The sequence below is a fragment of the Ruminococcus sp. Marseille-P328 genome (assembly GCF_964249465.1).
GTDB lineage: Bacteria > Bacillota > Clostridia > Lachnospirales > Lachnospiraceae > Blautia_A > Blautia_A faecis.
Map to the genome: position 1 here is coordinate 1 of NZ_CAXUBQ010000016.1, position 57671 is coordinate 57671.

Consider the following 57671-nt stretch of genomic DNA (forward strand, 5'->3'; position numbering starts at 1 on the left):
CTGTTGATGGAAGCATTATACTACATTGGGACATTTTCCTTTATGGTATATTAGGACATTATCATAAATGGTTCATATTTTTTGTTGCACAATTTTAATTATCCTTGACTTTTTTTAGTTCAGGTTATATAATCAATCCATGTCGAAGATTATTTAATGTAAAATCACTAGTTTTTAGAGATTATATATTTACATGATATAGTCTGTAAAATCTGGTGATTTTTTTCGCCAGAACATCTTTTTAATTTTTTATTTTTTATGGAGGTAACTCAAAATGAACAAGGGCACTGTAAAATGGTTCAACGCTGAAAAAGGTTATGGTTTCATCACAGGAGAAGACGGAGCTGATGTATTCGTACATTTTTCTGCAATCAATGGTGAAGGCTTCAAATCTCTTGAAGAAGGCCAGGCTGTAACATATGACTTAACAGAAGGCGCTCGCGGAATGCAGGCTGCTAACGTTACTAAGTTATAATTGAAGCAACTGAAGCAGAAATTTCCCCTCGGAATCATATCCGAGGGGAATTTTTTATGTAATAAGAAATCTCCTCAGAATTTCCTATTATAAAAAAATCCCTATCTGGCAGGATTACACTGCAGCGGAAGGGTAAATATCGCCCAAGACGCCCCACCGTAGGCGGAGAGTCCTGTAGACAGGATTCTTTTTATTGTTATTATATAAACAAAATGGAGACAGATTCGAAATCCATCCCCATCGTTTTAAGCTACCTCAGGCAGTTTTTTCTTATATTTTCTTATATTTCATACTTATTCCGCCTCTGAATCTGCACTAAGTCCATTCAGATAAGAATCCAGTGCAGAAGTATCCATAACAGTCTCTGTCGTCACAGTCTCCTGACCTTCTGTAACCTTTCCGTAAACAGAATAACCAATCCAGCATACAGCAACCATACACGCAACAAGCGCTGCCAGCTTCTCAATAGTAAGGATCAACTTCTCCTTTTTCATAATTTTCTCACGGTTTGCTTTTTCTGCTTTATAGGCATCTACTTTCTTCTGACTCATAGCCGCACGTCTCCTTTGGGATAAAATATCAACTTAGATGAGTATATCATATTTCCCAACAAAATGGAAGTATGTTCACTTACAGTTCACAAAAACGCCTCGCGCGGACAAAATATACCGCAAAGTGGGGCGTGCAGATTGCGGGAATGATTTTTCAAACAGACTCTAACATCAGACAGCTACAATAATTCCTCCATCATTTGCATACATACTGCTGACACCGGCTGTGTCAAGAACCACAATATCAGCCAGCTTCATCTTCTCCTGGATGGCTTCTTTAAGCATATTTGCTTTCTTCGGGCTGTTGCAGTGGGAAATGGCAAGAATTTTGTTCTCACTGTTTTCTGTCACTTCCACAATTTTATCCACCATTTTCACAAGCGCCTTATTCATGCCTCGTGCCTGATCCAGCTGGCAGATCGTCCCCTCCGGAGTAGATCCCATGATCGGTTTGATCTTAAGGGCTGTTGCCACAAGCGCTTTCACACGGCTGAGGCGGCCATTTTTACGTAAGGTTTCCAGATTCTCCAGCACAAAAAAAGTGTGCTGTTCTTCAATATATTTATTCACAACGCTGACAACATCCTCAAACGGAAGGCCGGCATCTTCGCACTGTGCAATTTTCATTGCAATCAAAGTCTGCCCGATAGAAGCAGAACAGGAATTGAAAACATGAATCTGAACGCCTTTTTTCTCCTCATGAAGAAGACTTGCTCCAAGCACTGCACTGTTATAGGAACCACTGAGTTCAGAGGAAAGAGTAACGCAATATATATGTTCAGCTTCGCAGTCAAATGCCTTTCTGTAGCTCTCAGGCGACGGGCAGGCTGATTTCGGACATTCCGGGCAGGCGGCAACTTTCTGTAAAAAATCTGCCTGGTTAAATGTCTCATCATCTATTATATTCTCACTTCCAACAGTCAGTGTAAGCGGTACGGAAGCAAATCTTTCATCCTGTTTCCACTGCTCCAGAAGTTCTCCACAGCTATCTATCACAATTTTATAACTCAATTATATCGTCCTCTTTTCCGTAATATGTAGTTTTAAATACCACATCTATATTAACACATTACTATGTGTTTGAAAAGAGTTTTTTCTTCCATTTTCCCCCAAATTGCTTTATAATGGTTATTGTTCATCAGCAACTGATTTTCATATATTGATGTCGTCGACAGGCGACATGCCCTTTAGAAAGGAGGTCCCTATGCTCGCTTTAAAAATCACTGACCAGAAGAATTTTACCAATAAGCTTTTTCTTGGAGATACCTTCGATCTCTTCTGGCTAAACCAGGCAGAGATCATTACCAGCAATGTTTTTTCCATTGACGGCAAACTCCAAACTGATTTTTTCGATAATGATGAGCAGGAATTTTTAGCTTCCAGCCACCGTACATTCTCTCTCTGGAAAGAAGTAAAACCATTTTGTTATTCTGTTATCCGCGGAAAAAAAGCGCCTCTTTCTTTCAAAATCGTGCTTCAGTTTTCTCCGAACAAGACCGCTGCATTATTGCAGAGTTCTGCATTTTCAATTTCTCCCGAACTGATAACAGGCCTGTATTTGAATCTCCAATATAAAAATAAGACCTTGTTTTGTATTACCGGAACATCTATGAAAACCTTTCTTCCCGGTAAAGAACTGGACCACCTTTGGGAGCAATATGTGATGGATTTTTTTCATCGCAGCGGATTATCTGTAGAAGAAGTTTAATCCTGTCAGAATAGGTTCTCCATTAATTTTCCAATAGAGTTATTCTGGCATTCCACGTCTGGAACCTTGCTTTCTTTTTCATCTCCCAGATAAAAGGCGATCATATCTATAAATTCACTGTTGGTAGGTCTGTATTCCAGAGGATATCCGGCAATCTCTTCCAGTCTTTCCCGATGATTTTCCCAACATACATTTACAATTGTACGAATATCATGCTCAATATTAGATGGCTTGGATTTAAATTTCTTTGCAAGCCTTGGATAAATATCTTTTGTAATCTTCATTGGTCTTTCCTGAAATTCCATTGTCATGCGTATGGCTTCCGCCACAAAATAATATCCTTTATATTTCGATGTCGCACCAAGTTTGCGTATCGTGCCGTATACCTCTCTCATTTTTGTCCCTCCCACAATAAGTTATACTTCTGATTCTGCATCTGCAGTCAGCCCTTGATTTGCCTCTACATATAATACGAGTTAAATTTGCCTTTTTTAGCATTTTGAGACAAAAATTAAGAAAATTGTAATATTTTTTAGAGATTTCGAGATAAAATTCTATAGAAAAACAGAATAACAGGATAAACTTTTCCAATTTTTCATATAAAAAGGACAGGCGTCCTAAATGCAATACTCATTTAAGCGTCTGTCCCTTTTTGTCATAACTTATTTTGTCAGCATAAGCAGAATTTCATTGCTTCTCTGAACAAATCTGGTCATCTCTTCCGGTGAAAGCTGTTTATGGCTCAGCATGGCAAGATCATACAGTTCCTCGCAAATAACCGGGGTCTTATCAGAATCCTTGTTGTCTGCTACAAACTGAACCAACGGATGTTTCGCATTCAGAACCAGAGTTTCCTGACCACCAAACATAGATGGATCCATGCCGTACATATTATACATCTTCATCATATCCTGCATACGACGGCTCTCTTCAGAAAGGGTCATCATAGCAGCAACTTTTTCATTTTTCAGATTCTCAACCTTCACTTCCAGTTTGTCATTCTTCAATGCATCTCTGAATACTTCTGTAAGAGTCTTGGAAGTCTCCTCGTCAGCAGCTTCCGCTCCACGCAGTTCTTCTGTAAGATCTGCATCAATTCTCTTAAACTGGATAGTCTGATCCTTCTGCTCCAGATGGGAAATAAAAGCGCTGTCAATATTGTGTTTCAGAATAACAGCATCCTTCTTTGCCTCACGGAACATGTTAATATACTGACTCTGCTGAACCTCATCTGTTACATAGAAGATAGTAGTCTTCTCAGGCTCTTTCTCGTCTTTCGCGCCGTCCTCTTTCTTCTCTTCTGTGGATTCAACAGTCTCTTCTGTCTTAGTCTCATCTTCTGGTTTCCTGTTCTCTTCGATGCAATCTTTCAGAGTCAGATATTTGCCATCAATGTTCTTGAAGAGGATATAATCATTCATCTTATCTGAGAACTTGCTGTCCTTAATGCAGCCATATTTGATAAATGGACTGATATCATCCCAGTATTTCTCGTAGGACTCACGGTCTGTTTTACACATTCCGGTAAGCTTGTCCGCTACTTTCTTTGTAATATACTCGGAAATCTTCTTCACGAAGCCATCGTTCTGCAGTGCGGATCTGGATACATTCAGTGGAAGATCCGGACAATCAATTACACCTTTCAGAAGAAGCAGAAATTCTGGAATTACTTCCTTGATGTTATCTGCGATAAATACCTGGTTATTGTACAGTTTGATCGTACCTTCAATGGAATCATATTCTGTATTGATCTTCGGGAAGTACAGAATACCTTTCAGGTTAAACGGATAGTCCATGTTCAAATGAATCCAGAACAAAGGCTCCTTATAATCCATAAAGACTTTACGGTAAAACTCTTTATATTCCTCATCTGTACAACTGTTTGGATGTTTCATCCACAATGGCTCCGGATCACTTAAAGATACCGGACGTTTATTGATTTTTACTTTATCTTTTGCAGGAGATACTTCTACGACTTCTTTCTCACCTTTGTCATTCTCTTTCTCCTCAGTCTTAGCATCCTCGTGGATACGCTCTACAATTACATCATCATCACGAAGCTCAGCCTCATCAATGGTCTCATACTCCTGCGGTGCATTTTCCTTAGACAGATAGATATTTACCGGCATGAAAGAACAATATTTCTCAATAATCTCTCTCATACGATATTCGTTGGAAAACTCTGTACTCTCATCATTTAAAAACAGAGTAATTTCAGTACCAACTGTAGTCTTATTGCCTTCCTGCATATCATACTCTGTACCACCATCACAGGTCCAATGTACTGGAGCAGCGCCCTCTTTATAAGAAAGAGTATCAATATGAACTTCATCTGCTACCATAAATGCTGAATAAAAGCCAAGTCCAAAATGACCGATGATCTGATCATCCGTGGTCTTATCTTTATATTTGGAAAGAAACTCAGTAGCTCCTGAAAAAGCAATCTGTGTAATATACTCTTCCACTTCATCGGCCGTCATACCAAGACCTGTATCAATAAACTTCAAAGTCTTCTCTTCCGGATTCACAATAACTTGTACTTCAGCTTTGTAATCATCCGGAAGTGTGTATTCACCCATAACATCAAGTTTCTTAAGCTTCGTAATTGCATCACAACCATTGGAGATTAACTCTCTTGCAAAAATGTCGTGATCAGAATATAACCATTTCTTTATAATTGGAAAAATATTTTCACTGTTAATTGATAAACTACCATGCTTCTCAGCCATGCAGCTCACTCTCCTTTGTCTTCTTAATTATACAAACTATAGTAATACCAAACTGACTAAAAGTCAAGGAAAATTTAGCACTCATTTTAATTGAGTGCTAGTAATATTACTGTTCACTGGTAACATTCCGCGAGGTGTTTTTTGTGAACAAAGTTCACAGAAAACCCGAGAATCTCAGCGCGAAATCATGCGAATGCATGATTTCTGTGCATCGCGAAGCGTGTTACTGGTCACGGAGTGAACAGTAACCTAGTAATTATTATTAAAAGAAGGGAGACCATTTCTGGTCTCCCTCATTCGTTCTGCTCTCATTCACAATTACTGTTTATTTGAGAATCCACTATTATTTTTTCTTATTGCGGTAAACAAGAATTCCTGCAATTAAGACAATCGCAACAATCAGAATAATTACAAATGGGAGGATTGGAGTATTATCCCCGGTCTTTACTGCATTCTTCTGATTTGCATCTGTTTTGTCTGCAGCCGGTGTCAGAGTCTGATTCGGTGCAGCATTTACAGTGAAATTAACCTGCTTGGTATCCTGTGTTCCAGTGTTTACCCAGTTGCTTCCATCAAACTGCTGCTGATTATATGTGACAGTCAAAGTATAATTTCCATTCTTGCCCATGCGGAAAGTTGCAGAATATGGTGCGCCGTCCCAGCTTCTTGCCTCAAGAACCTCCCAGTTCAGCGGCTGATATCTTACATCTCCCTTAATCGGATTTTCAATATCCATACCTGCGCCAACTGCAGTGAAAGTAATCTTGGTCTCTGTAGTATAGTTTCCATCGGAGCTGATTCCTGTGATACTGTTATTCCCTGCATCAGATACAATCGGTCCACGGCTTACAGTGACATTAACAGATACTACAAGGCTCAGGTTATCCGGATTTGTAACACCGTCTGGAAGAGCAGCAGTACCTTTCACAGAGAACTTCTGTGCTTCTGTACTGTTCTGATTATATGCACTGCCCTTTACATCCCATTTTACAGAGGCATTCATATCGCCCTTGTTTGTAGTAATCTTAACAGTAGATGGAAGCTGCAGTCCAGCTGCTGACTTCTCAACCCCGTTTGCCAGACTGATATCAGATACTTTGCCTACAGCTGTAAGCTTGGCAGCAGCTTCTGTTACTGTAAAGCTTACTGGAATATTCAGGTAATCTGTCTGATCTGTCTTAATGGAAACAGTCTGTGTATAGGTTCCTGCTGCCAATCCAACTGCCGGTGCAACAGTAAAGGATACAGACTGGTTTGCATTTGCCTCTAATTCTGAAGCAGACGGAGCACTTACTGTAAATTCGTTTCCGCTTACACTTACAGCAATACCGGTTAATTTCACATTTCCAGTATTGGATACATTGATTGTAACTGCAGCCGGTGCTTCTTTGTAACCAGCTTCTTTACTGTCGAATTTCACTTCGGAAATGTCGGTAGTAAATGAAGGAGCTGGAGTAATCTCCGGAGTCACTTCCGGGGTGACTTCTGGTGTTACTTCCGGAGTTACCTCTGGGGTGACTTCTGGTGTCACTTCTGGAGTTACCTCTGGGGTGACTTCTGGAGTTACCTCTGGGGTGACTTCTGGTGTCACTTCTGGAGTTACCTCTGGGGTGACTTCTGGTGTCACTTCTGGAGTTACCTCTGGTGTCACTTCCGGGGTGGTTTCCGGTGTAGCTGGTTTCTCTGCTGGCTGCTGATCTGTATTCGTATCATCCTGCTTCTGCTCAGCTACTGTAAGCTTTGCAATAAAGGAAACCTTTACACCTTCCTCTGTTTCATAAGTGATCGTATCACTGTATTCTCCAACAGCTGTACCTTCTCTTGGCATAACCCATGCATCAACTGATTCTCCAGCCTCAAGAGAACCCAGATCCTTCACCATAAAATGTTCCGGACTGATTTCTTTGAAATTAAGAGTGCTGTTGCCAGTATTCTTAACAGTTACATTCTTAGTCATGGAAGAGTTTGCATTTTCCTGTGTGAAGCCTGCATTTACGGTTCCAAAATCAAGTACTGCAGTACCATCTTCTGCAGTATTTTCTGTAACAATTTCTGCTGTATACACAGGTTCCTGCTTGGCAGGGGATTCAGCTGATGCTCCCTGATTTGCAGCCTCAGCCTGTCCATTCTCAGGAACTTCCAGATAGCCTTCTGTTCCAATGTTAATCACACTGTCATCTGTAGTGATCTCAGACTGGGAATTGTCAGCAGAATTCTCTGTGTCCTGTCCATCTGCCGGCTGCATAACATCAGCGGAAGAATCAGTTGGTTCATCAGCACCAATGTCAATTACTTCCTCGGTTTGTGTATCTTCTGCTACATCCTGAGCCGGCTGTGTGTTCTCATCTGTCTGGGAACCTTCCGCAGGTGTATCCTCTGCTGCAATTTCCTGAACAGGGGCTTCCTCTGCCGGTGCAGCCTCCTGCCCTTCCTCTGGAAGCTCGGTTGCCTCTTCCGGAGCCTCTTCCGGTGTAGCCACAATTTCAACTGTATTTACTTTCAGTTCTCCGGTTATGCCCATTTCGGTCTTTCCGGTAATTTTCAGCTCGATCTTATTTCCAAGATCTTCATCAACAAGCTTATAGGTCTTCTCAGTGCCTACTTCAGTGAGCTGATCTCCAACTTTTCTTGACCAGCTGAACGTTACATAATCGTCTGTAAGTCCTTCCGGTGTAACCTTTTCATAATCGGCGCTAAGCTCAGAGCCTACAGCTGCAGTTCCCTTAATCTTAAGCTGACCTCCAAGTTCTCCCTCTGGTGCTGCTGCCGCAAATACCAGAGACGGAAGCAATGAAAGCATCATAAGAAAAGTCATGACCATTGCTATAATTTTCCTAGGTCTCATATGCCATCCTCCTTTACATTCCCCTTTTAGGCTGACCTGTAACATTATTGTAACATATTTTAAACATTTTCACAAGCACTTTTATTTTATTGTAATTCTTACAGTGCATGTGACAGTGCTACTGTTCGCTCCGCGCACCGCAACCACTTCGCGCTGCACAGGAATCATGCATCCGCATGATTCCGCGCCCAGATTCTCGGGTTTTCTGTGAAATTTGTTTACAAAAAACACCTCGCGGAACATTGCCAGTGAACCATAACGCGATAGTTGCTGGTCACTTCTTTCTCCGGAAAACATCTTATGGGATGTATCTTCTCTTCTGAACAGTAACACATTATGTTCTCTTGTTTAGTGTCATTATAGCAACCTGATTTTATACTTATGTAATATGAATTTATCCGATAACTGTTCGGAATTCCAACCGGACATACTGCCTTTTCGCCAGTTTCATCACCTTATGTGAAAGTCAGTTACTCTGCAGCTGCAAACCTCTGCTTCAAAAGATCATCCCTCCACAATCAGATATTTTCCATCTGGAAGGGCAAATACTTCACTTGCTTCTTCTAATTCTTCATTACTCATGCCATCCACATCTGCACCCATTCCAGACAGATATTTTCGCACTTCGTCAATAGAATCTGCAACTACAGCCATGCAATCCTCCAGGAATTCCTCTGCTTCTTCGTAAGTTTCTGCAACCGGTTCATCAAAAAGCTGCTCCTGTTTTTCCAAAAATGTCTGAATACACTCCTCTGTATACATTTTTCCGACCTCCTGTTTTATAATAAAAGTTATAACTGTTTAGAGCATGCTGAATAATTATCAAAATTTTACTCTTCGCATTTTTCCTCATATAAATCAAGAATATCCTCTGGAGAATCCACAAGATAGTCCGCTCCATTTTTCAGCAGTTCTTCTTTTTCCCTGTATCCCCACAGAACACCTACCGTGTACATCCCGGCTGCTTTTCCAGTTTGCATGTCTGTTCCGGAGTCTCCCAGATACATACACTCTTCTGGCTTAATTCCAAACTGCTCCGCGATTTTAAGCGGACCATCCGGTGCTGGTTTCTTTCTTACAGAATCACTCTGTCCCATAACTGCATCAAAAATCTGAGACCCAAACATTCTTTCTACCACTTTCACGGCTGCTTCATGTGGTTTATTTGAGCACACCCCCAGCTTCACGCCTCTTTTTTTCAACTCTTTTAAGGTTTCCGGCATTCCCGGATAATGCTGTATTTTGTAAAATGGGTCTTTATCAAATTCTTTTCTATATAACGCTCTTGCTTCCTCATAGTGCAGCAATTCCGGATCTCCTGCATCGACCAGAAGTCTTTTCACCAGCATGTCAGCACCGTTTCCGCAATAATATCTGTAATTTTCTATAGGCATTGGTTTCAAACCGTATTTTCTTACAACTTCATTTCCTACAACAGCCATGGAATCCAATGTGTAGGCTAAAGTTCCGTCCAGATCAAAAATACATGCTTTTATCATTTTCTCATTCCCCTTATATTGATTTTCATTTTCTTAAGTTCATAAACCAGTCTTCCTACAGGAAGCCCAACCACATTATTGTAGTCTCCGCAGATTCCTTTTACGTAAATTCCAAATTTCCCCTGGATTCCATAGCTTCCTGCTTTATCCATAGGCTCCCCTGTTTTTATATATTCCAGAAGCTCTTCTCTTGAAACAGGATAAAATTCAACATCGGTCCTTTCACTGAAAGTATAAGGCTTCCAGATACCCTGTTCTTTTACAAGAAGGGTTACACCGGTATAGACCTGATGGGATTTCCCCTGAAGTTTTAACAATGTATCTAATGCATCTTCTTCATCTGACGGCTTTCCAAGAATCTTTCCTTCAAATGCAACTACGGTATCCGCACCAATGATCAGACAAGGTTCACTTTCATTTTCAAGTCTGTCTGCAACCGATATTGCTTTATCCTGCGAAAGCTTTTCCACCGTTTCCGCTGGATCTGTCAGGTTGGTTTTCTCTTCCCCATTGCTTACAACCACAGAAAAATCCACACCGGTTCTTGCAAGCAGTTCCTTTCTTCGTGGGGACCCCGAAGCCAAAACAATTTTCTCCATAATCTCTCCTTTTCTGTCTTAACAGTATAACCCTCCATTTATATGGGTGCAACGATTTTTTTCTTTTCTTTTTGCGTAAAAAGTATTACAATATAGACAACTCCATTAAGCTTTGTTTAGACAGATGGAAAATACCGAAAGGAGCAGACAATATGGCTAAGATTAACAAATATTGGGGAATGGTTGCACTCGGAGCAGCAACAGCAGCAGTAGCCGGTGCCGTAGCAGCAGCTTTTGCCAAAAGACATGCTTTGGAAGAGGCAGCTGACCTTGAAGATGATTTTGAAGATGAGCAGGAAGATGACGAGCAGCCTGAAGCAAAGGATGTCCACGAAGATTTCGTAACCTGGGAAGCTACTTCCGAAGATGAAAAAGATGATGAAACCGAAGGCTCTGAGGAGCCTGATTCACAAGAAAGTTCAGAGGATACAGAAGAGGATTCTGCTGAAAATGCAGAAGAGCAGGATAATACTATAGCCGATGCTCTTGAAAAAGCAGCGAAAGATGAAGATAAATTCGAGGAAGAACTTGCTGAAGCTGAGAAAGAGCAGGACGAAGAAGAAGCTTCTATCCACATTGATTAATTGCAGGTAAATTCATAATTATTCCACATTTTACAAATAGTGACAATCAGGCTTGCCACTTTCGTTGACAGTATTTAGATTTCACTTTGCAAGAAGAAGTTCCAACAGAATTTTCTATTGCAAAAACCCCCACGGCAATTTGAATATAATTTTCCGTGGGGGTTTCTTTTACGCTTTTGGAAGTTTAAATGAACTCTTAAGAGAAACAATACGGTTAAATACCGGTGCCCCTTCTTTGGAATCATGAATGTCTGCACAATAAAAGCCATTTCTTACAAACTGGTAACTATCCAGTCCTTTGGCTTTCAGAAGCTCTGGTTCAACATAAGCAGACATCTCTATAAGAGAATTCGGGTTCAGATTCAGTTCTCCTGTCTCTTTATCATAAACACCCTTTTCCTCATCTACGATATTCTCATAAAGACGTACCGGAACCTTACCTGCATTTGACGCTTCAACCCAGTGAATGGTTCCTTTTACTTTACGTCCGTCAGGTGCATTTCCGCCCTTTGTTTCTGGATCATAAGTACAATGTACAGCAGTAACTGTTCCATCATCCAATGCCTCGAAACCTGTGCATGTAACAAAATATGCATTCATAAGACGAACTTCCGTACCAAGGAAGAGTCGTTTGTATTTCTTTGGAGGATCGATCATAAAGTCTTCTCTTTCAATATAAAGTTCCTTTCCAAATGGAACCTTTCTGCTACCAAGGGCTTCATTTTCCATATTGTTCGGAGCATCCAGATATTCCACCTGTCCTTCCGGATAATTATCAATGATCAGTTTGATCGGATCAAGGACTGCCATATAGCGAGGAGCCTTTAATTTCAGATCCTCACGGATACAGTACTCGAGCATTGCATAGTCTACTGAACTGTCAGCTTTGGATACACCACAAAGTTCCACAAACTTCTGAATAGATTCAGGTGTGTAACCACGGCGACGTAAACCGGAAATAGATACCAGTCTGGGATCATCCCATCCGTCAACAATTCCATTCTCTACCAGCTTCTTAATATAACGCTTACCTGTTACTACATTCGTCAGATACAGCTTTGCAAACTCAATCTGCTTCGGAGGATGTGGATATTCCAGTTCTCTTACAACCCAGTCATATAATGGTCTGTGATCTTCGAATTCCAGAGTACAAATGGAATGTGTAATTCCCTCAATTGCATCCTCAATAGGATGAGCAAAATCATACATCGGGTAAATACACCAGGTATCTCCTGTTCTATGATGGCTTACATGAGCTACACGATAGATAACTGGATCTCGCATGTTCATGTTTGGAGAAGCCATGTCAATCTTTGCTCTCAGAACTTTCTCACCATCAGCATATTTGCCTTCTTTCATCTCTTCAAAAAGCTGAAGATTCTCTTCTACAGTTCTGTTGCGATACGGACTCTCTTTGCCAGGCTCCTTTAAAGTTCCACGATATTCTCTGATCTGATCCGCAGTTAAATCACAGACATATGCCTTACCTTTTTTAATCAGTTTTACTGCGGCTTCATACATCTGTCCGAAATAATCGGAAGCAAAGAACAGTCTGTCCTCCCAGTCAGCTCCCAGCCATTTTATATCGGCTTTAATGGACTCAACAAACTCAGATTTCTCCTTAGTCGGATTGGTATCATCAAAACGCATGTTGAATTTACCATTGTACTCTTTCGCCAGTCCGGCATTTAAAAGAATGGATTTGGCATGTCCTATATGAAGATAACCGTTTGGCTCTGGCGGAAAACGTGTATGAACGGTGTCATAAACTCCTTCTGCCAAGTCTTTATCAATGATATTCTCAATAAAATTTTTGGAAACCTTTTCGTTCTCCATGGTTCTTCCTCCTGATATCAACTCTTTTATAGCATAAATTCCAATATCTGTCAGAGCATGTAAAAAAATTTTCTTCAATATGTGTATCGGGAATAATTTCTCAAACATGTTCTGTTCTTTGATGATTTATCTTATCATAAATAGGTGCATTTTAAAAGTTTTTCTTAAAAAATTGTTGATTTTTATCCCTATCTATGAGAGTATATTAATTTATGCTACAAAAAAATCCCTGATATATAATCAGGGATTAAAAAGAGCTGATGACGGGAATCGAACCCGTGACCTCCGCCTTACCAAGGCGACGCTCTACCGACTGAGCCACATCAGCACTCTCATGTTCGGCATTTCTGCCGCTCACAGTTGATTATATTACCAGAAGGTTATCTTGTTGTCAACACTTATTTTCAAATTTTTTCAAAAAATATAAAATAATTAAAATTTTTTGCTGCAGCACCTGCCGCTGCAACCTGGCAGGTACTGCTATACTGCATTTTTCATTTTTCAGGAATAACAATATTCCGCACATAATCTGTATCTGTCAGTAAGCCATCTCCGCTTTTCTTGTTTGTAAAGGAAGCGGTCCCATTCTGATTTCCGGACAGATCAAACTGAACAGTATTTCCCTGTACAGTTCCATTTACTACCTGGTCAATTTTCTCCAGTTTATACCGCATAACTTTACTCTCCTGAACCTGGTATTTCCCTGCCGGAAGTGCGAATACAGCCCTTTTGCTTACATCTGCCCGGGTGTCTGTGTTTTCTTTTGTAAATTCCACAGTTTTAGAGTAAATACGTTCTTCTCCATCCAGATCTGTTCCTTTCACCGTGAATGTAAAGGCCGGATTTCCCTGTCCCCAGACAATTTCATCTCCATGAAGAATTTTGTTTATTGTAAGAGTCACCATCTTCACATCTGTCATCTGGAACTTCTGAACTCCAGATGTACTTTTTACCGTACAAATCACCGGTTTTCCTTTTTTGTAACCGGAAGGAGCTGTTATTTCTGTAAGTACATATTCTCCGGCTGGCAGTTTATTAATCCTATGAGCAGTTTTCCCGGACGTCCAGGTGTCGATCACTTTTCCGCTTTTATCCGTCAACTGCATAACAGCTCCTGCAACAGCTTCACCTGTCACCTTATCCGTCTTTAAAAATTCCGCTTTTATATAACGGTTTTCAATTACCATTGTATAACCTTGCTCATTCTTTACCAATCCATTTGCATCCACAGTAAATTTATAAACTGTGTTATCTAAAACATATCCGGCAGGTACTGCTGTCTCCTGTATACAATATGTTGCAGGTGACAGCCCTTCCAATTTTATTAATCCGTTTTTGTTTGTTGTGTATGTTGTTCCCGCCGAATCTGCATTTGCACTGCTTTCCCATAAACGGAATTTTACGCCTTCAATAGGAGGACGATTTCCTCCTGTTTCTTCCGTTTCTGTTACTTTTTTGATGTACAGATGCATTTTCTGATTTCTGACAAGGATCGCTTTTTCAGGCTCTGTTTTGCTTAAATTCGCCTCAAATACCTGCCGGCTGATTGCATATCCCTCCGGTGGTCTTACCTCACTTACCTTATATTTTCCAAGATAAATATCTTTTGAAATGGCTGTTCCATTTCTATCCGTTACTATAGTATCTGCTACAGTCCCAGCTCTCAGCAAAATATTTCCAGAAGCAGAACGGATGTCCTCCAAAGCTGTGATCTGAAATTTTCCATTCTGCAGTGCCTTTCCTGTCTCATCCACTTTTCTTATAGTAATATGACCTTTTGGAACTTTTTCCTTTACAATCACCCTGGTCTTTTCTGTATTTTTTGATGTGGAAGAAGGTTCTCCTCCGATCCAGTTAAAAGTACTTGTAGCAATATTGTATATATGGGCTTCCAGTACATCCGGATTTTGATTTGCTACATAGTACTGCTGTAAGTTACTGTTACTCTTCAATCCAACAGTAAGTAAAAGACGCACGGATTTTCCATAACAGCGCTCTGGCAATTCTGCCACAGAAGACAAGGTAATCGAATTTCCAGCAACATTCAGACTCCAATCTCCGCGTACACTGTCAGAAGCGCCAAATGAAGCTTCTACTGTCTGATCAAGATATATCTGAACCCCTTTCAGTTCAAAACAGTCTGCCAAAGTATCCTGGATTTTAAATTTGGAAATTTTCCATTCTCTTTTATTGGAAGGAATTTCCTGAACAATTTCAAACACACTTTCAAAATCTCTGCCAGTATACTCTGCAGTAACTATTCTCTGATTTTCCCTTAGAATCCATTTTTGAGGATTCTTTGGTTCGGTTCTGTTTACGCTTGCCCTATCTGCAACATTGTTCGAGGTAATTGTTACAGCCTGCGAGTCTCCTTTATGCTGTGTCGTAACAGTAAAATGATTGCTGGTCACATAAGAAGCTACAGTTCCGTTATAAGTACAGGAAATCTCTCCTGGTACCATTCTGGCGTTAAAAATCACATCATAGGATTTCCCATAAAATCCTCTGTCACCAAGAGCAGCTTCTGTTGCCTTTAAGGTAATGTTCTTTCCATTTACAGATATCTGGAACCGTCCATCCACTCTGTTCTGCCCGTTTTCATAAACCTCCGCTGTTGCAGCTGTCAATTCTGCTCCCGCAGGCAATGTATCTGCAATTTCCATTCTGGTCATATACCCGCCAAATTCATTATCCGGCACATTTATATTCAGTTTATATTTATACTCACTGTCCGGACCTGGAAGAAGAAGGTCTTCTCTCCATACCCCATCCTGCAAATTGGCAGTATACTTCTTTACAGAGGCATTCACTACTTTGTTTTTATATCTTGTACAATCTGTAGTCACTTCATCTGACCAGGAAGTTCCTGCGAGCCCATTTATATGCTGACAGGTAATCGAAGCCTTATTTTTTACCTCATAACGGTAACTGTCACCACTGTAAACCGGTGTTATTTCAGTAGGATCCATTCTCACTTTTATCTGAAACTCATATGTTTTTCCATAAAAGTCCGCCTGTGACAATGCTGCCTGTGTAGCCTGAAAATTTATCACATCCCCATCTGTAGAAATACTAAACCATGAGGTTACATCATTCTCTGAAGGCAGCATCTTTACAGCTGCGTAACCAGCGAAATCGACTCCTGCCGGCAGGGTATCACTGACTTCGCAAGAGCTGTAATAATACGCTGAATGCTCTTCCGGGATATCTGTCTGCAAGGTATAATAAAATTCCGAGGTACTGTCAGACAAGGTGTTTGACGTTCCCTGGGAAGCCAGTGTATTTCCAGTCTTTTTTACAAGGCCAGGATACTCTACCGGACCATAGCCTTTCGCATCCCAGTTAAGTCCGGCAGACGTTTTACAGGTTCCAGTCTGTACATCAGCAAATACACTTTTGATCCTGCTTGCTGTTTCAATAGAATAAGCTCCGCAACCAGGCCGCAAAATTGCCAGATAGAAGCCGGATGAATTGTCCAGCTCATAAACAACTGTATTTTGCGGAATCTCTCCGTCAACGGCAGGTGCCGGTGCGGTAAGAACTTCAAAGTTTTTGGAAAATAAAGTTTTCTTCACTACATTTACTACAGAATCAGTTGTCGCATACCGGTGTCCTATAGAACCATTCTGAAGATTGATTCCAAATCTCTGGTACAAATCAATATCCAGCCATCGAAAACGATAGTTGCCTGCAACCGGAATATCTGTACCGCTTTTTACAATATCAATTTTGATTTCCTGTGCAGAGAGCTCATCCTTAAAGCTGATCCACAATTCATTTGAATTGCTGACACCAAACATAGGATAAATTCCCGTTATTTTATTTCCCTTGTAATCGTAGGTATAATCCTGATAATTATTACAGGTAAGAAGAAGGTCTACCTTCGTATTTGCTTCTTTATTGTATCCTACATGTGTAACACGAAAACCAAATTTTCCTTTTGCATTGTTATTAAGTGGAACAAAATACGGTCCCTCTACCATTGCTCCCTGCTTCATTCCTGAAATAACGTCATTTCCTGCATTGTTCCATGAATAAACCTGGGTATCCGCATTCCAGCCAAGTCTTGTATATTTGCTGCTGAAAAGCGTACTTCCATTTGCAACAGCGGTAAAACCGCCCTTTCCTTCTCTTACAGGAGTTCCTTCCTGTGCATAATTTTCCGGAGCAACATATGCATCAATCAAGTCATCTGTGCTGCCATCTTCAAGCACTTCCAGACCATCTTGAAAAAACATGGAATCCTCTCCTGAAGTTTCCATTTCCTCCAAAGAAGACAAAAATTCTCCATCCTCATTTGCAATCAGTCCACTCTGAAAAAATTTCTCCTCTTCTGAAACATTCCTGTCAGCTTCTGTACTGTCTGTTTCTGTACTATCTGTTTCTGCCCCATCCATTTCATCATGAGCAGGATTTTCTTCACATTCAGCTTCTTCAGGCGCTGTATTGTCTTGCATTACTTCCTGCGCTTCCGTTTCAGTTGACACCTTCTCATCTTCCTGTGCCCTTACTGCCCAGCCAGGATAGGAGAACGCTACAGGCACAGCCAGAGCCGCGGCCAATATAGTTTTTTTCAGATTTCTTTTTCTCATCCCCTCGCCTCCTTCTGGTCAATATCAGCCTGTTTCAAATATTCCTGATAGATTTCTTTCATGGTTTTGCTTCCATCCTGTTCCTGAATAACGCTGGCAATCACAGGTACATCATAGCTTACACTTGCATCCAATTCCCCCTCTAAATAGGAAACAGCAGCAAGTTTTCGAAATAGCGGTGTAGTGGATTCTCCTGGGTTCAAAACACTTTTATAGCCGTAAATATATTTTTTGTTTCCTGAGGTTTTCTCCTGATAAAGAAGAATCCACTTCGTCTCGTCTGCCTGAAATGTAAACAATTCTCTGTTTTCTCTTATTGTTTTTCTGCCTGTACTGCCATCCAGAACAGCTATACTTCTCATAGGAACATTTACCTCCAGAAAAACATTTGCACTGTTTTCCCCTATATTTTTTACAACCGGATCTTTTTCCAGGATCTGACCGGGATAAACCTTTGACGCTTTTTGCGTATCCCAGTGGGCTTCTGTAAGCTGCGCCTTTACAGATCCTGCCGTAAAAACATTCTTTACTTCGCCGGCGGATTTGCTTAAATACGCAGCTGTTCCCCCGGCAAAAGACATAGTTCCGACAAGCAGCCCCATAACTGCCAAAAAGCTTCTTTTTTTCCTCAACTTATTTCACTCTCCTTTTTGTCTGCCCTTCAAAAATTTCTGTTGCCAGATAAATTACAAACAGGAAAAAGACTGCCGCAATTTTACCCGTTCTGCTTCCTGTAAAGTTCAGCACATATCCGGCAAAAGGGATGCAAAATACAACCGTGCCCTGCAGATTTTCCCACTTTACCGGTTTTGTATCCTGATATTGATTGGAATCCCCTTTTGTTACAAAAAAATGCTTTTCCTTATTGTTTTCAGCTACCCGGTGTGTAATCATTGTTCTCCCTTGTTCTGTGGTAAATGTAATGATCTCCCCTTTTTCTACTTTTTCCGGCTCCTTTTCCTTCACATATATGGCACTTCCAACTGGCAAATCAGGGCTCATGCTTCCAGACATTACGCTGTAACATTTCATGCCATATATCTGGGGAAACGAAAGTCCGACTAACAAAATGACAAAAATCACCCATATGATTTTCAACAGACCTTTTCCCCAGATTTTTAATCTCATCTGTCTTTTTCCTTTCTGTACAGTTTTCTTGCAGTTACTGCAAGAACCACCGCAGCTGCAAATAGCGCAAACCATCTTGCCAGCAGATTTGTGTTATCTCCGGTTTTAGGACTTGCAGACGCAGTTGCATACACTTTTTCTCCTGCTGCTCCATTTAAGCTTTCCCCTCCACCGTTGTATCCACTTCCACCACTGTTTCCGTTTTCGCCATACTTTCCATTTCCGCTTTTATTTCCACTTCCGCCGTTATTTCCGTTATTTCCGTCATCTCCATTGTTCTCATCGTCATTGTGCCCCCGGTCACCATTTCCATTTTGACCGGAAGATGAATCCGAAGAGGCCTGACTCGCAGAAAATACCCATTTCACTTTTCCCAACAGTTCCTGATATTCATTATCCATCTCTTCACTTAAAGACAATTTTACAATCAGATTTTTTCCTGCTCCTGGTTTAAACTCACCAAGGGAAATGTCTTTTTTCATGCTCCAGCCTTTTTTCGTCAGATTTCCATCTACAGTTCCATGATAAAGAACTTTATTGTTCTCCAGAATTTCAATCTTTGCATAACTGGTAAGAAGCTTCCGTATCAGCTCCAGATTCTTTTTGCTGTACTTGTTCTGTTTGGCAGCTTCCGCCCGAAGGCTCATCTTAATGTTTAAATCCGAGTTATTAGCAAGCCTTATTGTCTGGCTTCTTGTACATCCAGGCTGCAGGTTCTTAAAATTTGCAAACAGATCTGTTTTCTCGCCGCCAATGATCAGCTTATGATTTTTGTCAAAAATCACACTGGTAACAACTTCGCAAGTACATGGCTGATAGGTAATTCCAAGATCCTTCTCATTTTTTCCCCATATTGCTTTCATTTCGCCGCTCTCTGCCTGTATACTCTCCAGATTTACAATAATTCTTGCCTCTTTGTTCTTATAACGGTTGTCTGCTTTTTCAGAGAGATAGTAGCTGTCCATCAGAGGCTTTTTCGTGGTTTTTCCTGCCGGCAATACATCCTTATAGTACCAGTAGCCGTCCTCACACAGCTTCCAGAGATCGGTGTTGTAATGAATTTCGATCATCTCAGGATCCAGTTCCCGATTTTCCAGAAACTGACCGGTTTCACTGATACTCCCAAACACTCTTCCAATTTTTATCCGGACAAAGGAATCCACAGTTCCTTCATTTTTTATATTTACCTCTTTCACCACTTTCTGTCCCGGATCTACATGATCTGGCCTTACATAATTTTCCTGTATGGAATTTTTGTAAGAGGACATGGACAGCAGATTTACTGCATATTCAGATACATTCCAGGCAGCCAGCGCAGTACCGCATGCAAGCAGCAGTACTGCCACCACAGTTATGCAGATACTTGTGCACTTATGCTTCTTCATGGTATCTCTTCCTTTCTGATCAGTTCTCACTGCCGCGGTTTATTTCCTGCAAGGTTCCTCCTTTAATTTCTTCATCCAACATGCGGTAAGCTTCTGACTGGGTAGCAAATCCTTTGCTCTGAATTGCCTGTGCTGTTACTTTCAGCTGATAATTTCCAACTTTCTGCATCTGTGTCTGGTTCCAGTCTGTAGGAATCGCAATATTGGTAAACAGGGTAGACTCCTCTCCAATATTTAAAATTCCATCCCCTTTTGCTCCCATATAATTGAAAACAAGTTTTGAAGCAGTGGAGCGTGCCGTGTCCTTTGTCCACAATGGATTTACCATTGGATAGGCTGCCAGCTGTGCAAGGTTGTAGCCAGGAATCCTATCCTGAATCAGTCCGGTAGCCTTACCTTCTTTTTTGTCATATCCACCGGTAAAAGTCTTATCAAAATAAATGGTTTTATAAATCAGATTCAACGCCTGATCGTCTGTGATCGGTGTCCCCTGACTATTCAGAATGTCCACACTCATTCTCACATAACAGGGCTCGTCCCCGTTTTTGTCGGAGGTGATGTTCTTTACAGTTGGATTTTTGTATACCGTGTATCCCGGATACATATTCTTTCCATCGTTTTCATTTGGATCCCAGTCCGGTTCTTTCAGACCAATATCAAGGTCCCCTGTGGTAAAAACATTGGTCTGCACAGAATTTTCCGTGAAATAAGCCATTGTGTTTCCAATTCCAAATAACATGGCACATGAAAGTACTCCCGCAAATAATACATTTCTTTTTCCTCTGCTCATTTTCATATTTTCTCTTCCTTTCTCTCATTAAAAATGAAACAATCCTGCTTCATACGCACTTTTTGGATTGTTAAGACCAAAATATTCTTCTCCTGTCATCTGCTGAAGAATCTGTCCGGAAATCTTAATTTCCACCCCGCCCATTTCCTGAATCCAGGTCTGCCTGCGGTTATTTACCTTTTTATCCACCCAGACCTTTGTAAATAGAGGAACAGTTGTTTCTCCTGTACCATTCAGGTTCCTTTTCAAAACTTTCGAGTAGTAAAAATACTGTACAGGGTCTGTCTTTTTCTGCTCAGCAAATCGCACCCATTCTCCTTTAGCGGCATCATCACTGTTATAATCAATGGTATAAACCTGGACTACTTTTTCCATATCCTGAGCGCTTAAGACTTTTCCTCTTTTGCTCTTATCCGGGCAATTCTGACTGTAAACGAACTCACATTTCAATGCTGCAAGCTCATTCATATTCAGTTCTGATGTATTGGTTATCTGAGGATCTTTTGCAACAGAAGAACCTGGAACAGTAAGTAATCCTTTCTGTGGATTCCATGACGGCTCTGTAAGAACTGCATCCAGGCCTTTTTCCCCGGCAAATGTCAGCCTGTTTGCAACTTGTCCTGTGTCACCAAGATAAGCAAGTGTGCCGCCAGTTCCCACAGCCAGACATAACCCGGTTCCAAAGATCAGTGCTGCCTTTTTCATTTTTTTCATGTGCACCTCCTTACAGTCTTGCAAAGGCTTCTTCCGGAGAAGAAAATCCTTCGCTCTGAACCGACTCTTCATACACAAGAATATCAAATGGAACTAAATCTTCTTTTTTTACTATGTTTTTTATAACAATATTATCAAAAACCGTATCTGTTCGCTGTCCTGGCTGAAGCTGTTTCTGATAATAATAGTATCCGTCTTCTCCTGTTTTCCAACTGTCTTTTATCTTAAGAGGCTCACACTGCGCCTGTGCATCCAGATTGCTGAATACTACCCTGACCCGGACATATACCGGAATCACAGAATCATTTACAATACATGGCTTTTTCTTTATGACCGATCCTGGTCCAGGATCGGCCGGAGGATCAAACTCTTCTTCAATGTGTGTCTTATTCTCCACTATCTTTATCCTGTTAACAGTTTCCTGGCGGTCAATTAAATAGGCATACACCATAGAACCTGCTGCTCCCGCCAAAAGGCAGAACGCTAGTACAAACAGCATCCATTTCTTTCTCATGGATCAATCACGGCAGGAACCGTTCCTGCTTACTCCTTTCCTCCTGGAATTTCTGTTATTTTGCAGACCTGCTGCAAAACAGCTACTGCTCAAAAAGACCAGTAACCATAAAATCAGCACATGGGTACCACCTCCTTTACAAAGAACCAGAACGGTCATATCTGTCATTAGGGATTTTTTCGAAAATTAAATAGTAAAAAGAATAAAAGATTTGATTTATAAATACATCTGAGATCAGTGAAATAAATAGAAACTATAATTATTAATATTTTAACAATTTCTAAGATACAATAATTAATTAAATGGATTTTAATAACTGAATTAACAAATTTGAATTAAAGATTAAATTGACGCGTCTTCTGTGACGCATTGATTAATTGATATGATAACATGTTTTTTGAAAAAGTCAATACAGGAAATAGAATTTTTCTATTTCCTGTACCAGCTCCTGGACTAGAAAAGGCTCTAGCTTATTACCTCGCGGATTTTGGAGCGAATTCTCTGCAGAGCATTATCAACAGATTTTGGAGATTTATTCAGGATTCCTCCAATTTCCACATATCCTTTTCCCTTCAGATACAAATCCAGCACTTTATTTTCCATAGGACTTAAATAATCTGAAATTCTTTTCCGAAGATCCTCTGTAGTCTCCTGATCAATAATGATAGATTCCGGATTCTCCACGCTCAGTTCCCAGATTGGACTGCTTTCATCCTCCTGATTCAACGATACATAGGAATTCAGAGGCTGGTGCTTCTGGCGGTTAGAATTCTGAATGGCACTGTATATCTGCCTGTCAATACACACTCTGGCAAAAGTTGCAAAAGATGCCTCCTTATCTGTCTGAAAATCCCGGACTGCTTTAAACAAACCGATCATTCCTTCCTGAATCAGGTCATCTGTATCTCCTCCGATGAGGAACATGGCCCGGGCTTTCTGACGCACCAGCCCCTTATATTTCTCCATCAGATAATCTTCTATGGCTGTCTCTCCAGCCCGCAGACGGGCAATCAGTTCTTCATCACTTACACCATCGAACTTTCCCATATTTCCTCCGGATTTTATTTCATTCTCTGGCGAACCACCTCATAGGCAAGGATTCCTGCTGCAACAGACGCATTCAGAGAATCAATATCTCCCTTCATAGGAATAGCTGCCACAAAGTCACATTTTTCCTTTACAAGACGGCTCACGCCCTCTCCCTCATTTCCGATTACCACACCCATAGGACCGGTAAGATTCAGATTGTACATCAGATCTCCGCCCATATCTGCGCATACGAACCACATACCCTCTTTTTTCAGCTCTTCGATGGTCTGTCCAAGATTAGATACCTTGGCAACTGGTGTGTAGTTCAAAGCCCCTGCAGAAGTTTTTGCAACTGTTGATGTAAGCCCTGCCGCATGTCTTTTCGGAATGATAACACCATGTGCGCCTGCAAGGTTGGCAGTACGGATAATAGCTCCCAGATTATGGGGATCTTCGATATCATCAAGAAGAAAAATGAAAGGTGCTTCTCCTTTTTCCTTTGCTTTATTTAAAATATCCTCAACTGTGGAATATTCATATGCAGCCACCTGCGCGATCACGCCCTGATGGGCGCCTGTCTCGCTTAACTGATCCAGACGCTCTTTCTGTACAAAATTAATGATCGTATCTTTTTTTCTTGCCTCACGGATAATGGTGCGTACTGGTCCATCCTGGCATCTGTCCAGAACAAAAAGCTTGTCCACGCATTTTCCTGAGCGAAATGCCTCTAATACCGCATTTCTTCCTTCAATCTGCTCGCTCATTTGCAGCCTCCTGTCTCTTATTGCCTTTGTAAAATCATTGCTGTTGTTCTTTATAAATTCTCTTCCGGAATTCCTTTTCTCACCAGTTCCACAATTCTGGAATAATCTTCTTTCAGGTACAAATATCCCATCAGTGCCTCAAAGCCTGTAGCCCTGCGGTAATCTGCCATTGTAGCATGCTTGGCCATTGTAGGGGAATGTGCATTTCTGCCTCTTTTATAGACAGCCAGTTCTTCTTCTGTAAGATCAGGTTCCAGAAGCTCCATCATCTTTGACTGCGCTCCTGCCTTTACCAGGCTGCTGGCCTTTTTATGAAGCTGATTCACCGGACAGTTGCCTTTTTTAACAAGGATTGTCCGGATCACCAGTTCATAAACACCATCTCCAATATAAGCCAGTGTCAGCGGGGAATAGGTTCGCAGATCCCTGTCTTTCAGTTCAAACAGTTCTTTTAATTCACTTAAGCCCGTTTCCATTTTACTCCTTCACGTGTATCTTTAAGAATGATTCCCTTTGCAAGGAGTTCATCACGAATCTCATCTGCTCTTGCAAAATTCTTTGCCTTTCTTGCCTCCTGGCGCTCTGCAATCAGATCTTCGATTTCTTTATCCAGAATTTCTTCTTTCTTCACAGCAGCAAGTCCAAGCACATCACAAAGCTTCACAAGAATTTCAAGAATTCCTTCTGCAAAAGCGGCGCTGCTTTCTTCTGTTACATTTGTATTGGCAAATTTGACCAGTTCAAATACAGCTGCAAGCGCATCAGCTGTGTTGAAATCGTCTTCCATTGCTTCTTCAAATTTCTTTACATATCCTTCTGCCTCTGCAAGAAGTTTCTTCTCAGCCTCAGTAAGTTCAACAGCAGATGCCTTCTCCTTACGGTCTTTCAGGCGTCCTGCTGCCTCTGTAATTCTCTCAAGGGCATTCTTGGAAGACTCCATAAGATCAGCACTAAAGTTCAGCGGACTTCTGTAGTGTGCATTCAGCATGAAGAAACGAAGCACCTGCAGGTCATACTGCTCGCTGATCTCACGCACAGTACGGAAGTTTCCAAGGGACTTGGACATTTTACGGTTATCAATATTCAAGAATGCATTGTGCATCCAGTATCTTGCAAAAATTTTGTCATTGCAGCATTCGCTCTGTGCGATTTCATTCTCGTGATGCGGGAAAATAAGATCCTCACCACCGGCATGGATATCAATCTCGTCTCCAAGATATTTCTTAGACATAACAGAGCACTCAATGTGCCAGCCCGGACGGCCATCGCACCACGGAGAAGTCCAGTATGGTTCCCCTTCTTTCTTCGGTTTCCAGAGTACGAAATCCAGCGGATCTTCTTTCTGGTCCTCTCCTGATACCTGAAGTGCACGGAATCCAGACTGCAGGTCATCCAGGTTTTTGTGGGAAAGCTTTCCATATTCTTTAAATTTCTTTACACGGAAATATACAGTTCCGTCTGCCACTGCATAAGCATATCCTTTATCCATAAGAGTCTGGATCATGCTGATCATGCCGTCAATTTCCTGAGTTGCCTGAGGATGTGTAGTAGCAGGCTTCACGTTCATTCCTGCCATATCCTTTTTGCACTCTTCAATATATCTCTGGGAAATTTCTTCTGCGGAAACTCCCTCTTCGATTGCTTTCTTGATAATTTTGTCATCTACATCTGTAAAGTTGGATACATAGTTTACTTCGTATCCTTTATATTCCAGATAACGGCGGACTGTATCAAAAATGATCATTGGACGTGCATTACCAATATGGATCAGGTTGTATACAGTAGGTCCGCAGACATACATTTTTACCTTTCCCTCTTCAAGGGGTACAAATTCCTCTTTCTGACGGGTCAGTGTATTAAAAATCTTCATTTTATTTCTCCCTCCGGTCAATTTCTCTAAATGTTATTTCGCAGCTACCAATTCCAGACTTCTGCAGCATTTTGTACTTGTGCGCACAACAACATTATTTCTTGTATAAAAGGCAGACTGCCTGGGAAGCAATTCCCTCTTCTCTTCCGGTAAAACCCAGCTTCTCCTCTGTGGTAGCCTTGATATTCAGACAGTCAGGCTCCATATGCAGCGCTTTCGCAATGTTTTCCTTCATCTGTGGAATATGAGGTGCCATCTTCGGCTTCTGGGCAATGACCACAGCGTCAATATTTCCTACACCATATCCTTTTTTTTCCAGAAGAGAGGCTACATGTTCCAACAGCTTTACGCTGGAAATCCCCTCGTATGCCGGATCTGTATCTGGAAAATGCTGTCCAATATCTCCAAGAGCTGCAGCTCCCAAAAGAGCATCCATAATCGCATGAATCAGTACATCTGCATCTGAATGTCCCAGCAGGCCTTTCTCCCACGGTATCTTCACACCGCCAAGGATCAGATTCCGGTTCTCTGTCAGTCTGTGTACATCATATCCCATTCCCACTTTCATAAGATTATCCACATTTCGTCCCTGCCTTTCTTCTTGAAAGGGATTTTCCTGCATAGCAAAAAATCCCCATGCTATCGTTCGCTATTATACATGATTTCCAACTAAAAAGCAATCCGTCAACAGTTTAATATGCCAGGGATTTCTGTCTGACATTCCAGACTGCGTTGCAACAGAATTCTGCACAATTTTTATTTATGACAAAGGCCTCCCGGGTGAACCCCAGAAGGCCTGACAATATATATTCTAAATATTTGCATATCTTTAAATACAAAAACATTTGACACATTTTCCTGTGGACAGTACTATTAAACTTCTGCGATTACCTCAACTTCGCAAAGAACATTCTTCGGAAGAGTTTTCACAGCGACACAGGAACGTGCTGGTTTGTTTACAAAGTATTTCGCATATACTTCATTAAACTTGGCAAAATCTCCCATATCAGCAAGGAAGCATGTTGTCTTAACTGCCTTCTCAAAGCTACTTCCTGCTTCTTTCAGTACTTCGCCAAGATTCTTCATAACCTGCTCTGCCTGAGTCTCAATGGTATTTCCGTTGATCTCGCCTGTTGCAGGATTTACCGGAATCTGTCCAGATGTGAATAATACTCCATTTAAGATCATTGCCTGGGAGTATGGTCCGATTGCTGCTGGTGCCTTCTCTGTATAAACTACTTTCATGGTGTAAATCTCCTTTCAATTTTTCTTTTATTGTCTTCATGCTATCGCAAAATTTTATTAGTGTCAAGCAATTTTTTTGTACGAATCTGGAAAGTAATTTTTTTGTACAAGTCTGGAACGGATTCTGCCTTGCAGGATTTTCCTATTACATAAATAATGTTTGCTGCACAGTCTTAGGGCGTGTTTAAAAAATCATTCCCGCAATCTGCACGCCCCACTTTGTGGGAGATTTCACCCGAATTCGGTTGCAGTAGCCCGCTACGGCACCCTCATCCGGGCGAAATCTCCCACAAATTGTGACGCACATCTTGCAGAAAGCCTTTTTCAAACATGCTCTAATTCAAATAATAATAAACCATCGCAGAAATCCTTTGAATATTGGAAACAGCATCTGCTTCCTTTCCTGCATTCTCAGACATTACGCATAGAATATAATCCGTTCTGGCTCCATAGACAATTCCAATATCGTGCTGGCTTTTATCATTTTCACCAGTTTTATTCGCTACCTGAACAGATTCCTTGAGCCCGCCAGGAATCTTTGTTCTGGTATCCTGATTCAGAAGCAAAGACAGCATCTGGTCAGAATCCTCCGGACTTACACATTCTCTTCGGTAAATCTTCTCTAGCAAAGTGCCACAATCCTCCACAGAGGTCATATTACTGCTGCCAAGCCCTTCCGGATCTGTATTCGAAGGCGCAAGCGTATGAAGCACAGCTGTCTCTTTATAACCCTGTTCCCTAAGATACCTGTTAATTACACGTGCACCTGCATTGAATTGATTGGAAGCAGTCTGAAGCCTTACCATTTCATTAAAAGACTCATTGTCACTGTAGGTTACCATATTCTCCATAAGCCGAAACAGCTTGTCTGTCACAGTCTGACTAGCTGAATCTGCTTTCAGAAGTATCCCCTCAGCTATCCTGATTTTTTCCATATTTTCATAACTTGCAGCCATTGTAAATGCTTTTATCAGACTTGCAGAAGATATGGCTTTATCATTGATGGAGAACTTCTCTCCGCTCTTCAGATCTTTCACATAGACGCTCCAGTCCCCTTCCAAATTTTCCGTAAATTCCTTCACAGCTTTCTTCAGATTTTTGATCCCCGGATCCGTCAATTCCTTGATACTGCCATCTTTTTGGATTGTCAAGCCCTCTGGTGTAGTACCAGCTTCTTCCACTAATACGCCGCTTGATTCATCAAAATAATAATACCCGGAAAATCTCTTTTCTCCCACATTCATTTCCTGGATATAATAAATGCCACCTTCCTGACACACTCTTCCATTTCTGTCAACGTAATACCCGCCATCTAGTTTTATCTGTCCAATCTCTTCTTTTAGAATACAAACTCTTCCGGTACCGGAAAGCCTTCCAAGGTTATTTACCACATAAATCCCCGAAGTCCATCCTGCTTCCACAGTTCCATCTTCTGCTTTCGGGAGTGCTTCCTGTGAAATGGCTGTAAGATGTGCTTCAGAAGCTTTAAATTTTCCTGTCTCGTCGTGATAATAATATCCATTAAACACTGTTCCATCTACAACAAAATGGTCGAAATAATGTATAGCCTGAACGCAGTCTCCTGAACCATCTTCATTCAGACAGTAAAAGCCGTCACTTTTCAACATATATTTGCCATCACTGTTGGGAATAGGAAGTATCTTAGCTTCCTCTGTAACAGATGACAGGCTGCCGCCACTTTCTGATTCCGCCAATACAGTCAGAACTTCAGGCTTCCATAACAGGAGCCCGCTGTTGCTGCACCAAAATGCTGCCCCCAAAAGGACTGCCATTCCAGCTGCTTTATACAGCCATCTGGTTTTTTTGCCTTTTTTCATGTTATTCTCCTTTTAATAAGGGCAGTATAACCTGTTTCTGCTTTGTATGCAACCTCTTTGTTTTCCATAACATTTTTACAGGCTCTGGAATGTGTTTGAAAAGACTTTCTGCAGGATGTACGTCACAATTTGTGAGAGATTTTGTCCGGAATACTCTCCCAAAATTTTTGCAGCTGTGCTTCCACATTTGACAATGTACACGTTTTCCTGTCATTCCACTCCACCGGAAAAAGATTGCTGTATTCTCTCTGCCGGAACCGTTCATCCAAAAGGAGAATAACACCATGATCCTCCCTTGTGCGGATTACTCTTCCAGCAGCCTGCAGAACCTTATTCATGCCAGGATACCTATAGGCGTAATCAAATCCATTTTCCCCATTTTCTGTGTAAAAAGAACGAAGAATTTCCCTCTCATTTCCCAACTGGGGCAATCCGGTTCCCACTAAAATGGCTCCAATCAGTTTTTCTCCCAGCAGATCAATTCCCTCTGAAAAAATACCGCCCATAATGCAAAAAGCTACCAGTGATTCCTGATTCTGTTCAAATTCCTGAAGAAACTCTTCTCTTTCCTGTTCCTTCATAGAGCTGTTCTGACAGATACACTTCACCCAGTTTACAGAAAATTCTTCTTCGTAGACTGCATAAACCTCTTCCAACATTTTGTAAGAAGGAAAAAATACCATATAATTTCCCTTGCGCTGCCATACAGTCTTTGCTATATATTCCGCAATTTTATGATATTCCTCATATCCCCTGCGACTATATAAGGAACTTACATCGCCGGCATTTAAAATACAGCGGTTCTTCTGTGAAAACGGTGATTCCACGTAGATTCCATAATCGTCCTGCCTGTTGCTGAGCAATTTCCTGTAGTAGTTCATGGGCAGCAATGTGGCAGAAAAGAATACGGCACTGCGGCCTTTCTTCAGATATTCCCCCAGGTTCACTGCCGGATTTACACAGAACAGTTTTAGGCGAAACAGACCATCTTCTCCATTCTCAGCATAAACTACATAGTTCTCATCTATCAGTTCTGCAATATTCAGAAAATTGCGAATATCAAAATAAAACTTTATTGCTTCATCTTCCAGTTCCACATCCTTATGTGCTTCCAGAAAAGCATCAAATTCTCCCTGAACCTTTAAAATCGTCATAATTATGGAACCCGTGCCTGGGAGAACGAGGTAATTTCCACAGTCCACCTGTAGTTCTTTCAGCTGTTTATCCAGCTTTCCAAGGGAGCGGTAAAGCCGGGGTGCTCTTTCTTTCATAACTTTTCGAACCCGAACAGCATCTTCCCTGCAAATAGAAGCGCTGTACATCTCTCTTCCCCGTTCTGCCAGATTATGAGCTTCATCAATGAGAAAGATATAATCTCCACCTGCACCTTCCCCGAAAAAACGTTTCAAATGAACCGTAGGGTCAAACACATAATTATAATCACAAATTACAGCATCCACCCACACAGACAGATCCAGACACATTTCAAAAGGACATACCTGCCATTTCTCTGCCTGCTCCCGGATAGTCTCCCTGTCATATCTGCTCTTCGTCGTCCACAGCTCATAGACAGCGTCATTGACCCTGTCGAAATGTCCCCTGGCGTAAGGACAATGTACCGGATCACATTTGGTTTCGTCCATAAAACACAGCTTCTCCTTGGCTGTAATGGTCACCACTTTGTATTTCATTCCCTTTTCCCGCAGCACCTCAAAAGCTTCCTGAGCCACTGTTCTTGTAATAGTCTTGGCTGTAAGATAAAAGATCGTCTCCCCTTTCCCTTCGCCAACAGCACGAACTGCTGGAAATATGGTAGACATAGTTTTTCCTACACCGGTAGGTGCCTGAATAAAAATCTGACGACTGGCTCCAATTGCATGGTAAACACTGCTCACCATCTTTCTCTGACCTTCTCTGTAGGAAAATGGAAATTCCAGGCTCTGAAGAGAATGATTTCTCTCTTCCTTCCATTTTTTCTGATAACTGAGCCATTTATGATATTCATCCAGAAGTTTCTGGTACCATTCTTTCAGTTCCTCTATGGAGATCACCTCCCGGAACCTTTTCACCACTTCTGTCTCCAGATTGGCATATGTCATCTGGATTCCAATCTTCGACAAGCCTTCCTGAACACCGTAAATATAGCTATAACACATAGCCTGAGCCTTATGAACCTTCACAGGCTCTTCCATCTGTTCCACATTTCCATATATTCCTTTAATCTCATCGATCCAGACAACTTCATCTTCTGTAAAAATTCCATCTGCACGACCTTCTAACCGAATGTCCAGATCCTCATAGCTGCAATTCATCCGCAAAGCAACCTCTGCTCTGTAGTCTCCGCCCATTTGTTTCTGAAGCTTCCGATGCAGTCTGCTGCCCTTTAACATAGCATCTTTGTCTATAGTACCTCTTCGGTTATCAAGATCACCGCTTTGCAATATAAACTCCACAAGATTTCTTACTGATATTCGTGTTACCGGATTGTCCATTTCCAATTTACCGCCTTTTACTGGTCTGCTGCCTTCCAAACAAAGATACCTTATCTGTAAGCATTATAACACGAATTTTACTTATCGGCCTATCCTTTCACAGAAAACTCCGGCATATTACTCCGAAAATGCAAAGCAAGCATCTGCTTCTGAAGTTTCTCATTCCTCCTTGCTTCAATGGATATGCTATCACAAAATGTCTGCCACAGTTCCTCGTACTCTCCCATATCCCCTACGGCGCTCCCTGGCACCTGTATACGCACTTCTTTTCTCATGACGCACTCCTTCCCTTTCTCATGGCACAACGCCTTCTGCCTCTTCTCATCATAGATTACCCAGTTCTCATTGGGAAAGCGATTGGAAAAATGAAGAGCCATAAGAGACAGGATATCATTCCCCGGCTGGATCTTTGCCAACAGAAACCTTCCGCCAATCTCCCTGAAACGGACAAACCCAAAATAATGGTGATGTTCCCGCTTCACACAGAGTGCCAGTTTCGCAACCCTGGATACATATGGATCTGCCAGTGCCTCCATTACACGTTTTTCGCATCTGCCTCCCCCAAAAGCCCGGTGCAGCACATAATAAATGGCAGTTCCCCTGTCTTCATCTGCTGAAGCTGCCGCCAGACAAATCTGTTCGTAAACCTCGCTTCCCAGTCTCATAAGAATCGTCCTCATAACCTTACCAGCCTTACTCTGATCTGTAGCAATCTCCCGATAAGAAGTGAACAATTCCATGCTTACAGGAAAACTGGTCTGAATGCTCACTTTACAGCCGCCTGCACACTCTTTCCATCCATCATAGACAGCAGAAAAAATTCCCTCCATAGAGTCCTCACATACCAGGATTCTTTTCTCTTGATTCATATAGCTCCCACCTTTCTGTCCACATGATTCTTTGTATTTTCTGTATACAGTCTTCTGCTCCCCATCTCATCTCCAAAGAGGGATAATTGCTGAAATGCAGCTTCATTCCCATGCTTCCGGCAGTTCTCTTCATCCAGAAGATTACGGGTAATATAAGATTCCTCCAACCTGGTATTGTACATCATGCGGCCATTACAGGTGATAAAATATAAGGCACGCTTCAGAACCACACCAATCCTCTTCAAATCTGCAAATTCCAGGGAATGGGTTCTCCTGGCCCCAATGATTCTTCTGGCAGAGGTATAACCGATTCCCGGTACACGAAGAAGTTCATAATAATCTGCCTGGTTGATCTCTACCGGAAAAAACTCCAGATGTGACACTGCCCAGTCTGCCTTGGGATCCAGAAGAAGGTTAAAATCCGGATGCTTCTCTGAAAGCAGTTCTGAAGCCCGAAAACCATAAAACCGCATAAGCCAGTCTGCCTGATAAAGCCGGTGTTCCCGCAAAAGAGGCGGACCTGATAAGGACATGGGCAGATCCTTATCTTCATTTACGGCGACAAAAGCCGAATAAAAAACTCTTTTTAATGCAAAGTTCTTATACAAAGATTCTGCTACTGACACGATCTGATAATCGCTCTCCCCCATAGCTCCAATAATCATCTGGGTACTTTGACCGGCTGGTACAAACTTAGGGGCATGACGGTACAGAACCAATTCCTCCTTATTCTGATCTCGCTGCTGCTGAATCTGCTTCATAGGGCGCAGAATAGTTTGCCTGCTCTTATGCGGTGCCAGTTTCCTAAGCCCGTCTGCAGTAGGAAGTTCCAGGTTCACGCTCATGCGATCTGCCAGATACCCCGCCCTGGCGATCAGTTCAGGAGCAGCACCTGGAATGGCTTTCAAATGAATATATCCCTGAAAATGATATTTATTACGAAGAAGATTTACTGTACAAAGCAGTTCTTCCATAGTCCTGTCTGGACTTTCCTTTACTCCGGAACTTAAAAACAGTCCTTCAATATAGTTCCTCCTGTAAAATTCCATAGTCAGACGACACACTTCTTCTGGGGTAAAACTGGTACGCACCACATCATTGGAGGCTCTGTTTATACAGTATTTACAGTCAAATACACATTCATTTGTATAAAGGATCTTCAAAAGACTGATACATCTGCCATCCTGAGCAAAACTATGACAGATTCCGGCAGCAATGCTGTTTCCCATGCCCTTTCCATCTCCCTTTCGATCCACACCACTGGATGTGCAAGCCACATCATATTTCGCGGCATCCGATAAAATCTCCAGCTTCCGCTTCAATGTCATTGATTCCTGAATAATCATCCCGTAACAAAACTCCTTTTATGTAATCTGTTTTTCGCGTTCTTTATTATTCTCAATTTCAGAACGTTTGTTCTTGTTTTATTTTAGAACGTATGTTCTGTTTTGTCAATATCATAAAACGGCACGAAATTTTTTCTATACAAAAAGAGCCATAAATCAAAGATTAATTCTAACACTACCTTTGATTTACGGCTCTTATCTCATTCTTTTACTATTAAAGCTCCCGGACGACAGCCAGAAATGGTACATGCTTACATCAGCGAATTCATGAATACCAGACGTTCTGAACGTATGAGCAGATTTTCATATATGTGAATGCTGCCGACAGGTGACCTATCCACTCAATTTCAAATCTGTGTCAGCACAAAAATATCATAAATTGCTTTCACTGCATTTTCAAAATCACGGTTTTCCACACCGATAATAATATTTAGCTCACTGGAACCCTGGTCAATCATCTTGACGTTTACATTTGCATGTGCGAGGGCAGAGAAAATTCTTCCGGCTGTACCGCGGGTGGATTTCATTCCACGTCCTACAACTGCGATCAGGGCAAGGTCAGATTCCATTTCCACAAAATCCGGCTGAACCAGGCGATGGATTCCCGCAATTACCTGCTGCTCCTTTTCTTCAAACTCATCCTGGTGAACATATACTGTCATGGTATCAATACCGGATGGAACATGCTCAAAACTGATTCCCTGGTCTTCAAATACCTGAAGCACTCTTCTGCCAAATCCGATTTCACTGTTCATCATGGACTTCTCAATGTTGATAGAACAGAATCCTTTCTTTCCTGCAATACCGGTTATGGTATATTTCGGCTTGCGGCAGGTACTCTCCACAATAAAAGTTCCCTTATCCTCCGGACGGTTGGTGTTGCGGATATTAATCGGAATTCCCTCTTTTCTTACAGGGAAAATAGCATCTTCATGAAGAACAGTAGCTCCCATGTAGGAAAGCTCACGAAGTTCACGGTATGTAATGGTCTCAATCACAGCCGGATTCTTTACAATTCTCGGGTCTGTTACAAGGAAACCGGATACATCAGTCCAGTTTTCATACATATCAGCCTTAATTGCCTTGGCAACCAGAGAACCTGTCACATCAGAACCACCTCTGGAAAAAGTGGTCACAGTTCCATCGTCCTTTGCACCATAGAAGCCCGGCACAACTGCATTCTCACATTTGGAAAGACGCTTGTTCAGAAGTTTGTCTGTCTTCTCTGAATCCAGATTTCCGTTTTTATCAAAACGGATTACTTCTGCTGCATCCACAAATTCATAACCAAGATAAGCAGCCATCACTTTGCCGTTCAGATATTCTCCACGGGAAGCGGCGTAATCCCTGCCAATCTGTGTTTTAAAATTCTCTTTGATCAACTGGAAATCCTCTTCCATGGAAAGAGCAAGGCCAAGCCCTTTAATAATCTCATAATAACGAGATTTGATTTCTTCTAAAACCTTTTCAAAATCACCGCCATTTGCAGCTGCGTCATAACAGCTGTAAAGAAGATCTGTTACCTTCGTGTCCCCGTCAAATCTCTTACCTGGTGCAGAAGGAACAACAAAACGTCTGCTCTCTTCACTTCTGATAATATCTCCGACTTTTTCAAACTGCTCCGCATTTGCAAGGGAGCTTCCGCCAAACTTTACAACTTTTCTCATAATCTTTATGCTCCTCAAAAACTTTTTCTCCATTTTATGAAAAAATTCGACTTTTTGCAAGGGTTTTTTCGATTTAATTCGTGAAAGTGTTAAATACCTCCAATACCTGCAGCTGTTCTCCATCTACTTTAAAATGAATATCCCAGGATCCAAAAGACATTCCGTATTTTCTTTCAGGGTCTTTCTGATACCCAGGTCTTGGATCGTTTGCAAGGACAGCCAGAAGTGCTTCTCTTTTTTCCTCTGGAATCTTCTTCAAAAGCTTTTCCGGAAACTCTACTTTCAGCTTATGATCCTGAATCTGGTCGGTAAATCCGCCCGCTGCTTCCGGATGGCTGTCCACGTAAGCCAGATAGGGCTTTATATCATAAATAGGTGTTCCGTCCATAAGATCCGCTCCTGATACATGAAGCACCGGTCCATACTTTTCAGAAAACTCTACGCTCTCCAGCCTTACACTGGAAAGTCCTATGGGATTTGGACGAAAAGGAGACCTTGTAGCAAAAACGCCCATTCTGACGTTTCCCCCAAGTCTTGGAGGACGCACTGTAGGAGACCACTCCTTGCGGACAGCCTGTGAAAATTCCCAGATCAGCCAGATATGGGTATACTCTTCCAGCCCTCGAAATGCCTCATGGTTCCGATATTCCGGTTCAAAAATAATATCCGCCTTTAGTTCCTGTATTCTGCCGCTCTGATGGGGAATTCCAAATTTCGTTGGAAAATCACTTCTGATATGAGCAATTACTTTCATTTCCATTGTTTATTATACCTTTATCAATCTTTATGTGTGCTCCTATAAACCCGCAGATATCATCTATAAACAGCGAACCTCTATTCCTCATGTCCGCCGCTTTTTTCTTCCTCCTTGATTTCCCAGTGAAGCAGGAACGTAAGAGCTGCACGAAGAGCAATAATTCCGGCTACAATTCCGATTTCCTTCCACTCACGTACCACTACAGTACGTAGAATCTCACTTCCCATTTTAAATTCCAGTCCCATGGCAAGTCCCCTCGCCAGATAGACACCAGTATCTCCGGCATGTTTCAGCCATTTGATAAATCCGGTAATTCCACTCCAGATAATAATGGCAACTCCAATAAACTCAAAAATTACAATGGCGAAACCAGCAATATTCTCCAGAACCCACTCCATAATTCCAGTTATGGTCGTCATCATAGGTACCTCCTTTTTTCCTGCTGACAGGATACCTTTTCTTACAGAATATATTTTCATTGCTGCACAGCCTGTAAACAGCAACAGTTTCTTATTTTTGCTCCAGCCAGGTCACCACTTCTGTGTGATCTGTAAAACAGAACATTTCCACAGGCTGGATTTCTTTAACTATATAGTTTTTTCTCGTAAGGAAATTAAGGTCTCTTGCAAGTGTTTCCGGGTTACAGGAAATGCAAACAATTTTCTTCGGAGAGAGTTTTATTACGGAATTCAGGAATTTCTCGCTGCTGCCTGAGCGGGGAGGATCCATAAATACCACATCTGCCTTTTCACCAGCTTCTGCCATTGCCTCCATAAATTCACCGGCATCACCCTGGCGGAAAGATATGTTTACCACCTTATTCTCTCTTGCATTGATCCTTGCATCCCTGACTGCATCTTTATTCAGTTCCACTCCGACCACTTCTCTTGCCTTACCAGAAGCTACCAGACCGATGGTACCAATTCCACAATATGCATCAATGACTTTTTCTTTCCCTGTCAGCCCTGCAAATTCCACAGCTTTTCCATAAAGAATTTCGGTCTGCACTGAATTTACCTGATAGAAGGATTTCGGTGAAATACGGAAGGATTTTCCACAAAGGGTATCACGGATAAATCCCTTACCATAAAGTACGATTTCCCGCTCGCCAAGAACCATGCTTGTATTTTTGTCATTAATATTTAATACCACAGTACTGATCTCTGGATGAACTTTTCTTAATGCCTTCACAAAGTTATTCTTGGATGGAAAAATAGGAGAGGCGACCACCAGTACTACCATTACCTCACCTGTAGAAAAGCCACGACGCACCAGTACATGGCGCAGAAGTCCATATCCGGTATCCTCATCATATGTTTTGATCTTAAAAGACTTCAGCATTCCCCGAATGGTACGGATGATTTCCTGACTCTTCTTATCCTCAATCAGACACTGTTCAATAGAAACCACTCTGTGGGTACCAGCCTCATAAATTCCAGAAATAATATTTCCCTTCCGGTCACGGTCAAATACAGCATGAACTTTATTCCGGTAAAAATAAGGATCTTTCATTCCAATTACCGGCTTCACATTCCCAAACTTCTTCAAAAGCCCCTGTACCTGATTTTGTTTCTTTTTAAGCTGTGCGGAATAAGGCACACCCTGATACTGGCACCCACCGCACTTTTTTGCGTATGGACAGACTGTCTGTGTTTTTTTCTCTTCCATAAATTCTCCCTTATCTTTATTTTGCTTTTCGTTCTTCATAATATCTGACTAGAGCGTGCTCTAGCTTCAGCGCCGCCAACGCACTAAAAGTGCCTACAAGGGCTCCAGCCAGCACATCTGTAGGATAGTGTACTCCCACGTACAATCGGGACAAAGCGATCAGTACTGCCAGGACCATGGCTGCTTTTCCCCATTTTCCAGGAAAGGCTTTATAATATACGCCTGCACAGGCAAAAGATGCGCAGGTATGACCTGATGGAAAAGAATAGTCCTTCAGCCTGGCAACCAGAGGCACAAGTCCCTCCACAGAATCATAAGGTCTTATACGCGCTACCAGATCCTTAAGGCATAAATTCGTAACCACTGCCCCTATAGCTAGTGCCAGAAGTGCGGTTACACCTGCCTTTCTTGTCTTCTTTGGAAAAAGAAAAAGCAGCCCCAAAACAATCCAGAACCAGCCTCCGTCTCCTAGAAAGGTAATTCCCTTCCACAGCCAGGTAAACAGATCACTTCTTAAATACTGCTGTATAAAAAGCAGAATCTGTGCATCAATATTATGTATCCATTCAAGCAATTCCACTTATCCTCCACCCGCTTTCAATTCTGATTGCTATCTATATATTTCTATAATTTATTTTTATAATGGTTCAGCAGACAGTGTGTAACTGCAAAGGAACCCAACAGCTGCTTTTATTTCGTTATTATAGCGTAAAAGACGGTTCGTGTGGTGCGAACCGTCTTAATTCTTTTTAATTCTTATTCACCTGCGTGATACAGGATCTGCTGAAGATATTGCCGATTCTGCTCAAGATCAGGAACCAGAACCTGCATGCCGTCAATCGTCTGAGGTGTGTAGGCTCCATCCTCCGGAATCCGGTATGATGCAATTTCATCTGTACCGATGTTCATCACATCCATGGCATATCCGGTTATATCCCACAAAGAAAGATCCGTAGTAACCATTGGAAGAACATCCTTAACCAGACCTGCAATATCAAAAACTCCCAGATCTTTTATCTTGGCAAAAGCAGCCATAAGTACTTCCTGCTGCCGCTCTGTTCTCCGATAATCGGAATTTCCAATAGAACGGTTGCGTGCATGGATAAGTGCCTGTTCTCCATCCAGATGGTTCATTCCTTCCTGAAGATTCCAGTCGCTTCGAAGAGGCTGAGGGTAAAGAACACTCTGATCTCGTCCGCAGATATAATCTGCTTCCGCCTGAGTCAGCTCCAGATCTATTCCTCCAACCTTGTCAACCAGAACCTGGAAAACTTCAAAATCCACTTCCACATTTCCATCTATCTTTACTCCGAAATTTTCTTCCAGAGTCTGGTCCAAAAGATCCATTCCTCCATATGCGTAAGCCGCATTAATACGAGTAGTCGAATATCCAGGAATGGCAACATAAAGATCTCTCATAAAAGAGGTCAGGCTTACAGTACCCTGATCCTTGTCCAATGTAGCAAGAATCATGGAATCGGAACGCTGACGGGACTCTCCCTCTCTTTTGTCCTGTCCGATCAGCAAAATACTCTTGATATTGCTGGTGGCCGCTTCAGCATCCGTATTCTCTGCCTTTACTGTATATGCAAACGCCGTACTCACAGCCGGGCTTTCCAGAAACAGCACCGCGCCAAGGCAGATAAGGGTCTTCTTCCATATGGTAGATCTCATATATTTGCTCCTATGTACATGTGCATGGTCAAAAAGGAATCTTTCTGCCGGTTCTTTCATAACCAGCAGTCGCTATTGATTACTGTTCACTCCGTTCACAGTAATCATTATTTTACTACAATTGTCAGAACAGCTCCGTTTGAAGCATTGCCATTGGAGTCAACAACATAATAAGTCAGTTCATAAGTACCCGGAGTATTCACATCAACGGTTCCAGTGATCTGAATCTTACGATAAAGATCACTTGTTGAATCTTTATCGTCTTGAATGTCTTTGACATAACTCAGTCTGTCAATCTGTGTTCCCTTGGCAATTTCAACGTAGTAAGTATTCAGATAAAAACGCGGATCCTGAGGGTTCAGCTGGTCAATCTTTTCTTCTTCCCTTTCCTGCGCTTTTTCTTCTTCTGTCATTTCTGGTTCTTCTTCATCTTCTGAATCAGTCTCATTTTCATCCTGCAGGGCTTCATCCGTTTCTGCATCTGTATCTGTATTGTCAGAAGAAGTTTTGGTTTCTGAAGTAAATCCCATAAGATTTCCCTCGGAAGTCATATGATAAGTTACCTTTGTTACATTGTTACTGTTATCCTTTGCAACATAAACAACTGTGACTTCATCCCCTTTTTCATTTGGATAAACATTCTCAACTGTCAGGCTGGCTGAAACATCTCCATCTCTCTTGTCAACAGCTTTTACTCCTTCCAGAAGATCTTCCGTTGTCATATCCGAAGTGTAGCTGTTTTTCTTGCTCTCTGCAATGGTAATTTCCGGTCCCTTGCGATCCTGCCTCATATACAGCCATCCCAGGATTCCGGTCGCTCCTATTGCCACTGCCGCCATTAAAACAATCAACCATTTACGCATATCTGCAGCTCCTTATACTCAATTTCATCAGCGACGTTTTCTTGATTTCTGTTTCTTGGATCTGCTTTCTTTCTCTGAATATGGAATGCTTCCCAGAACAGAAAGTCCAAGATAACGCTCTACATCTTCCTCAACCTTGATCGTATCATTTGTAAGATAAATGATGATCACAATCGCCATTGCAATGATAACACCTAAAAGTCCACCGATCACACCATTCTTCGCAAGGCTTGGGCTGGCTTTTTCACTTGGGATGTTTGCGCTGTCAACTACGTTAACCGCCTCAATATCCATAACTGACTGAATGTGCTCTGCTGCCATATCACGGATAGCATTGGCCATCTCGCTTGCTGTATATGGATCTTCATCAGATACTATGATCGTTACAATACGGCTGTCTGTAGAAGTATCTACCGTCAGTTTGCCAAGCAGCTGCTGATAGGTAATATTAAGATTCAGCTGTGCAATTACACCTTCAAGAACTGTACGGCTCTTAATAAGTTCCGCATAGTCCTTAGTCAGCTGTGTACTGGTCTGCATATCAGCACTGGTCAGTGTATTGCTGTCCTGTTTATTCAGCACCATGATCTTCGTGGTAGATTCATACTGTGGAGTGATAAAAAGCATTGTTCCGATAATGGAAATCACACCCAGAATGATACCGGAAAGAATAATCACTCCCAGCCTGCTAAGAATCAGGTGAAAAATCTCACCTAAATCGATTTCAATTTCATCGTTATTATTTGTAACCTGATTTTCCATTCTTCTTCTCCGTTACCCTGTAATTTTCTTTACTTTTTCTAAACAGATACATCGTTTCCAACGACATCCCATATATAAAAGTCAAAATCTCTCGTTATTTATAATGCACTCCGGATTGCTGATAAAAATCATATCCGCGTAATCCGTACCCATCATTTTTTCAATTTTGTCGTAACATTTGCCAATGTGAGGCGTTCGTCTGGCCAGATCATGACCGTCAGACCCCACAAAATCCAACATTTCTTCTTTAATTACTTTCTTGCAGAAACGCTTGATCATAAAGCCATCCTCACCAATAATACTGTCCGCATTCATCTGAATATAGGCACCCATATCCCTGAGTTCATCAATAAAATCCAGACCGTTTTTTACTACCGAATGATAGCGTTCTACATGTGCGATAATAGGATAATACCCTTTCCGGATCAATGCCTGCACCCGTTCCCTGATATAGGACTTTTCGTCTGAAGTCCGAAACTCCGTTAACACATAACGGGAACCTGACATGGTAAGTCTTTCCCCTTTTTTCAGACAGTCTGTCATATCCATACTGGAATGAAGCTCGCAGCCCAGATACATCTGAATACCGTCTTCTCCAATCTCAGCGGCAGCCTTCCTCACACGAAGGAACTGCTTCTTAACCTGTTCCAGAGACGGCTCAAACATATCATATCGAAAATGCGGAGTGGCAATAATGTTGCGGACACCATCATCATATTCCTTCTGGAGCATGCGTACAGATGTCTTGAGATCCTTCGCTCCATCATCAACTCCCGGAACAATATGACAGTGAATATCATAAATACCTTTCATTCGCTTCGCCCATTTCCAATCTTTTCATATAACAATCTCGAATAATGACGGATCAATATTTTCCGTATTCTCCGTACTTGCCATATTTGCCATATTTACCATACTTACCGTATTTACCATATTCCTTAGTATCTACCTTGTTCAAAATCGCACCGATGATCGGACAGTTGGTCTTCTCCAGCTGCCCCTTGATCTCCTGTACAAAATGGTAGCTGATACTGCCGGATTCGATTACAATGACAGTTCCATCGCAGGAATCCGCCACAACTGCACAGTCGATTACTCGTCCAAGAGGCGGTGTATCTATGATAATGTAATCATATACATCTCTTACAACACGGATCATGTCTTTAAACTGTCTGCTTCCTAAAAGCTCTGCCGGGTTCGGCGGTACAACACCGGAAAAAATAATGTGAAACTTGGGAAGATTGGTTGCGCAGATAACGTCCTGCAGTTTCGCCTGCTTGGACAGGTAGTGGGTCAGTCCCTTCACTTCTTCCTCAACCTGTACACGTCCCATAAGTACGGATTTACGAAGGTCTGCATCAATCAAAAGTACAGATTTACCACTCTCTGCAAGGGAAGCTGCAAGATGGAAAGTTACATTACTCTTTCCTTCATTCGGGGTACAGCTTGTAAATGCAATCACCTTTTTGTCGGCACCGCAAAATTGAATGTTTGTACGAAGTGCCTTATAAGCCTCATCCATGGATGAATCAGCTTTCCAGTCGCTAATTTTTACTTTTACCATAATTTTGTTTTCACCTTATCTATTTGTTATCCTGTAAATCTGCCATATTTTCCTTCTAATTTCCCATAATTCACGTCATGGCAGTGTCTGCCTAAATATTATACACTAGAAGTACCGCATTGGCTAGTACATTTTCGAACTAAATATGCACAATTTTTCACAAAATTTTCATATTATTCTTGATTTCCTTCCTGAATCCCTTCTATACCCTGAACGGATGATCCCTCTTCCAAAAGATAAACTTCTACATCAAATACACCGCTGTTCAACGCTTCCGCATGGCTTCCCATATAAATATCAATGCGGTTGTTCTTAATGGCGCCGCCGCAGTCTTCTGCCACATAGACCTGTCCATTGATAACTACTTTAGAACCGTAAGGAATTACAGTTGGATCTACTGCAATAGTACGGTTCGTGGTAGCTGTCACACCTGTGGATGTGATTCCGTTTGCCCACGGACCGCAGCAAATGCTGCACTGGCAGTAATGGGTAATATGGAAAACACCAAGTGGACGAAGGCTGCTGTCTGCGGAAACCATAATCGGCTGTCCTTCAAGAACACCTGCATTTCCCCCTGTCTGGGTAACACCTTCTACTGCTTCTGCAAATACGCCCTCTCCTGTACTTTTATGTATAATTCCTGCTTCTACAGTTCCATCTGAGGTTGCATCTGAAGCTACCTGATTCTTATCTTCATAACCCTCCAAAACAGAGGTTGGGATATATCCCACCTGTTCTTCTCCATTATCATCCTCAAATAGAATCCTGCTCCAGATATCATCAATAGTACCTGTACGGCTGATTTCATCTTCTTCCAGCACTTCACCGATCACAGAACCCTCTTTTCTGCCAGGATAATCTAATACATCTGTATCTGCCGCTACTGTGACAGTATCCTGGACTTCCGTGATCTCGTCCTCGATTTTCCCGGAATCCTTTTTTTCGATAGCTTCTTCTGAAACTGTTTCTTCTTTATTATCAGTATTTTCCTGTGCTGTACCTGAAATGGCCGGACCGGCTATTTCCGCTCCAAGCGCAGAAACAGGCATACATGCGGAAACACATACTGCCATAATCAGAAATCTTTTTTTCATAAATTTATATCTCCTGATCTGTTCAATTTTCCCCTCTACTCTTTGTTTATCATAGCACAGCTATTTTCTTATTTCAAATCCCATCAGGCTTTTTAGAAATTTTTCACATTTATTATTGTAGCTTTTTTGTTTTTTCATTAAAAAAAACATTATTTCATTTTTTTCAAAAAAACATTTGACAAAATAGATTTTATACTGTATTATATGTTTTGTCGCTGAGGAAAACAGTTGACAGCAATAAATGCGATAGTGGCGTAGTTGGTAACGCGCGACCTTGCCAAGGTCGAGACCGCGGGTTCGAGCCCCGTCTATCGCTCTGAAGCTCCGATTTAGTCGGAGCTTTTTTGTGTCTGAATCCGCCTTACAAAGCGATCACTGTCTTTTGTATACTTCATAAGAAAATCCCGCTTATTCTTTCGGAAATAATTTATAAAGGACATCTTATTTTAAACAAAAAAGCCTTGTACAATTTGCTTTTCTATCTGAAGATTCTCTATTGACTCATCTTTCAATAAGAGTTTTCAGTTCTTTGCACTTTGTACAAGACCTTTTATTACTTCATTTTATTATTCTGTCCAGAATCCAATATTTTTTCTTAAAACATGTAAAAAAAACTTTCCGCAAGATGTGCGTCTCAATTGCAGGAATGATTTTTCAGCCACGATTTAGTGATGGAATAATCTAATTCCGGTAAATGCCATTGCTATATTGTATTTATTGCAGGTATCGATTACGTCTGCATCTCTCACAGAACCGCCTGGCTGTGCAATATATTTCACGCCACTTTTGTAAGCTCGCTCAATATTGTCGCTGAATGGAAAGAACGCATCAGATCCTAATGTTACATCTGTCATCTGATCCAGCCATGCTCTCTTCTCTTCCTTTGTGAAAACTGCAGGTTTCTCTGTGAATGTCTTTTCCCAGTTTCCATCCGCCAGAACATCCATATACTCATCACCAATGTAAACGTCGATAGCATTGTCGCGCTCAGCTCTTGAAATACTTTCCTTAAATGGAAGGTTCAATACTTTCGGGCTTTGGCGAAGGAACCAGTTATCTGCTTTCTGTCCTGCAAGACGTGTACAGTGAACTCTTGACTGCTGTCCTGCACCAACTCCGATTGCCTGTCCGTCTTTTACATAGCATACGGAATTGGACTGGGTGTATTTCAGAATGATCAGGGAAACTTTCATATCACGCTTTGCTTCCTCAGATAATTCTTTATTCTCAGTTACGATGTTGGAAATCAACTCATCATCAATTGCAAGCTCCTGTCTTCCCTGCTCAAAAGTAACGCCGAACACCTGCTTATGCTCTAATGGAGCCGGTACATATTCCGGATCGATCTGAATTACATTGTAGTTGCCTTTTTTCTTCTGTTTCAGAACCTCAAGTGCCTCCTCTGTATAACCAGGAGCGATCACACCGTCGGAAACTTCTCTCTTGATCAGAAGTGCTGTGTCTTTGTCACATACATCAGAAAGGGAAATAAAATCACCGAAGGAAGACATTCTGTCTGCGCCTCTTGCACGGGCATATGCACAGGCAAGCGGCGAAAAATTCTGCCAGTCCATATCCTCTACCCAGTAGATTTTTGCAAGCGTCTCTGTGAGCGGAAGACCAATGGAAGCACCTGCCGGGGAAACATGTTTAAATGAAGTAGCTGCGGGAAGTCCGGTTGCCTTTTTCAGATCACGCACCAGCTGCCAGCCGTTAAAGGCATCCAGAAAATTAATATATCCAGGTTTTCCGGAAAGTACTTTAATTGGCAGTTCACTTCCATCTTCCATGTATATTTTAGATGGTTTCTGATTTGGGTTACAGCCGTATTTTAATTCTAACTCTTTCATGGTTATCTCCTCCATTTTATCTTTTAAGGTAACGATTCAGTAGGTACTATTCCGTGAGGCATTCCGTTTTGTGAATATAATTTACCCAAAACGGAAAGCTTTATTTTCAGTGATTCTTGTTGATAATTTTTGATTCATATTTACCAGTCTCGATATCAATGTATCTCACAAAAAGTGAAACCTTATTGTCTTCATTCAGGCTCTCCCACAACATATCTGCAAACTCATCCATGTGATCCGGAATCTGAACAAGCTTCGGCTCACCCTCAAAGCTTGGCAGCGGGTTTCCATCACATTTATAAGTATGGATAAAATGTCCCTCACCGGCCTTTGCATTCTGATATGCAAAAGTGTAACGGTTGCAGGAGGAAGGATCTCCATTATTGCTTTTCAAAATGGACATTGCATAACTGTAAGAGCCGTTCTCCACATGCATAATTCCGGAAATACGTGGTGTATAGTTTGGTGCATCTGGCTCAAACTCTCTGGAACGTAAAGACTGCTCGAAAGTGAGCTGATGATCCATTCCTTCGTAAATAGTGTCTGTCTGGTCACCGTTTGTCACGATTGTTTTATTTCCAAGTACGCGGACAGGTGCATAAATGATCAGGCTTGGATCTACCAGTTTGGAAGGGTCAAATGCCTGTGTGCGGATTCCCTCGCCATCCTCCACAAATACACGGTTGCGGCTGTTTTCACTTCTTCCCATAATAAAGTAAGCAGTAACTGCCTTCGTTCCATCAGCGCTGCGGCCAATGATGATTCCTCGTCCCGGGTAAGAATTTTCCTTCAGTTCTTTGTCCAATGCTATCATTTCCATGCAGATGTTCTCCTTTCGAAATTTACATGAGTATATTACCGCAGCCACCAGATTTTCATCAATAGTATAAATGTTGACTGCGTGTATAAAAAAACGCCTGGGAAGCCTCTCTTCCAGGCTGCCCAGGCGGTCGACACAATGATATTACTGCACTCCCTGTGGGTATTCCCACGATCCGCCAGTCATGCAGTTCTTTTTTATACTACAATATTTTTTTCGTTATTTCAAGATGGGAAATCTTTTTCTTTTATGTACAATTTTTTTGTGGTTACTGGTCACGGAGTGACCAGTAACACGCTTCGCGATGCACAGAAATCATGCATTCGCATGATTTCGCGCTGAGATTCTCGGGTTTTCTGTGAACTTTGTTCACAAAAAACACCTCGCGGAACGTTACCAATGACCAGTAACTTTTTGTGGTTACTGGTCGCAATGCCTGCATGAGCGAATTTATGGATATAATCCGTACTCTCTTCTCAGGAAATCCCCATCAGGCCCTGATCTATTGTGATCTGTGCACTGATATCCGCCTTCATCTGCTCCCAGGCATCCGGATGATCCACATAATACTTGGGGCATTCCTTGCCTGTCACATCATAATGCCGGATCACCTGCTCTGAAGTCAGCCCAAATCGGGCGCACAGCCATGCAGCCAGCTTTACCACAGAATCATAAGTTTCCTGTTCAAAAACGCCGGTATCATCTTTATGACAGCACTCAATGGAAATACTGTCCACATTCCTTGAGTTAGTCGCATAAGACATCTCCGAGGTAGGAATACACTGGATCACTTCACCCTCCAGTCCTACTACAAAATGGCTGCTTACTTTCGCCTCATGAGAAATGGAAAGATTCTCAAAATAATCCCTGTTATTCTGGGCTGTGGCACCGGGATTGGCTGTATAATGGATTGCTATGTAATCAGCTCCATTCAGGGGCAGCTGAGGCCTGGAATACTCATTTGGAGTCAATAATTGTACATCTATGTAGGGAGCACCCTGGGACATCCATTCTTCCGGTCCATAATTCGTATGATCATTCGTTTCCTGGAATGTCTCTGCACTTTCCTCCTGCTTCTGTCCTTTCCTTACCATCAGAATAACCACTCCTGTCACAACCAGAAGCAAAAGAAGCACCAGTAATGCCAGACGCTGATTTCTCTGACGGATTCTGCCGCCCTTATCTGTTTTTTCTCTTTTGTTAAAAGAAGGCCGCCTTGAAAAAGACGGCCTTGCAGATTTTCTTTTCATTATTTGTCATCCACACTGTAGTTCGGTGCTTCTTTTGTAATGTGAATGTCATGTGGGTGAGACTCTTTCAGGGAAGCAGCAGAAATCTTCACGAATTTACCATTCTGTTTCAGTGCTTCAATATTCTCAGCTCCACAGTATCCCATACCGGAGCGAAGTCCTCCGATCAGCTGGAATACAGTGTCCTCAAGGTGTCCCTTGTATGCAACACGTCCTTCCACACCTTCCGGAACAAGCTTCTTGGCATTCTCCTGGAAGTAACGGTCCTTGCTGCCATTCTCCATAGCTGCAATGGATCCCATTCCACGGTATACTTTATATTTTCTTCCCTGATATAACTCGAAAGTTCCCGGGCTCTCATCGCATCCGGCGAACATACTTCCCATCATACAAACGTTTGCACCAGCTGCGATTGCCTTGGTAACATCGCCTGAATACTTGATACCACCGTCTGCAATAATCGGAATACCATACCTCTTGGCAACCTCATAGCAATCCATGACTGCTGTGATCTGCGGTACACCAATACCTGCAACTACACGGGTGGTACAGATAGAGCCAGGTCCGATTCCGACCTTGACTGCATCTACACCAGCATCGATCAGAGCCTTGGTAGCGGCTCCTGTGGCAACGTTTCCTGCGATAACCTGCAGCTCCGGATATGCAGCCTTGATCTCTCGTACAGCACGGAGGATATTCTCAGAATGACCATGAGCAGAATCAACAACGATGACATCAACATTTGCCTTCACAAGTGCGTCTACACGGGCAAGCACGTTGGCGGTAATACCAACAGCAGCCCCACAGAGAAGACGTCCCTGTTCATCTTTGGCAGCCAGAGGATATTTGATCTGTTTCTCAATATCCTTGATGGTGATAAGTCCTTTTAAGTTAAAATCATCATCTACAATGGGTAATTTCTCTTTACGGGATTTCGCAAGGATTTCTTTCGCCTCTTCCAGTGTAATACCTTCTTTGGCTGTGATCAGTCCCTCAGATGTCATGGACTCTTTGATCTTCTTGCTGAAATCTGTCTCAAACTTCAGATCACGGTTGGTAATAATACCTACCAGCTTCTTGCCTTCTGTGATCGGGACACCGGAAATACGGAATTTCGCCATTAAGTCATTGGCATCCTTCAATGTATGTTCCGGAGATAAGAAAAATGGATCTGTGATAACACCATTCTCAGAACGCTTAACCTTGTCCACCTCTTCTGCCTGCGCCTCGATAGACATGTTCTTGTGAATGATACCGATACCTCCCTGACGTGCCATGGCAATCGCCATATTGTACTCAGTAACGGTGTCCATTCCTGCACTCATCATGGGAATGTTCAGTTTAATCTTCTTTGTAAGATAAGTTGAAACGTCAACTTGATTCGGGATTACTTTGGAGTACGCCGGAACTAAAAGGACGTCGTCGAAAGTAATGCCTTCACCAATGATAGTACCCATTGCTTTTCCTCCCTTGTCTTATTGTGTCTTTGGTTTGTAGATTAGTGTAGCAAAAAACTAAAAGTGTGTCAATCTAGTAAATTAATCTAAAAATACTTTGCTCGGAGCAGTATTTCTCATGGTTTTTGCCAATATTTCATCTGGCTCGATAATTACTTTGCAGGTATCTGCGCCATCGCGGCAGACAATTGCAAAACGCTTATGTTCCGGATTTCCGGAGGAAAAATCCTGTACTTTCAGCTTCTGGTTGCTGTTGTAATAGTCCATTCTATGTGAGTTAAGAGGTGCCATAATATCACATTCTGTGATGTTCAGGCTTTTTACTCTTTTTCTCTTGGACTTTGCCATGATCTTGTCAATGTCAAGTTCTCCGTTTACAAACAGGTACTCAAATTCCAGATCAGTGCCTGGAAAGATAAAAAGATAGGCACAGACTCCCAGCACAATTGCCGCGATCAGAAGCGGGGGCATAATAAACAGTCCTGCGAGTACCAGAAGCACGATCAGTGCAATGATACCGCCTTTTACCAGCCTGTCCTTTGCGGTCCTCTCTTTTTTTACAAGCAGCTCGGAATATAAATCGCTCATATTACAATTCTCCTTTGTTTTTTTTGCCAGCCAGCATGTTGTTTTAAGTATAACACACAAAAGTTTTCCTGTGAACATTGTTCCTGATAAAACGCAGAATATTGTCAGTACACAGTTACTGTTCACTCCGTTCACAGTAACGCGCTTCGCGATGCACAGAAATCATGCATTCGCATGATTTTGCGCCGCAATTCTCGGGTTTTCTGTGAACTTTGTTCACAAAAAACGCCTCGCGGAACGTTACCAGTGAACAGTAACAGTACACAGTTACTGTAAAAAATGACTTTTATTGAATGCAAAAGGGTCAGCGTCTTTGACACCGACCCTTATGAGTTCTGAATTATACTTTCAAAAATCCATTCATGGATTTTCCGTTCTGTTTTCCGTTGCTGGAAATTACATCATTCCCATACCCTGACCGCCAGCTGGCATTGCCGGAGTATCTTCTTTGATATTTGCAACAACAGACTCAGTTGTAAGCAGAGTAGAAGCAACACTTGTTGCGTTCTGAAGAGCACTTCTTGTAACCTTTGCAGGATCAAGGATTCCTTCGTCTACCATGTTTACATATTTCTCGTTCAGAGCATCAAAACCAACACCTGGCTCAGACTCTCTTACTTTGTTGATGATAACTGCACCTTCAAGGCCTGCATTAGCTGCAATACGGAACAGCGGAGCTTCCAGTGCTTTCAGGATGATGTTTGCACCAGTCTTCTCATCTCCCTCAAGATCTGCTGCAAGTTTTGCGACCTCTTTGGAAGCGTGGATATATGCAGAACCACCTCCTGCAATGATTCCTTCTTCAACAGCTGCTCTGGTAGCTGCAAGAGCATCTTCCATACGAAGTTTTGCTTCTTTCATCTCAGTCTCAGTAGCTGCACCAACACGAACCACTGCTACGCCGCCAGCAAGCTTTGCAAGTCTTTCCTGAAGCTTCTCTCTGTCGAAATCAGATTTTGTCTCCTCAATCTGAGCACGGATCTGGGCAACACGATTGGCAATTGCTTCTTTATCTCCCATACCATCAACAATAACAGTATTCTCTTTTGCAACTTTAACAGATTTTGCACGTCCTAACTGAGCCATTGTAGCATCTTTCAGTTCAAGACCTACCTCGTCAGAAATTACAGTACCACCTGTCAGGATTGCGATATCCTGAAGCATTTCTTTTCTTCTGTCACCATAGCCAGGAGCTTTTACAGCTACTACCTGGAAGGTTCCTCTTAATTTGTTTACGATCAGAGTGGTAAGAGCCTCACCCTCAACATCCTCAGCGATGATAAGAAGTTTTGCTCCAGCCTGTACGATCTGCTCCAGCAGCGGAAGAACTTCCTGAATGTTGGAGATTTTCTTGTCTGTGATCAGAATATATGGATCCTCAAGGTTTGCTTCCATCTTCTCCATATCAGTGGACATGTATGCGGAAATATATCCACGGTCAAACTGCATACCTTCTACAAGGTCAAGCTCTGTGTGCATGGTCTTGGACTCTTCTACAGTAATAACACCGTCGTTGGAAACTTTCTCCATTGCATTTGCAACAAGCTCTCCGACTTCTTTATCTCCGGCGGAAATAGATGCAACGTTTGCGATCTGTTTCTTTCCGCTTACTTTCTGGCTCATGTTCTTGATTGCTTCTACAGCAGTATCTGTAGCTTTCTTCATACCGCGTCTCATAACGATCGGGTTAGCACCTGCTGCCAGGTTCTTCATTCCTTCGTGAACCATTGCCTGAGCAAGTACAGTAGCAGTTGTAGTACCGTCACCAGCTACATCGTTTGTTTTGGATGCAACTTCCTTGATCAGCTGAGCGCCCATGTTCTCGAAAGCATCCTCAAGCTCAATCTCTTTTGCGATTGTAACACCATCGTTTGTGATAAGCGGAGCACCGAACTGTTTATCAAGTACTACGTTTCTTCCTTTCGGTCCAAGTGTTACTCTTACGGTATCAGCAAGTTTATTTACACCAGCCTCTAATGCTGTTCTGGCTTCTGCGCCATATTTAATCTCTTTTGCCATAATGAATCATCCTCCTGATTTCAAGTTATTTATAAGGTTATGTCTTATTTCACAATTGCAAGAATATCGCTCTGTTTTACAATGATATACTCTTCACCGTCAAGCTTAACCTCTGTTCCTGAATATTTGGAATAGATAACCTTGTCGCCTACAGTAACTTCCATTTTCACTTCTTTGCCGTCAACAACTCCGCCAGGTCCTACTGCGATTACTTCTGCCTGCTGTGGTTTCTCCTGTGCCTGTCCTGGAAGAACGATACCGGATTTTGTTGTCTCTTCTGCTTCTAACTGTTTTAATACAACTCTGTCGCCTAATGGAACTAATTTCATGATCTATGTCCTCCTTTAGAATTGCTTTTCTTTTCCTTGCTAGCACTCATTATTGCCGAGTGCTAATCACTGTCCATTATATTATTGAATTATCGTTATTTGTGCAACTCTTTTCATAGTTGCATTTTTAAGTATATTCTTTTTTATTCTCTTTTATGCTCTTTTTTTCTCTTGTTTTCTCACTTTAAAAATTTTCTGAATTTTTTTCTATTTCGAAGCTTCTGAAGACTGCCTGGTAAAGTTTTTTTGTGAAATCATGAATTCCAACGAAGTTTCCTGTTATACACAAAAAAGAACTGCCCTCCAGAGCGTGTTTGAAAAAGCGTTCCTGCAATCTGCAACTTCACAATTTGCAGAAAGCCTTTTTCAAACACGTTCAAAGGAAAACAGTTCTTCTGTACACTTGTTTGTTATTTATTGAATTCACTCAGGCCTTTTTATTTCTCTGGGCCTTAATCTCTTCTAATTCATCAAAGATCACTTCATTGAGAACCTTGATATAGGTTCCCTTCATACCGGATGACCGGGACTCAATAACGCCTGCGCTCTCGAACTTGCGGAGTGCATTTACGATTACTGATCTGGTAATACCTACTCTGTCTGCAATCTTGCTGGCAACAAGAATTCCCTCATCTCCGTCAAGCTCATCAAAAATATGGATGATAGCTTCCAGTTCAGAGAAAGAAAGTGTGTTAAAAGCAGATTTCACAACCTGTTTCTTTCGGTCTTCCTCAGCATTCTCTTCATGTACAGCTCGCATCATCTCAAGACCTACAACTGTGGTGCCGTATTCACTGACAATAATATCCTCAATATCATATGGACGATCCTTGCGGTACATAAACACCGTTCCAAGACGTTCTCCTGCAATATCAATAGGATTGATGATTCCCTGATAGCTGCTGGAAACATGCTCAAATCCAAGTGTCTGAAGATTCACGTTCTCTTTGGTAGATAATACCCCTAAAAAACGCTCATTCAGCAGAGGGTCAACATGACCGCCCACCTCATCAGCTATCAGCTCCTGGATTTCCTCAACTCCCGGGCAAAAGCTTACACCAAGCACCTTGCCTTTCTTGCTGAGAACCAGGATATTAGAACTTAAAGTATCCATCAGAACCTGGCAGATATCATTAAAAACCACCTTACTGGAACTGCTGTTATGGAGAAGTTTATTGATTTTTCTTGTTTTATCAAGTAACTGAACGCTCATTTTGTCCTCCCTTCGCTTTTGTTACATGAGAGCCTGTTTGAAAACCCACTCCCGCAATCTATACGCTCCACTTTGCAGGAGATTTTGCAGAAAGCATTTTTCAGGCATGCTCTGACTTTACCTGTTATTCTAATACTACACGTTTTTCAAACTATTTACAAGCTATTTTTTACTATTTTTCAATTTTGTTTAGCTTTTCTGAAAATATCACGTTTTTGAAACTATTCATCAAACAATGGAAGTAATAGAGCTTTTATTTAAAAAATCCCCTGCAAAACATAATACATCTGCCTTGCAGGGGATCTTTCCCGAAAACTTCTTAATTTGTTACTGTTCGCGAGCTTCACAGCAACCTTAATTTTCTTTTTCATCCTTCGGCCTGGTTTCTACATAGCCGCAGGTTTCCTGGCTGCACACCAGTTTATTTCCTTTTTCCACCATGTAGCTTCCGCACACCGGACATTTCTTATCCGATGGCTTCTGCCATGACATAAAGTCACATTCCGGATTATCTTCACAACCGTAATACTTACGGCCTTTCTTCGTCTTCTTAAGCACCACTTCCTTACCACACTTCGGGCAGGCTACACCAATCTTTTCATAATAAGGCTTGGTATTGCGGCATTCCGGAAATCCCGGGCATGCAAGGAAACGTCCGTGAGGACCATATTTAATCACCATATGACGACCGCAGTTATCACAGATCACATCGGTCTCTTCATCATGGATGTCTACTTTCTCCAGCTCTTCCTGGGCAGCATCCACATCATGTTTCAGATCCGGATAGAAGTTCCGGACTACTGTCTTCCACTGTACAGTACCATTCTCCACACAGTCCAGAAGTCCCTCCATGGTAGCCGTGAAATTCACGTCCACAATGCTTGGGAACGCCTGCTTCATAATACTGTTTACCACCTCGCCCAGCTCTGTCACATAAAGGTTACGCTGCTCCTTGGAAACATAGCGGCGGCTGATAATGGTGGTGATGGTCGGCGCATAAGTACTCGGACGGCCGATTCCAAGCTCCTCCATGGTCTTTACCAGGGAAGCCTCTGTATAATGTGCCGGCGGCTGGGTAAAATGCTGTTCCGGCTTTAACTCTTTCAGTTTCAGCTTCATGCCTTTGCTCAGGCTCTGGCTTAATACATTTCCCTTCTTCATATCCTCTTCCTGCATATATACCGAAAGGAAGCCGTCAAATGCCACCTTGGAGGCGGACACAGTGAACGTATAATCTCCACCAGCCACTTTTACAGAGGTAGTCTCATACTTTGCAGGAGCCATACGGCTGGCCGCAAAACGCTTCCAGATCAGCTGATACAAACGGAACTGATCTCGTGTAAGGGATTCTTTTATCTGTACAGGTGTACGGCTGATATCAGTTGGGCGGATAGCCTCATGAGCATCCTGGATCTTCTGTCCCTTCTTCACTGTCTTGGCAGTTTCTGACACATATTCTTCTCCATACTGACTGCCGATATAGCTTCTTGCTGCCGCATCTGCCTCATCAGAAATACGTACAGAATCAGTACGAAGATATGTGATCACACCTACAGTACCGTTGCCCTTGATGTCAACACCCTCATAAAGCTGCTGTGCCAGACGCATAGTCTTCTGGGTGGAAAAATTCAGTGTTTTGGATGCCTCCTGCTGAAGGGTACTGGTAGTAAAAGGAAGCGGAGCATTCTTGATTCTCTCGCCTTTTTTCACCTCAGAGATCTCAAATTCTTCGTTCTTAAGAGTCTTAAGAATCTCGTCCATCTCAGCTTTATTGTGGATATCCATCTTCTTGTCTGTTCCGTAGAATTTAGCCTCCAGAGGCTTTTTCTCGCCATCCACAAGGAATTCACCATTCAGGCTCCAGTATTCTTCCGGGATAAAAGAATTAATCTCCTCCTCCCTGTCACAGATGATGCGAAGTGCAACAGACTGCACACGGCCAGCACTTAAACCTCTCTTTACTTTCGCCCAGAGAAGCGGGCTGATGGTATACCCCACCATACGGTCCAGCATTCTTCTCGCCTGCTGTGCATCTACAAGATTCATATTCAGACCTCGTGCATGCTTCAGGGAATCCTTTACAGCAGTCTTTGTGATCTCATTGAAAGTGATTCGGTGCATTTTATCCGGATCTTCTTTCAGAGCCTGCATCAAGTGCCAGGAAATTGCTTCTCCTTCACGGTCAGGGTCAGTGGCAAGATAAATCTTATCAGCTTTTTTGGCTGCCTTGCGAAGTTTGGCAAGCAATTCCCCCTTACCACGGATGGTTATATATTTCGGCTCGAAATCATTCTCCACATCTATTCCAAACTGACTCTTGGGAAAATCACGGACATGTCCGTTAGATGCCTCTACCTCATAATTTGCCCCAAGAAATTTCTTTATTGTCTTTACTTTTGCAGGTGACTCAACTATCACCAGATATTTAGCCATACTACCTCTCCTACTTTGTATTCAGTCTACATACACTACAAATTATCCCCCTGATATTCTGTAGTATTGTCTGCCTGTCTCTCCCACAAGCCCCATTAGCTGAAGTTCTGTCAGAAGAGCACAGACTTTTGATGCTGAAAAACCGGTTTTCCGTATTAAATTATCCAGATTTTCAGGTCGTAAATCGAGACCACTATACACCAAATCCAAATCCGGTGCAAGCCCCAACTTCTTTTTTTCCACATTTTGAGGTCTGTTTTTTGCCTCGATTCCCCATTCCATAAGCATGATTTCCGGGCTGTAAGCGATTCCTGCACCATCGAAAATCAGCTTGTTGCAGCCTCTGCTCAGTTCCTCTGTCACAGCTCCCGGAAGGGCATAAACACTGTGTCCATGTTCCAGGGCAAAGTTTGCAGTGATCAGGGAACCGCTCTGTTCCTTGGCTTCTACCACAAGAACAGCATCGGAAAGTCCGCTGATGATCCGGTTTCTTGCCGGAAAAGCCCAGTTCACAGGCGGAGAGCCCGGGGGAAGCTCGCTGATGATCCCGCCGCCTTTTTCCAGGATCCGCTGATAAAGCCATCTGTTGGAATTGGGATAACACACGTCCACTCCGCTTCCCAGCACTGCAAAAGTAGGAGTGTCCGTATCCAGTGCACCTTTATGCCCCTCTGCATCAATTCCTCTTGCCATTCCACTGATGATCTGCACACCGTAGCTTGCCATGGTTCTTGCATATTTAAATGCCTGACATCTGCCATAAGGACTGCACATGCGGGCACCTACCACTGCTGCAGCAGGCTTCTTCGGATCTGGCAGGTTTCCGATGTAGTACAGTTTTTTTGGCATTCCGGAAAGTTTTCTCAAACGATCTGGAAAATTGGAATCCTCTATAGTTAAACATTTGATTTTCTGCATTGCTTCCATACTAAAATACCTCCCTGCGTGCGGTTTTATGAATAAATTCATTCAGCTTCTGTACTTCTTATCAAATGCTTTGTAAGTAAGGGCTTCTGCAACATGTCTTGTGTGTATCAGTTCCTCCCCTTCCATATCCGCAATGGTGCGTGAAACCTTCAGAATCCGGTGATAGGATCTTGCACTGAGTTCCATAAGCTCAAAAGCATTTTTTGCCACCTGAATGGCATTCTCTGTCAGCACACAGTATTTCCGGATCTGCTTCCCGGACAGTTCTCCGTTAAAACAGATTTTCTCATTCTGGTAGCGTTTCTGCTGTATTCTTCTGGCTTTTTCCACTCTTTTCCGGATAAGGGCAGAACTTTCTCCTGGTTTTTCTTCTGAGATCTGGGAAAAATTAACAGGCGGCACATCTGCACATAGATCGATCCGCTCCAGAAGGGGCTGGCTCAGCTTATGAAGATAATGACTCACCTCGCCAGGTGTGCACCTGCATTTATTCATATCCGGATAATAGCCGCAGGGACAGGGGTTCATGGCTGCTACCAGAATAAATCCCGCCGGAAACACGTACGTTCCACTTGCCCTTGACAGCTGGATCTGCTTGTCCTCCAGGGGCTGTCGCAGCACTTCCAGGCTGCCTCTTGCAAATTCCGGCATTTCATCCAGAAACAGAACGCCTCTGTGAGCCAGGGTCACTTCACCAGGACCCGGGATTCTTCCGCCTCCAGCCAGAGCTGCAGACGAACTGGTATGATGCGGACTTCGAAAGGGTCTTGCCTTAATTAATGGTCTCTTTGGACTTAAAAGTCCAGCAATGCTGTAGATTTTTGTAAGCTCCAGGCTTTCCTCAAAAGTAAGAGAGGGCATGATCGTAGGTATTCTTTTGGCAAGCATGGTCTTCCCAGTGCCCGGAGGGCCGATAAACAGGATGTTGTGAAATCCGCTGACTGCAATCTCAGCAGCTCTTCTGGCACTCTCCTGACCACAGATTTCCCCGAAATCCACCAGACTCTCTTCTGTCTGATTCTCTTCTGAATTTTCCTCTGAAAACTGATTTTCTTTTCCAAATGCATCCGGATCTGAGACAAGCTTCAAAACTTCTTTTATATTTTGAACTCCGACCACTTTCATATCCTTCACCAGAGCTCCTTCTGCCAGATTTTCAAACGGAATGATACAATACCGGCATCCCAGTTCCCTTGCCCGGATCACTCTTGGCAGCACTCCGGATACACTCCTTACCTCCCCATTCAGACTGAGTTCGCCAACCACCATTACATTCCGAAGAAGCTGTGGTTCTATAAATCCCGATGCTGCCAGCACCGCTGCTGCCACAGGCA

At 42.2% G+C, this 57671-nt stretch carries 53 protein-coding genes, 2 tRNA genes and 1 riboswitch (1 of these 56 running past the window's edge); of the genes, 5 read left to right on the plus strand and 50 right to left on the minus strand.

Annotated features, from left to right (window positions below; all coding sequences use genetic code 11):
• Positions 1 to 274: 274 nt before the first annotated feature.
• Complete coding sequence (locus ACESTK_RS12110; protein WP_008705499.1) at positions 275 to 475, plus strand: cold-shock protein; 201 nt, start codon at positions 275 to 277, stop codon at positions 473 to 475.
• A gap of 293 nt (positions 476 to 768) precedes the next feature.
• Here ACESTK_RS12110 and ACESTK_RS12115 read toward each other — a convergent pair whose 3' ends face one another.
• The gene (locus ACESTK_RS12115) at positions 769 to 1026 is read right to left on the minus strand and encodes a hypothetical protein (protein ID WP_118579046.1); all 258 of its coding nucleotides are present in this window, start codon (positions 1024 to 1026) and stop codon (positions 769 to 771) included.
• Positions 1027 to 1097: 71 nt separating this feature from the next.
• Here ACESTK_RS12115 and ACESTK_RS12120 point away from each other — a divergent pair, with 71 nt between their 5' ends.
• Positions 1098 to 1214 (plus strand): DUF6783 domain-containing protein, encoded by a 117-nt coding sequence (locus tag ACESTK_RS12120; protein WP_373119843.1) that lies wholly within the window; start codon positions 1098 to 1100, stop codon positions 1212 to 1214.
• Here ACESTK_RS12120 and ACESTK_RS12125 read toward each other — a convergent pair.
• Positions 1198 to 2037, minus strand: coding sequence for a DegV family protein (locus ACESTK_RS12125; protein WP_173718274.1), 840 nt, complete (start codon positions 2035 to 2037; stop codon positions 1198 to 1200). The two genes, ACESTK_RS12120 and ACESTK_RS12125, sit on opposite strands and share 17 nt — an antisense overlap.
• 193 nt (positions 2038 to 2230) lie before the next feature.
• Here ACESTK_RS12125 and ACESTK_RS12130 point away from each other — a divergent pair, with 193 nt between their 5' ends.
• On the plus strand, positions 2231 to 2734 hold the full coding sequence (locus ACESTK_RS12130; RefSeq protein ID WP_373119844.1) for a DUF5721 family protein: 504 nt from the start codon (positions 2231 to 2233) through the stop codon (positions 2732 to 2734).
• 5 nt (positions 2735 to 2739) lie between these two features.
• On the opposite strand, the gene ACESTK_RS12135 is transcribed toward ACESTK_RS12130, so the two are convergent.
• From ACESTK_RS12135 to ACESTK_RS12160, 6 genes are all read right to left on the minus strand, one after another.
• Positions 2740 to 3129 carry a sporulation initiation factor Spo0A C-terminal domain-containing protein gene (locus ACESTK_RS12135; RefSeq protein WP_373119845.1) on the minus strand — a complete coding sequence of 130 codons (390 nt, stop codon included), beginning with the start codon at positions 3127 to 3129 and terminating at the stop codon, positions 2740 to 2742.
• 267 nt (positions 3130 to 3396) lie between these two features.
• Positions 3397 to 5463, minus strand: a complete 2067-nt coding sequence (gene htpG, locus ACESTK_RS12140; RefSeq protein ID WP_373119847.1) for a molecular chaperone HtpG — start codon at positions 5461 to 5463, stop codon at positions 3397 to 3399.
• A 343-nt stretch (positions 5464 to 5806) separates the two neighbouring features.
• On the minus strand, positions 5807 to 8308 hold the full coding sequence (locus ACESTK_RS12145) for a hypothetical protein (RefSeq protein WP_373119848.1): 2502 nt from the start codon (positions 8306 to 8308) through the stop codon (positions 5807 to 5809).
• A 504-nt stretch (positions 8309 to 8812) separates the two neighbouring features.
• Positions 8813 to 9070, minus strand: coding sequence for a glyoxalase (locus tag ACESTK_RS12150; RefSeq protein ID WP_118579061.1), 258 nt, complete (start codon positions 9068 to 9070; stop codon positions 8813 to 8815).
• A 68-nt stretch (positions 9071 to 9138) separates the two neighbouring features.
• Positions 9139 to 9807, minus strand: coding sequence for an HAD family hydrolase (locus tag ACESTK_RS12155; RefSeq protein WP_118579064.1), 669 nt, complete (start codon positions 9805 to 9807; stop codon positions 9139 to 9141).
• A complete protein-coding gene (locus tag ACESTK_RS12160; protein WP_204454699.1) occupies positions 9804 to 10406 on the minus strand; it encodes a nucleoside triphosphate pyrophosphatase in 603 nt (200 codons plus the stop codon). Before ACESTK_RS12160 ends, ACESTK_RS12155 begins: the two co-directional genes overlap by 4 nt.
• Before the next feature lie 152 nt (positions 10407 to 10558).
• Between ACESTK_RS12160 and ACESTK_RS12165 the strand changes: the two genes are divergently transcribed.
• Entirely contained in the window at positions 10559 to 10990 is a 432-nt protein-coding gene (locus ACESTK_RS12165) for a hypothetical protein (RefSeq protein ID WP_118579070.1), read from the plus strand.
• A gap of 168 nt (positions 10991 to 11158) precedes the next feature.
• Here ACESTK_RS12165 and ACESTK_RS12170 read toward each other — a convergent pair whose 3' ends face one another.
• The 31 genes from ACESTK_RS12170 to ACESTK_RS12320 form a co-directional block, all read right to left on the minus strand.
• Complete coding sequence (locus tag ACESTK_RS12170) at positions 11159 to 12826, minus strand: glutamine--tRNA ligase/YqeY domain fusion protein (RefSeq protein ID WP_118579073.1); 1668 nt, start codon at positions 12824 to 12826, stop codon at positions 11159 to 11161.
• A gap of 255 nt (positions 12827 to 13081) precedes the next feature.
• Positions 13082 to 13154: transfer RNA gene (locus ACESTK_RS12175), tRNA-Thr, on the minus strand.
• Positions 13155 to 13320: 166 nt separating this feature from the next.
• Positions 13321 to 17418, minus strand: coding sequence for a SpaA isopeptide-forming pilin-related protein (locus ACESTK_RS12180; RefSeq protein ID WP_373119849.1), 4098 nt, complete (start codon positions 17416 to 17418; stop codon positions 13321 to 13323).
• On the minus strand, positions 17415 to 18050 hold the full coding sequence (locus tag ACESTK_RS12185; protein ID WP_373119850.1) for a hypothetical protein: 636 nt from the start codon (positions 18048 to 18050) through the stop codon (positions 17415 to 17417). The genes ACESTK_RS12180 and ACESTK_RS12185 overlap by 4 nt, the downstream gene beginning before the upstream one ends.
• 1 nt (position 18051) lies before the next feature.
• A complete protein-coding gene (locus tag ACESTK_RS12190; protein WP_347088773.1) occupies positions 18052 to 18546 on the minus strand; it encodes a signal peptidase I in 495 nt (164 codons plus the stop codon).
• Positions 18543 to 19931: a hypothetical protein gene (locus ACESTK_RS12195; RefSeq protein ID WP_187566244.1), complete on the minus strand. Its 1389-nt coding sequence runs from the start codon at positions 19929 to 19931 to the stop codon at positions 18543 to 18545. Before ACESTK_RS12195 ends, ACESTK_RS12190 begins: the two co-directional genes overlap by 4 nt.
• A gap of 19 nt (positions 19932 to 19950) precedes the next feature.
• Entirely contained in the window at positions 19951 to 20727 is a 777-nt protein-coding gene (locus tag ACESTK_RS12200) for a TasA family protein (RefSeq protein WP_148462759.1), read from the minus strand.
• 21 nt (positions 20728 to 20748) lie between these two features.
• A complete protein-coding gene (locus tag ACESTK_RS12205; RefSeq protein WP_173716453.1) occupies positions 20749 to 21435 on the minus strand; it encodes a hypothetical protein in 687 nt (228 codons plus the stop codon).
• 10 nt (positions 21436 to 21445) lie between these two features.
• Positions 21446 to 21934 (minus strand): hypothetical protein, encoded by a 489-nt coding sequence (locus ACESTK_RS12210; RefSeq protein WP_195699901.1) that lies wholly within the window; start codon positions 21932 to 21934, stop codon positions 21446 to 21448.
• A 480-nt stretch (positions 21935 to 22414) separates the two neighbouring features.
• Complete coding sequence (sigH, locus tag ACESTK_RS12215; protein WP_118579097.1) at positions 22415 to 22996, minus strand: RNA polymerase sporulation sigma factor SigH; 582 nt, start codon at positions 22994 to 22996, stop codon at positions 22415 to 22417.
• 14 nt (positions 22997 to 23010) lie between these two features.
• Positions 23011 to 23742, minus strand: a complete 732-nt coding sequence (rlmB, locus tag ACESTK_RS12220) for a 23S rRNA (guanosine(2251)-2'-O)-methyltransferase RlmB (RefSeq protein WP_148462761.1) — start codon at positions 23740 to 23742, stop codon at positions 23011 to 23013.
• A 50-nt stretch (positions 23743 to 23792) separates the two neighbouring features.
• Positions 23793 to 24218, minus strand: a complete 426-nt coding sequence (locus tag ACESTK_RS12225) for a Mini-ribonuclease 3 (protein ID WP_118579103.1) — start codon at positions 24216 to 24218, stop codon at positions 23793 to 23795.
• A complete protein-coding gene (cysS, locus tag ACESTK_RS12230; protein ID WP_173716451.1) occupies positions 24203 to 25612 on the minus strand; it encodes a cysteine--tRNA ligase in 1410 nt (469 codons plus the stop codon). The genes ACESTK_RS12225 and cysS overlap by 16 nt, the downstream gene beginning before the upstream one ends.
• A gap of 94 nt (positions 25613 to 25706) precedes the next feature.
• The gene (ispF, locus tag ACESTK_RS12235) at positions 25707 to 26180 is read right to left on the minus strand and encodes a 2-C-methyl-D-erythritol 2,4-cyclodiphosphate synthase (protein ID WP_373119902.1); all 474 of its coding nucleotides are present in this window, start codon (positions 26178 to 26180) and stop codon (positions 25707 to 25709) included.
• A gap of 305 nt (positions 26181 to 26485) precedes the next feature.
• Entirely contained in the window at positions 26486 to 26857 is a 372-nt protein-coding gene (locus ACESTK_RS12240) for a RidA family protein (protein WP_148462763.1), read from the minus strand.
• Positions 26858 to 27041: 184 nt separating this feature from the next.
• A complete protein-coding gene (locus ACESTK_RS12245) occupies positions 27042 to 27185 on the minus strand; it encodes a DUF6783 domain-containing protein (protein WP_373119854.1) in 144 nt (47 codons plus the stop codon).
• A gap of 7 nt (positions 27186 to 27192) precedes the next feature.
• Positions 27193 to 28695 (minus strand): serine hydrolase, encoded by a 1503-nt coding sequence (locus tag ACESTK_RS12250; protein WP_148462764.1) that lies wholly within the window; start codon positions 28693 to 28695, stop codon positions 27193 to 27195.
• A 122-nt stretch (positions 28696 to 28817) separates the two neighbouring features.
• Positions 28818 to 31187 (minus strand): ATP-dependent DNA helicase, encoded by a 2370-nt coding sequence (locus ACESTK_RS12255; RefSeq protein WP_373119857.1) that lies wholly within the window; start codon positions 31185 to 31187, stop codon positions 28818 to 28820.
• Between the two features lie 89 nt (positions 31188 to 31276).
• A complete protein-coding gene (locus ACESTK_RS12260; RefSeq protein ID WP_373119859.1) occupies positions 31277 to 32056 on the minus strand; it encodes a TIGR03915 family putative DNA repair protein in 780 nt (259 codons plus the stop codon).
• On the minus strand, positions 32053 to 33402 hold the full coding sequence (locus ACESTK_RS12265; RefSeq protein WP_148462767.1) for a putative DNA modification/repair radical SAM protein: 1350 nt from the start codon (positions 33400 to 33402) through the stop codon (positions 32053 to 32055). Before ACESTK_RS12265 ends, ACESTK_RS12260 begins: the two co-directional genes overlap by 4 nt.
• 347 nt (positions 33403 to 33749) lie before the next feature.
• Positions 33750 to 35069 carry an aspartate kinase gene (locus ACESTK_RS12270; RefSeq protein ID WP_373119861.1) on the minus strand — a complete coding sequence of 440 codons (1320 nt, stop codon included), beginning with the start codon at positions 35067 to 35069 and terminating at the stop codon, positions 33750 to 33752.
• A 73-nt stretch (positions 35070 to 35142) separates the two neighbouring features.
• Positions 35143 to 35823 carry a tRNA (N6-threonylcarbamoyladenosine(37)-N6)-methyltransferase TrmO gene (tsaA, locus tag ACESTK_RS12275; RefSeq protein ID WP_148462800.1) on the minus strand — a complete coding sequence of 227 codons (681 nt, stop codon included), beginning with the start codon at positions 35821 to 35823 and terminating at the stop codon, positions 35143 to 35145.
• Positions 35824 to 35903: 80 nt separating this feature from the next.
• Entirely contained in the window at positions 35904 to 36248 is a 345-nt protein-coding gene (locus ACESTK_RS12280) for a DUF1622 domain-containing protein (protein ID WP_173718265.1), read from the minus strand.
• An 88-nt stretch (positions 36249 to 36336) separates the two neighbouring features.
• Positions 36337 to 37494 (minus strand): 23S rRNA (uracil(1939)-C(5))-methyltransferase RlmD, encoded by a 1158-nt coding sequence (gene rlmD / locus ACESTK_RS12285; RefSeq protein WP_373119862.1) that lies wholly within the window; start codon positions 37492 to 37494, stop codon positions 36337 to 36339.
• A gap of 16 nt (positions 37495 to 37510) precedes the next feature.
• Entirely contained in the window at positions 37511 to 38074 is a 564-nt protein-coding gene (locus ACESTK_RS12290) for a phosphatase PAP2 family protein (RefSeq protein ID WP_118579130.1), read from the minus strand.
• Positions 38075 to 38250: 176 nt separating this feature from the next.
• A complete protein-coding gene (locus ACESTK_RS12295) occupies positions 38251 to 39168 on the minus strand; it encodes an LCP family protein (RefSeq protein WP_178090676.1) in 918 nt (305 codons plus the stop codon).
• Positions 39169 to 39275: 107 nt separating this feature from the next.
• Positions 39276 to 40031 (minus strand): immunoglobulin-like domain-containing protein, encoded by a 756-nt coding sequence (locus ACESTK_RS12300; RefSeq protein WP_173718263.1) that lies wholly within the window; start codon positions 40029 to 40031, stop codon positions 39276 to 39278.
• A gap of 27 nt (positions 40032 to 40058) precedes the next feature.
• Positions 40059 to 40793, minus strand: a complete 735-nt coding sequence (locus tag ACESTK_RS12305; protein WP_118579139.1) for a YveK family protein — start codon at positions 40791 to 40793, stop codon at positions 40059 to 40061.
• Positions 40794 to 40874: 81 nt separating this feature from the next.
• The gene (locus tag ACESTK_RS12310; protein WP_173716439.1) at positions 40875 to 41606 is read right to left on the minus strand and encodes a CpsB/CapC family capsule biosynthesis tyrosine phosphatase; all 732 of its coding nucleotides are present in this window, start codon (positions 41604 to 41606) and stop codon (positions 40875 to 40877) included.
• Positions 41607 to 41658: 52 nt separating this feature from the next.
• A complete protein-coding gene (locus ACESTK_RS12315) occupies positions 41659 to 42357 on the minus strand; it encodes a CpsD/CapB family tyrosine-protein kinase (RefSeq protein WP_118579145.1) in 699 nt (232 codons plus the stop codon).
• Positions 42358 to 42530: 173 nt separating this feature from the next.
• Positions 42531 to 43451: a 3D domain-containing protein gene (locus tag ACESTK_RS12320; RefSeq protein ID WP_118579148.1), complete on the minus strand. Its 921-nt coding sequence runs from the start codon at positions 43449 to 43451 to the stop codon at positions 42531 to 42533.
• Positions 43452 to 43694: 243 nt separating this feature from the next.
• Between ACESTK_RS12320 and ACESTK_RS12325 the strand changes: the two genes are divergently transcribed.
• Positions 43695 to 43767, plus strand: a tRNA-Gly gene (locus tag ACESTK_RS12325).
• A 349-nt stretch (positions 43768 to 44116) separates the two neighbouring features.
• Here the strand turns inward: ACESTK_RS12325 and ACESTK_RS12330 are convergent.
• From ACESTK_RS12330 to ACESTK_RS12380, 11 genes are all read right to left on the minus strand, one after another.
• Positions 44117 to 45301 (minus strand): phosphoribosylaminoimidazolecarboxamide formyltransferase, encoded by a 1185-nt coding sequence (locus tag ACESTK_RS12330; protein WP_173716438.1) that lies wholly within the window; start codon positions 45299 to 45301, stop codon positions 44117 to 44119.
• 106 nt (positions 45302 to 45407) lie between these two features.
• Positions 45408 to 46121, minus strand: coding sequence for an IMP cyclohydrolase (locus tag ACESTK_RS12335; protein ID WP_118579154.1), 714 nt, complete (start codon positions 46119 to 46121; stop codon positions 45408 to 45410).
• Positions 46122 to 46234: 113 nt separating this feature from the next.
• Positions 46235 to 46317, minus strand: a riboswitch (ZMP/ZTP riboswitch).
• Positions 46318 to 46597: 280 nt separating this feature from the next.
• The gene (locus ACESTK_RS12340) at positions 46598 to 47371 is read right to left on the minus strand and encodes an N-acetylmuramoyl-L-alanine amidase family protein (RefSeq protein WP_173716436.1); all 774 of its coding nucleotides are present in this window, start codon (positions 47369 to 47371) and stop codon (positions 46598 to 46600) included.
• Positions 47371 to 48828 (minus strand): IMP dehydrogenase, encoded by a 1458-nt coding sequence (guaB, locus tag ACESTK_RS12345; protein WP_118579160.1) that lies wholly within the window; start codon positions 48826 to 48828, stop codon positions 47371 to 47373. The genes ACESTK_RS12340 and guaB overlap by 1 nt, the downstream gene beginning before the upstream one ends.
• Before the next feature lie 81 nt (positions 48829 to 48909).
• Complete coding sequence (locus tag ACESTK_RS12350; RefSeq protein WP_195983262.1) at positions 48910 to 49416, minus strand: DUF6106 family protein; 507 nt, start codon at positions 49414 to 49416, stop codon at positions 48910 to 48912.
• Positions 49417 to 49812: 396 nt separating this feature from the next.
• Entirely contained in the window at positions 49813 to 51435 is a 1623-nt protein-coding gene (gene groL / locus ACESTK_RS12355; protein WP_195477787.1) for a chaperonin GroEL, read from the minus strand.
• A gap of 44 nt (positions 51436 to 51479) precedes the next feature.
• Positions 51480 to 51764: a co-chaperone GroES gene (gene groES / locus ACESTK_RS12360; protein ID WP_118579169.1), complete on the minus strand. Its 285-nt coding sequence runs from the start codon at positions 51762 to 51764 to the stop codon at positions 51480 to 51482.
• Positions 51765 to 52191: 427 nt separating this feature from the next.
• Positions 52192 to 52977, minus strand: a complete 786-nt coding sequence (gene codY, locus ACESTK_RS12365) for a GTP-sensing pleiotropic transcriptional regulator CodY (RefSeq protein ID WP_118579172.1) — start codon at positions 52975 to 52977, stop codon at positions 52192 to 52194.
• Between the two features lie 354 nt (positions 52978 to 53331).
• Positions 53332 to 55410: a type I DNA topoisomerase gene (topA, locus tag ACESTK_RS12370; RefSeq protein ID WP_373119868.1), complete on the minus strand. Its 2079-nt coding sequence runs from the start codon at positions 55408 to 55410 to the stop codon at positions 53332 to 53334.
• A 42-nt stretch (positions 55411 to 55452) separates the two neighbouring features.
• Positions 55453 to 56337, minus strand: coding sequence for a DNA-processing protein DprA (dprA, locus tag ACESTK_RS12375; RefSeq protein ID WP_118579174.1), 885 nt, complete (start codon positions 56335 to 56337; stop codon positions 55453 to 55455).
• A 42-nt stretch (positions 56338 to 56379) separates the two neighbouring features.
• On the minus strand, positions 56380 to 57671 hold the 3' portion of the coding sequence (locus tag ACESTK_RS12380) for a YifB family Mg chelatase-like AAA ATPase (protein ID WP_373119870.1). Its footprint extends 304 nt past the window's final position; the window shows 1292 of its 1596 coding nt (coding positions 305-1596); its start codon lies beyond the right edge, outside the window — the gene reads right to left on this strand; the stop codon is at positions 56380 to 56382.

What these genes read in the sequence shown, in the direction of transcription:
- ACESTK_RS12110 (WP_008705499.1), top strand. Translation starts at nt 275, where the DNA reads ATGAACAAGGGCACTGTAAAATGGTTCAACGCTGAAAAAGGTTATGGT.
- ACESTK_RS12115 (WP_118579046.1), bottom strand. Translation starts at nt 1,026, where the DNA reads ATGAGTCAGAAGAAAGTAGATGCCTATAAAGCAGAAAAAGCAAACCGT.
- ACESTK_RS12120 (WP_373119843.1), top strand. Translation starts at nt 1,098, where the DNA reads ATGTTCACTTACAGTTCACAAAAACGCCTCGCGCGGACAAAATATACC.
- ACESTK_RS12130 (WP_373119844.1), top strand. Translation starts at nt 2,231, where the DNA reads ATGCTCGCTTTAAAAATCACTGACCAGAAGAATTTTACCAATAAGCTT.
- ACESTK_RS12135 (WP_373119845.1), bottom strand. Translation starts at nt 3,129, where the DNA reads ATGAGAGAGGTATACGGCACGATACGCAAACTTGGTGCGACATCGAAA.
- htpG (WP_373119847.1), bottom strand. Translation starts at nt 5,463, where the DNA reads ATGGCTGAGAAGCATGGTAGTTTATCAATTAACAGTGAAAATATTTTT.
- ACESTK_RS12145 (WP_373119848.1), bottom strand. Translation starts at nt 8,308, where the DNA reads ATGAGACCTAGGAAAATTATAGCAATGGTCATGACTTTTCTTATGATG.
- ACESTK_RS12150 (WP_118579061.1), bottom strand. Translation starts at nt 9,070, where the DNA reads ATGTATACAGAGGAGTGTATTCAGACATTTTTGGAAAAACAGGAGCAG.
- ACESTK_RS12155 (WP_118579064.1), bottom strand. Translation starts at nt 9,807, where the DNA reads ATGATAAAAGCATGTATTTTTGATCTGGACGGAACTTTAGCCTACACA.
- ACESTK_RS12160 (WP_204454699.1), bottom strand. Translation starts at nt 10,406, where the DNA reads ATGGAGAAAATTGTTTTGGCTTCGGGGTCCCCACGAAGAAAGGAACTG.
- ACESTK_RS12165 (WP_118579070.1), top strand. Translation starts at nt 10,559, where the DNA reads ATGGCTAAGATTAACAAATATTGGGGAATGGTTGCACTCGGAGCAGCA.
- ACESTK_RS12170 (WP_118579073.1), bottom strand. Translation starts at nt 12,826, where the DNA reads ATGGAGAACGAAAAGGTTTCCAAAAATTTTATTGAGAATATCATTGAT.
- ACESTK_RS12180 (WP_373119849.1), bottom strand. Translation starts at nt 17,418, where the DNA reads ATGAGAAAAAGAAATCTGAAAAAAACTATATTGGCCGCGGCTCTGGCT.
- ACESTK_RS12190 (WP_347088773.1), bottom strand. Translation starts at nt 18,546, where the DNA reads ATGAGATTAAAAATCTGGGGAAAAGGTCTGTTGAAAATCATATGGGTG.
- ACESTK_RS12195 (WP_187566244.1), bottom strand. Translation starts at nt 19,931, where the DNA reads ATGAAGAAGCATAAGTGCACAAGTATCTGCATAACTGTGGTGGCAGTA.
- ACESTK_RS12200 (WP_148462759.1), bottom strand. Translation starts at nt 20,727, where the DNA reads ATGAAAATGAGCAGAGGAAAAAGAAATGTATTATTTGCGGGAGTACTT.
- ACESTK_RS12205 (WP_173716453.1), bottom strand. Translation starts at nt 21,435, where the DNA reads ATGAAAAAAATGAAAAAGGCAGCACTGATCTTTGGAACCGGGTTATGT.
- ACESTK_RS12210 (WP_195699901.1), bottom strand. Translation starts at nt 21,934, where the DNA reads ATGCTGTTTGTACTAGCGTTCTGCCTTTTGGCGGGAGCAGCAGGTTCT.
- sigH (WP_118579097.1), bottom strand. Translation starts at nt 22,996, where the DNA reads ATGGGAAAGTTCGATGGTGTAAGTGATGAAGAACTGATTGCCCGTCTG.
- rlmB (WP_148462761.1), bottom strand. Translation starts at nt 23,742, where the DNA reads ATGAGCGAGCAGATTGAAGGAAGAAATGCGGTATTAGAGGCATTTCGC.
- ACESTK_RS12225 (WP_118579103.1), bottom strand. Translation starts at nt 24,218, where the DNA reads ATGGAAACGGGCTTAAGTGAATTAAAAGAACTGTTTGAACTGAAAGAC.
- cysS (WP_173716451.1), bottom strand. Translation starts at nt 25,612, where the DNA reads ATGAAGATTTTTAATACACTGACCCGTCAGAAAGAGGAATTTGTACCC.
- ispF (WP_373119902.1), bottom strand. Translation starts at nt 26,180, where the DNA reads ATGAAAGTGGGAATGGGATATGATGTACACAGACTGACAGAGAACCGG.
- ACESTK_RS12240 (WP_148462763.1), bottom strand. Translation starts at nt 26,857, where the DNA reads ATGAAAGTAGTTTATACAGAGAAGGCACCAGCAGCAATCGGACCATAC.
- ACESTK_RS12250 (WP_148462764.1), bottom strand. Translation starts at nt 28,695, where the DNA reads ATGAAAAAAGGCAAAAAAACCAGATGGCTGTATAAAGCAGCTGGAATG.
- ACESTK_RS12255 (WP_373119857.1), bottom strand. Translation starts at nt 31,187, where the DNA reads ATGGACAATCCGGTAACACGAATATCAGTAAGAAATCTTGTGGAGTTT.
- ACESTK_RS12260 (WP_373119859.1), bottom strand. Translation starts at nt 32,056, where the DNA reads ATGAATCAAGAGAAAAGAATCCTGGTATGTGAGGACTCTATGGAGGGA.
- ACESTK_RS12265 (WP_148462767.1), bottom strand. Translation starts at nt 33,402, where the DNA reads ATGATTATTCAGGAATCAATGACATTGAAGCGGAAGCTGGAGATTTTA.
- ACESTK_RS12270 (WP_373119861.1), bottom strand. Translation starts at nt 35,069, where the DNA reads ATGAGAAAAGTTGTAAAGTTTGGCGGAAGCTCCCTTGCAAATGCGGAG.
- tsaA (WP_148462800.1), bottom strand. Translation starts at nt 35,823, where the DNA reads ATGAAAGTAATTGCTCATATCAGAAGTGATTTTCCAACGAAATTTGGA.
- ACESTK_RS12280 (WP_173718265.1), bottom strand. Translation starts at nt 36,248, where the DNA reads ATGATGACGACCATAACTGGAATTATGGAGTGGGTTCTGGAGAATATT.
- rlmD (WP_373119862.1), bottom strand. Translation starts at nt 37,494, where the DNA reads ATGGAAGAGAAAAAAACACAGACAGTCTGTCCATACGCAAAAAAGTGC.
- ACESTK_RS12295 (WP_178090676.1), bottom strand. Translation starts at nt 39,168, where the DNA reads ATGAGATCTACCATATGGAAGAAGACCCTTATCTGCCTTGGCGCGGTG.
- ACESTK_RS12300 (WP_173718263.1), bottom strand. Translation starts at nt 40,031, where the DNA reads ATGCGTAAATGGTTGATTGTTTTAATGGCGGCAGTGGCAATAGGAGCG.
- ACESTK_RS12305 (WP_118579139.1), bottom strand. Translation starts at nt 40,793, where the DNA reads ATGGAAAATCAGGTTACAAATAATAACGATGAAATTGAAATCGATTTA.
- ACESTK_RS12310 (WP_173716439.1), bottom strand. Translation starts at nt 41,606, where the DNA reads ATGAAAGGTATTTATGATATTCACTGTCATATTGTTCCGGGAGTTGAT.
- ACESTK_RS12315 (WP_118579145.1), bottom strand. Translation starts at nt 42,357, where the DNA reads ATGGTAAAAGTAAAAATTAGCGACTGGAAAGCTGATTCATCCATGGAT.
- ACESTK_RS12320 (WP_118579148.1), bottom strand. Translation starts at nt 43,451, where the DNA reads ATGAAAAAAAGATTTCTGATTATGGCAGTATGTGTTTCCGCATGTATG.
- ACESTK_RS12330 (WP_173716438.1), bottom strand. Translation starts at nt 45,301, where the DNA reads ATGAAAGAGTTAGAATTAAAATACGGCTGTAACCCAAATCAGAAACCA.
- ACESTK_RS12335 (WP_118579154.1), bottom strand. Translation starts at nt 46,121, where the DNA reads ATGGAAATGATAGCATTGGACAAAGAACTGAAGGAAAATTCTTACCCG.
- ACESTK_RS12340 (WP_173716436.1), bottom strand. Translation starts at nt 47,371, where the DNA reads ATGAAAAGAAAATCTGCAAGGCCGTCTTTTTCAAGGCGGCCTTCTTTT.
- guaB (WP_118579160.1), bottom strand. Translation starts at nt 48,828, where the DNA reads ATGGGTACTATCATTGGTGAAGGCATTACTTTCGACGACGTCCTTTTA.
- ACESTK_RS12350 (WP_195983262.1), bottom strand. Translation starts at nt 49,416, where the DNA reads ATGAGCGATTTATATTCCGAGCTGCTTGTAAAAAAAGAGAGGACCGCA.
- groL (WP_195477787.1), bottom strand. Translation starts at nt 51,435, where the DNA reads ATGGCAAAAGAGATTAAATATGGCGCAGAAGCCAGAACAGCATTAGAG.
- groES (WP_118579169.1), bottom strand. Translation starts at nt 51,764, where the DNA reads ATGAAATTAGTTCCATTAGGCGACAGAGTTGTATTAAAACAGTTAGAA.
- codY (WP_118579172.1), bottom strand. Translation starts at nt 52,977, where the DNA reads ATGAGCGTTCAGTTACTTGATAAAACAAGAAAAATCAATAAACTTCTC.
- topA (WP_373119868.1), bottom strand. Translation starts at nt 55,410, where the DNA reads ATGGCTAAATATCTGGTGATAGTTGAGTCACCTGCAAAAGTAAAGACA.
- dprA (WP_118579174.1), bottom strand. Translation starts at nt 56,337, where the DNA reads ATGGAAGCAATGCAGAAAATCAAATGTTTAACTATAGAGGATTCCAAT.